The 57,518-nt window shown below is 43.1% G+C and carries 59 protein-coding genes, 1 other RNA gene and 1 pseudogene (2 of these 61 running past the window's edge); 47 read left to right on the forward strand and 14 right to left on the reverse strand.

The genetic code is table 11. From position 1 onward, the window contains the following. From rutA to ABJ384_RS03390, 7 genes are all read left to right on the forward strand, one after another. On the forward strand, nucleotides 1–437 hold the 3' end of the coding sequence (rutA, locus tag ABJ384_RS03360; protein WP_349928833.1) for a pyrimidine utilization protein A. Its footprint begins 679 nt before the window's first position; only the last 437 of its 1,116 coding nucleotides appear in the window; its start codon lies off the left edge, out of view; it ends in the stop codon at nucleotides 435–437. After that, nucleotides 434–1,192 (forward strand): pyrimidine utilization protein B, encoded by a 759-nt coding sequence (gene rutB / locus ABJ384_RS03365; RefSeq protein ID WP_349928835.1) that lies wholly within the window; start codon nucleotides 434–436, stop codon nucleotides 1,190–1,192. Before rutA ends, rutB begins: the two co-directional genes overlap by 4 nt. A gap of 20 nt (nucleotides 1,193–1,212) precedes the next feature. Continuing rightward, nucleotides 1,213–1,593 carry a pyrimidine utilization protein C gene (rutC, locus tag ABJ384_RS03370; protein ID WP_349928837.1) on the forward strand — a complete coding sequence of 127 codons (381 nt, stop codon included), beginning with the start codon at nucleotides 1,213–1,215 and terminating at the stop codon, nucleotides 1,591–1,593. 173 nt (nucleotides 1,594–1,766) lie between these two features. Next, on the forward strand, nucleotides 1,767–2,276 hold the full coding sequence (gene rutF, locus ABJ384_RS03375; RefSeq protein WP_349929698.1) for an NADH-dependent FMN reductase RutF: 510 nt from the start codon (nucleotides 1,767–1,769) through the stop codon (nucleotides 2,274–2,276). A gap of 34 nt (nucleotides 2,277–2,310) precedes the next feature. Further along, nucleotides 2,311–3,681, forward strand: coding sequence for a pyrimidine utilization transport protein G (rutG, locus tag ABJ384_RS03380; RefSeq protein ID WP_349928839.1), 1,371 nt, complete (start codon nucleotides 2,311–2,313; stop codon nucleotides 3,679–3,681). Further along, complete coding sequence (locus ABJ384_RS03385; protein WP_349928840.1) at nucleotides 3,678–4,550, forward strand: NAD(P)-dependent oxidoreductase; 873 nt, start codon at nucleotides 3,678–3,680, stop codon at nucleotides 4,548–4,550. The genes rutG and ABJ384_RS03385 overlap by 4 nt, the downstream gene beginning before the upstream one ends. Before the next feature lie 157 nt (nucleotides 4,551–4,707). Then, nucleotides 4,708–5,121: a TM2 domain-containing protein gene (locus ABJ384_RS03390; protein ID WP_349928842.1), complete on the forward strand. Its 414-nt coding sequence runs from the start codon at nucleotides 4,708–4,710 to the stop codon at nucleotides 5,119–5,121. A 54-nt stretch (nucleotides 5,122–5,175) separates the two neighbouring features. Here the strand turns inward: ABJ384_RS03390 and ABJ384_RS03395 are convergent, their stop codons facing one another. Continuing rightward, nucleotides 5,176–5,781: a DUF805 domain-containing protein gene (locus tag ABJ384_RS03395; protein WP_349928843.1), complete on the reverse strand. Its 606-nt coding sequence runs from the start codon at nucleotides 5,779–5,781 to the stop codon at nucleotides 5,176–5,178. A gap of 171 nt (nucleotides 5,782–5,952) precedes the next feature. Then, nucleotides 5,953–6,186, reverse strand: a pseudogene (locus ABJ384_RS03400) (DUF2188 domain-containing protein). A gap of 225 nt (nucleotides 6,187–6,411) precedes the next feature. Between ABJ384_RS03400 and ABJ384_RS03405 the strand changes: the two are divergent. The 4 genes from ABJ384_RS03405 to ABJ384_RS03420 all read left to right on the forward strand — a co-directional run bounded on the left by ABJ384_RS03405 (nucleotide 6,412) and on the right by ABJ384_RS03420 (nucleotide 9,496). After that, a complete protein-coding gene (locus tag ABJ384_RS03405; RefSeq protein WP_349928845.1) occupies nucleotides 6,412–6,795 on the forward strand; it encodes a hypothetical protein in 384 nt (127 codons plus the stop codon). Nucleotides 6,796–7,195: 400 nt separating this feature from the next. Next, nucleotides 7,196–8,343 (forward strand): IS3 family transposase gene (locus ABJ384_RS03410; protein ID WP_349927412.1). Its coding sequence is split into 2 segments (ribosomal slippage): nucleotides 7,196–7,442 and nucleotides 7,442–8,343, totalling 1,149 coding nucleotides; the frame shifts between segments, so codons are not numbered across the junction. Nucleotides 8,344–8,376: 33 nt separating this feature from the next. Then, nucleotides 8,377–8,775, forward strand: a complete 399-nt coding sequence (locus ABJ384_RS03415; protein WP_349929699.1) for an ATP-binding domain-containing protein — start codon at nucleotides 8,377–8,379, stop codon at nucleotides 8,773–8,775. A 1-nt stretch (nucleotide 8,776) separates the two neighbouring features. Further along, on the forward strand, nucleotides 8,777–9,496 hold the full coding sequence (locus tag ABJ384_RS03420) for a DUF2290 domain-containing protein (RefSeq protein ID WP_349928846.1): 720 nt from the start codon (nucleotides 8,777–8,779) through the stop codon (nucleotides 9,494–9,496). A 151-nt stretch (nucleotides 9,497–9,647) separates the two neighbouring features. Here the strand turns inward: ABJ384_RS03420 and ABJ384_RS03425 are convergent, their stop codons facing one another. From ABJ384_RS03425 to ABJ384_RS03440, 4 genes are all read right to left on the reverse strand, one after another. Continuing rightward, on the reverse strand, nucleotides 9,648–10,931 hold the full coding sequence (locus ABJ384_RS03425) for a ribonucleotide-diphosphate reductase subunit beta (RefSeq protein ID WP_086196045.1): 1,284 nt from the start codon (nucleotides 10,929–10,931) through the stop codon (nucleotides 9,648–9,650). Between the two features lie 137 nt (nucleotides 10,932–11,068). After that, nucleotides 11,069–11,200 carry a preprotein translocase subunit YajC gene (locus ABJ384_RS03430; protein ID WP_349928848.1) on the reverse strand — a complete coding sequence of 44 codons (132 nt, stop codon included), beginning with the start codon at nucleotides 11,198–11,200 and terminating at the stop codon, nucleotides 11,069–11,071. Between the two features lie 59 nt (nucleotides 11,201–11,259). Then, nucleotides 11,260–11,388 carry a hypothetical protein gene (locus tag ABJ384_RS03435; RefSeq protein ID WP_261183115.1) on the reverse strand — a complete coding sequence of 43 codons (129 nt, stop codon included), beginning with the start codon at nucleotides 11,386–11,388 and terminating at the stop codon, nucleotides 11,260–11,262. A gap of 286 nt (nucleotides 11,389–11,674) precedes the next feature. Further along, nucleotides 11,675–14,494: a ribonucleoside-diphosphate reductase subunit alpha gene (locus tag ABJ384_RS03440; protein WP_349928850.1), complete on the reverse strand. Its 2,820-nt coding sequence runs from the start codon at nucleotides 14,492–14,494 to the stop codon at nucleotides 11,675–11,677. A gap of 587 nt (nucleotides 14,495–15,081) precedes the next feature. On the opposite strand from ABJ384_RS03440, the gene bfmR reads away from it, so the two are divergent. Together bfmR and bfmS are read left to right on the forward strand one after the other, a co-directional pair. Further along, nucleotides 15,082–15,795 carry a response regulator transcription factor BfmR gene (gene bfmR, locus ABJ384_RS03445; protein ID WP_086196042.1) on the forward strand — a complete coding sequence of 238 codons (714 nt, stop codon included), beginning with the start codon at nucleotides 15,082–15,084 and terminating at the stop codon, nucleotides 15,793–15,795. 35 nt (nucleotides 15,796–15,830) lie between these two features. Next, nucleotides 15,831–17,501, forward strand: coding sequence for a sensor histidine kinase BfmS (bfmS, locus tag ABJ384_RS03450; RefSeq protein WP_349928853.1), 1,671 nt, complete (start codon nucleotides 15,831–15,833; stop codon nucleotides 17,499–17,501). Between the two features lie 45 nt (nucleotides 17,502–17,546). Here the strand turns inward: bfmS and ABJ384_RS03455 are convergent, their stop codons facing one another. Then, nucleotides 17,547–17,903: a hypothetical protein gene (locus ABJ384_RS03455; protein WP_349928855.1), complete on the reverse strand. Its 357-nt coding sequence runs from the start codon at nucleotides 17,901–17,903 to the stop codon at nucleotides 17,547–17,549. A gap of 569 nt (nucleotides 17,904–18,472) precedes the next feature. Between ABJ384_RS03455 and ndhC the strand changes: the two genes are divergently transcribed. The 16 genes from ndhC to ABJ384_RS03535 all read left to right on the forward strand — a co-directional run bounded on the left by ndhC (nucleotide 18,473) and on the right by ABJ384_RS03535 (nucleotide 35,519). Further along, nucleotides 18,473–19,018, forward strand: coding sequence for an NADH-quinone oxidoreductase subunit A (gene ndhC, locus ABJ384_RS03460; protein WP_086196039.1), 546 nt, complete (start codon nucleotides 18,473–18,475; stop codon nucleotides 19,016–19,018). Nucleotides 19,019–19,025: 7 nt separating this feature from the next. Then, nucleotides 19,026–19,703: an NADH-quinone oxidoreductase subunit B gene (locus ABJ384_RS03465; protein ID WP_086196038.1), complete on the forward strand. Its 678-nt coding sequence runs from the start codon at nucleotides 19,026–19,028 to the stop codon at nucleotides 19,701–19,703. Nucleotides 19,704–19,790: 87 nt separating this feature from the next. Then, nucleotides 19,791–21,578 (forward strand): NADH-quinone oxidoreductase subunit C/D, encoded by a 1,788-nt coding sequence (gene nuoC, locus ABJ384_RS03470; RefSeq protein ID WP_086196037.1) that lies wholly within the window; start codon nucleotides 19,791–19,793, stop codon nucleotides 21,576–21,578. Nucleotides 21,579–21,592: 14 nt separating this feature from the next. Further along, nucleotides 21,593–22,102, forward strand: coding sequence for an NADH-quinone oxidoreductase subunit NuoE (gene nuoE, locus ABJ384_RS03475; RefSeq protein WP_086196036.1), 510 nt, complete (start codon nucleotides 21,593–21,595; stop codon nucleotides 22,100–22,102). Then, entirely contained in the window at nucleotides 22,099–23,427 is a 1,329-nt protein-coding gene (gene nuoF / locus ABJ384_RS03480; protein ID WP_349928858.1) for an NADH-quinone oxidoreductase subunit NuoF, read from the forward strand. The genes nuoE and nuoF overlap by 4 nt, the downstream gene beginning before the upstream one ends. Before the next feature lie 11 nt (nucleotides 23,428–23,438). Further along, entirely contained in the window at nucleotides 23,439–26,117 is a 2,679-nt protein-coding gene (gene nuoG, locus ABJ384_RS03485) for an NADH-quinone oxidoreductase subunit NuoG (RefSeq protein ID WP_349928860.1), read from the forward strand. 3 nt (nucleotides 26,118–26,120) lie between these two features. Beyond that, nucleotides 26,121–27,137, forward strand: a complete 1,017-nt coding sequence (gene nuoH / locus ABJ384_RS03490) for an NADH-quinone oxidoreductase subunit NuoH (protein ID WP_086196033.1) — start codon at nucleotides 26,121–26,123, stop codon at nucleotides 27,135–27,137. A gap of 18 nt (nucleotides 27,138–27,155) precedes the next feature. Then, nucleotides 27,156–27,698 (forward strand): NADH-quinone oxidoreductase subunit NuoI, encoded by a 543-nt coding sequence (nuoI, locus tag ABJ384_RS03495; RefSeq protein WP_086196032.1) that lies wholly within the window; start codon nucleotides 27,156–27,158, stop codon nucleotides 27,696–27,698. Continuing rightward, a complete protein-coding gene (gene nuoJ / locus ABJ384_RS03500; protein WP_171521992.1) occupies nucleotides 27,698–28,216 on the forward strand; it encodes an NADH-quinone oxidoreductase subunit J in 519 nt (172 codons plus the stop codon). Before nuoI ends, nuoJ begins: the two co-directional genes overlap by 1 nt. After that, entirely contained in the window at nucleotides 28,216–28,524 is a 309-nt protein-coding gene (nuoK, locus tag ABJ384_RS03505; protein WP_004651041.1) for an NADH-quinone oxidoreductase subunit NuoK, read from the forward strand. Before nuoJ ends, nuoK begins: the two co-directional genes overlap by 1 nt. Next, a complete protein-coding gene (gene nuoL, locus ABJ384_RS03510; RefSeq protein WP_349928863.1) occupies nucleotides 28,521–30,416 on the forward strand; it encodes an NADH-quinone oxidoreductase subunit L in 1,896 nt (631 codons plus the stop codon). Before nuoK ends, nuoL begins: the two co-directional genes overlap by 4 nt. Nucleotides 30,417–30,423: 7 nt before the next feature. Beyond that, a complete protein-coding gene (gene nuoM, locus ABJ384_RS03515; RefSeq protein ID WP_349929700.1) occupies nucleotides 30,424–32,028 on the forward strand; it encodes an NADH-quinone oxidoreductase subunit M in 1,605 nt (534 codons plus the stop codon). Nucleotides 32,029–32,031: 3 nt separating this feature from the next. Next, on the forward strand, nucleotides 32,032–33,525 hold the full coding sequence (nuoN, locus tag ABJ384_RS03520) for an NADH-quinone oxidoreductase subunit NuoN (RefSeq protein ID WP_349928865.1): 1,494 nt from the start codon (nucleotides 32,032–32,034) through the stop codon (nucleotides 33,523–33,525). 123 nt (nucleotides 33,526–33,648) lie between these two features. Further along, the gene (upp, locus tag ABJ384_RS03525) at nucleotides 33,649–34,284 is read left to right on the forward strand and encodes a uracil phosphoribosyltransferase (RefSeq protein ID WP_349928867.1); all 636 of its coding nucleotides are present in this window, start codon (nucleotides 33,649–33,651) and stop codon (nucleotides 34,282–34,284) included. A gap of 83 nt (nucleotides 34,285–34,367) precedes the next feature. Continuing rightward, complete coding sequence (locus ABJ384_RS03530) at nucleotides 34,368–34,661, forward strand: cold shock domain-containing protein (protein WP_349928869.1); 294 nt, start codon at nucleotides 34,368–34,370, stop codon at nucleotides 34,659–34,661. A 123-nt stretch (nucleotides 34,662–34,784) separates the two neighbouring features. Beyond that, nucleotides 34,785–35,519 (forward strand): cold shock domain-containing protein, encoded by a 735-nt coding sequence (locus ABJ384_RS03535; RefSeq protein WP_349928871.1) that lies wholly within the window; start codon nucleotides 34,785–34,787, stop codon nucleotides 35,517–35,519. 40 nt (nucleotides 35,520–35,559) lie between these two features. On the opposite strand, the gene gigC is transcribed toward ABJ384_RS03535, so the two are convergent. Further along, nucleotides 35,560–36,438 (reverse strand): LysR family transcriptional regulator GigC, encoded by an 879-nt coding sequence (gigC, locus tag ABJ384_RS03540; protein ID WP_166167753.1) that lies wholly within the window; start codon nucleotides 36,436–36,438, stop codon nucleotides 35,560–35,562. A gap of 85 nt (nucleotides 36,439–36,523) precedes the next feature. Here gigC and ABJ384_RS03545 point away from each other — a divergent pair, with 85 nt between their 5' ends. Continuing rightward, entirely contained in the window at nucleotides 36,524–37,285 is a 762-nt protein-coding gene (locus ABJ384_RS03545; protein ID WP_349928873.1) for a ferredoxin--NADP reductase, read from the forward strand. A 219-nt stretch (nucleotides 37,286–37,504) separates the two neighbouring features. Here the strand turns inward: ABJ384_RS03545 and ABJ384_RS03550 are convergent, their stop codons facing one another. Next, nucleotides 37,505–37,927 carry a hypothetical protein gene (locus ABJ384_RS03550; protein WP_086196104.1) on the reverse strand — a complete coding sequence of 141 codons (423 nt, stop codon included), beginning with the start codon at nucleotides 37,925–37,927 and terminating at the stop codon, nucleotides 37,505–37,507. Between the two features lie 493 nt (nucleotides 37,928–38,420). On the opposite strand from ABJ384_RS03550, the gene ABJ384_RS03555 reads away from it, so the two are divergent. The 4 genes from ABJ384_RS03555 (at nucleotide 38,421) to ABJ384_RS03570 (ending at nucleotide 41,509) form a co-directional block, all read left to right on the forward strand. Beyond that, on the forward strand, nucleotides 38,421–38,768 hold the full coding sequence (locus ABJ384_RS03555) for a hypothetical protein (RefSeq protein ID WP_257234903.1): 348 nt from the start codon (nucleotides 38,421–38,423) through the stop codon (nucleotides 38,766–38,768). A 218-nt stretch (nucleotides 38,769–38,986) separates the two neighbouring features. Then, nucleotides 38,987–40,843 (forward strand): mechanosensitive ion channel, encoded by a 1,857-nt coding sequence (locus ABJ384_RS03560; RefSeq protein ID WP_349928875.1) that lies wholly within the window; start codon nucleotides 38,987–38,989, stop codon nucleotides 40,841–40,843. Between the two features lie 215 nt (nucleotides 40,844–41,058). Beyond that, the gene (locus tag ABJ384_RS03565; protein WP_349928877.1) at nucleotides 41,059–41,217 is read left to right on the forward strand and encodes a hypothetical protein; all 159 of its coding nucleotides are present in this window, start codon (nucleotides 41,059–41,061) and stop codon (nucleotides 41,215–41,217) included. Nucleotides 41,218–41,356: 139 nt separating this feature from the next. Further along, complete coding sequence (locus ABJ384_RS03570) at nucleotides 41,357–41,509, forward strand: hypothetical protein (protein WP_349928879.1); 153 nt, start codon at nucleotides 41,357–41,359, stop codon at nucleotides 41,507–41,509. 15 nt (nucleotides 41,510–41,524) lie between these two features. Here ABJ384_RS03570 and ABJ384_RS03575 read toward each other — a convergent pair whose 3' ends face one another. After that, nucleotides 41,525–42,724: an NAD(P)/FAD-dependent oxidoreductase gene (locus ABJ384_RS03575; RefSeq protein ID WP_349928881.1), complete on the reverse strand. Its 1,200-nt coding sequence runs from the start codon at nucleotides 42,722–42,724 to the stop codon at nucleotides 41,525–41,527. A gap of 54 nt (nucleotides 42,725–42,778) precedes the next feature. Then, the gene (locus ABJ384_RS03580) at nucleotides 42,779–43,660 is read right to left on the reverse strand and encodes a pyridoxal-phosphate dependent enzyme (RefSeq protein WP_349929701.1); all 882 of its coding nucleotides are present in this window, start codon (nucleotides 43,658–43,660) and stop codon (nucleotides 42,779–42,781) included. A 272-nt stretch (nucleotides 43,661–43,932) separates the two neighbouring features. Between ABJ384_RS03580 and ABJ384_RS03585 the strand changes: the two genes are divergently transcribed. The 5 genes from ABJ384_RS03585 to ABJ384_RS03605 all read left to right on the forward strand — a co-directional run bounded on the left by ABJ384_RS03585 (nucleotide 43,933) and on the right by ABJ384_RS03605 (nucleotide 46,992). After that, a complete protein-coding gene (locus ABJ384_RS03585; RefSeq protein WP_349928883.1) occupies nucleotides 43,933–44,124 on the forward strand; it encodes an NF038215 family lipoprotein in 192 nt (63 codons plus the stop codon). Nucleotides 44,125–44,541: 417 nt separating this feature from the next. After that, nucleotides 44,542–45,165 (forward strand): LysE family translocator, encoded by a 624-nt coding sequence (locus ABJ384_RS03590; protein ID WP_349928885.1) that lies wholly within the window; start codon nucleotides 44,542–44,544, stop codon nucleotides 45,163–45,165. A 151-nt stretch (nucleotides 45,166–45,316) separates the two neighbouring features. Continuing rightward, nucleotides 45,317–45,448, forward strand: coding sequence for a hypothetical protein (locus tag ABJ384_RS03595; protein ID WP_349928887.1), 132 nt, complete (start codon nucleotides 45,317–45,319; stop codon nucleotides 45,446–45,448). A gap of 117 nt (nucleotides 45,449–45,565) precedes the next feature. Next, nucleotides 45,566–46,012, forward strand: coding sequence for an ABZJ_00895 family protein (locus tag ABJ384_RS03600; RefSeq protein ID WP_349929702.1), 447 nt, complete (start codon nucleotides 45,566–45,568; stop codon nucleotides 46,010–46,012). A 71-nt stretch (nucleotides 46,013–46,083) separates the two neighbouring features. Then, nucleotides 46,084–46,992, forward strand: a complete 909-nt coding sequence (locus ABJ384_RS03605) for a TIGR01777 family oxidoreductase (RefSeq protein ID WP_349929703.1) — start codon at nucleotides 46,084–46,086, stop codon at nucleotides 46,990–46,992. Here ABJ384_RS03605 and thiO read toward each other — a convergent pair. Both thiO and hemB read right to left on the reverse strand, forming a co-directional pair. Then, nucleotides 46,978–48,102: a glycine oxidase ThiO gene (thiO, locus tag ABJ384_RS03610; protein WP_349928888.1), complete on the reverse strand. Its 1,125-nt coding sequence runs from the start codon at nucleotides 48,100–48,102 to the stop codon at nucleotides 46,978–46,980. The two genes, ABJ384_RS03605 and thiO, sit on opposite strands and share 15 nt — an antisense overlap. 18 nt (nucleotides 48,103–48,120) lie before the next feature. Then, nucleotides 48,121–49,134, reverse strand: coding sequence for a porphobilinogen synthase (gene hemB / locus ABJ384_RS03615; RefSeq protein ID WP_166167738.1), 1,014 nt, complete (start codon nucleotides 49,132–49,134; stop codon nucleotides 48,121–48,123). A 102-nt stretch (nucleotides 49,135–49,236) separates the two neighbouring features. Here hemB and ABJ384_RS03620 point away from each other — a divergent pair, with 102 nt between their 5' ends. From ABJ384_RS03620 to ABJ384_RS03630, 3 genes are all read left to right on the forward strand, one after another. Then, on the forward strand, nucleotides 49,237–49,737 hold the full coding sequence (locus ABJ384_RS03620; RefSeq protein WP_349928891.1) for a thioesterase family protein: 501 nt from the start codon (nucleotides 49,237–49,239) through the stop codon (nucleotides 49,735–49,737). Nucleotides 49,738–49,993: 256 nt separating this feature from the next. Continuing rightward, a complete protein-coding gene (locus ABJ384_RS03625; RefSeq protein WP_349928893.1) occupies nucleotides 49,994–51,145 on the forward strand; it encodes an HlyD family efflux transporter periplasmic adaptor subunit in 1,152 nt (383 codons plus the stop codon). Between the two features lie 6 nt (nucleotides 51,146–51,151). Continuing rightward, nucleotides 51,152–52,681: a DHA2 family efflux MFS transporter permease subunit gene (locus ABJ384_RS03630; protein WP_349928894.1), complete on the forward strand. Its 1,530-nt coding sequence runs from the start codon at nucleotides 51,152–51,154 to the stop codon at nucleotides 52,679–52,681. A gap of 50 nt (nucleotides 52,682–52,731) precedes the next feature. On the opposite strand, the gene glpK is transcribed toward ABJ384_RS03630, so the two are convergent. After that, on the reverse strand, nucleotides 52,732–54,216 hold the full coding sequence (gene glpK, locus ABJ384_RS03635) for a glycerol kinase GlpK (RefSeq protein WP_349928896.1): 1,485 nt from the start codon (nucleotides 54,214–54,216) through the stop codon (nucleotides 52,732–52,734). A gap of 131 nt (nucleotides 54,217–54,347) precedes the next feature. Between glpK and ssrA the strand changes: the two genes are divergently transcribed. The 5 genes from ssrA to ABJ384_RS03660 form a co-directional block, all read left to right on the forward strand. Beyond that, nucleotides 54,348–54,707: a transfer-messenger RNA gene (gene ssrA / locus ABJ384_RS03640) on the forward strand. Between the two features lie 180 nt (nucleotides 54,708–54,887). After that, on the forward strand, nucleotides 54,888–56,117 hold the full coding sequence (locus ABJ384_RS03645; protein ID WP_349928898.1) for a tyrosine-type recombinase/integrase: 1,230 nt from the start codon (nucleotides 54,888–54,890) through the stop codon (nucleotides 56,115–56,117). Nucleotides 56,118–56,266: 149 nt separating this feature from the next. After that, nucleotides 56,267–57,034 (forward strand): hypothetical protein, encoded by a 768-nt coding sequence (locus tag ABJ384_RS03650; protein WP_349928900.1) that lies wholly within the window; start codon nucleotides 56,267–56,269, stop codon nucleotides 57,032–57,034. Nucleotides 57,035–57,246: 212 nt separating this feature from the next. Next, nucleotides 57,247–57,462 carry a transcriptional regulator gene (locus ABJ384_RS03655; protein ID WP_349928902.1) on the forward strand — a complete coding sequence of 72 codons (216 nt, stop codon included), beginning with the start codon at nucleotides 57,247–57,249 and terminating at the stop codon, nucleotides 57,460–57,462. A gap of 3 nt (nucleotides 57,463–57,465) precedes the next feature. Further along, nucleotides 57,466–57,518 carry the beginning of a hypothetical protein gene (locus tag ABJ384_RS03660; RefSeq protein ID WP_349928904.1) on the forward strand. Its footprint extends 331 nt past the window's final position, so the window shows 53 of its 384 coding nt (coding positions 1–53); it begins with the start codon at nucleotides 57,466–57,468; its stop codon lies beyond the right edge, outside the window.

Raw genomic sequence — 57,518 nt, forward strand, 5'->3', positions numbered from 1 at the left:
ATACAGACAAAACCGGCCGCGATGTACAAACCTATGTGCTGTTTATGCTGATTGCCGCAGAAACCGATGCAGAAGCTTTTGCAAAATGGCAAAGCTACAACGATGGGGCAGATGTCGAAGCGATTAACTGGCTTATGAACCAAGGTGGTAAAGATACCAAATCCGGTGCCGATACCAATATTCGCCAAATGGCATCTAGTGTATCTCCAGTCAATATCAACATGGGAATCATTGTCGGCTCTTTTGAAAACGTTGCAAAAATGCTGGATGAAATTGGTGAAATCGACGGAACCGAAGGCATTCTTTTAACCTTCGATGATTTTATTCAAGGCGTAGAAGATTTCGGGCAAAAAATTCAACCGTTAATGAAATGTCGTGAGCATATTGTCATTGAGGCTGATGTGACTCAAATCCCAACTTTGGAGAAATCAGCATGACAAATGAATCCTTGGAAAATGTGGTCTGTACAGGATTTACCCAAGCTGCAGGTACTGGAAAAGTGTTAAAGGCTAAACCTGAAGCGATCCAACTGGCGCCTGAGCAAACTGCTTTAATTGTGATTGACATGCAGAATGCCTATACCTCCAAAGGTGGCTATTTGGATTTAGCCGGTTTTGATGTGTCTAAAACCAAGTCGGTGGTGGAGAACATCAAAAAAGCAGTTGATGCAGCGCATGCATCAAACATTCAGGTGATTTATTTTAAAAATGGCTGGGATGATCAGTATGTGGAAGCGGGTGGAGTGAATTCTCCCAATTTCCATAAATCCAATGCCTTAAAAACCATGCGCAAAAACCCTCAACTACAAGGAAAATTACTGGCCAAAGGCGGTTGGGATTTTGAACTGATTGATGAACTCAAACCTTTGGCTCAAGACATCGTCATTGAAAAACCACGTTATAGCGGTTTCTTTAATACGGCGCTAGACAGCATGCTGCGCAGCAAAGGCATTCGGAATCTGGTGTTTGTCGGCATTGCCACCAATGTCTGTGTCGAATCGACTTTAAGAGACGGCTTCTTTCTGGAATATTTCGGCGTGGCGCTGGCAGATGCCTGTTATCAGGCCGGTCCGGCGGAAGCGCATGCAGCAAGCCTGTATAACATTAAAACCTTCTTTGGCTGGGTATCCGATACGCAGAATTTCGTCGAAACGTTTCAATCCAAATCACACATCTTAGAAAAATCAGCTTAAGTCGCTAAAGGGGAAAACACATGCCTAAAGAAATTATTTTACCCGCAGGTACAGGAAAACCATTGGCACCGTACGTACCGGCAACCAAAGCGGACAATATTGTGTACGTTTCCGGCACTTTAGCGTTTGATGAACATAACAATGTGGTGCATGTCGGCGATGCGGCAGCACAGACCCGTCATATTCTGGAAACCATCAAGAAAGTGATTGAAACGGCCGGTGGCACAATGGATGACGTAACCTTTAATCATGTATTCGTCAAGGACTGGGCGGATTATGCGGCAATCAATAGCGTGTATGCCGAATATTTTCCGGGGGATAAACCGGCACGTTACTGCGTACAAACAGGACTGGTCAAACCCGATGCGCTGGTGGAAATCGCTTCGGTTGCCCATGTATAAATTACTTATTTTTCTACCCAAGCATCAAGCTGATTGGGTAATTAAAAACAGCAACACTGAAATTTGCATTGTATGATCAATAGCGGATTTCAGTGATGGAGAAGGTGATGAACAGTAAACTGATGTCCGTTCCATCTGGAAAAGATTTATTACAACATGCCCAAAGTTTTAAAATGGCTGATGATGAAGCACATACAGAAATTGATCAGGCAACTTTTAGACAAGGCATGAGTAATTTGGGTGCCGCTGTGAATGTGATTACCACCGATGGTGCAGCAGGTCAGGCAGGGTTTACCGCTTCGGCTGTATGTAGTGTCACCGATAGCCCACCGACATTACTGGTCTGTTTGAACCGTTCAGCATCTGTATTTGAAACTTTTAAGCGTAATCAGGTACTTTGTGTAAATACCTTGGCGGCTCATCAAAAAGACTTATCCAATGCTTTTGGTGGCAAAACACCTATGGCAGAACGATTCTTGCGTGGAATATGGTCAACCCTAATCACACAGGCACCAGTTTTAGAAGATGCCTTGGTTTCATTTGACTGTGAAGTGGTGCAGAGCATGTCGGTAGGTAGTCACGACGTTCTGATTTGTCAGGTCAAGGCCATGAAACAGAATCAGGGCGGTAATGCATTAATGTATTTCAACCGTAGTTATTGTGAGCCGCAACCAATGAATTGATTCAATATTCCTAATTTAAGGGGAGGGGAAACCCATGCAAAAAAAAGAATCATGGTTTCCGAAATTTAAGCCTTATCAAGGCAATCTAGATGTAATGCCTGTACAGGTCGATGAATATTTGCCTGCTGGCAAAAGTATGGTTTTGGGTTTGCAACATGCTTTTGCAATGTTTGGCGCAACAGTGCTCGCACCTTTGCTGATGGGCTTTGATCCAAATCTGACGATCTTTATTACCGGGATTGGCACCATTTTATTTTTCCTGATAACCGGCGGACGGATGCCGAGTTATCTGGGATCAAGTTTTGCGTTTATTGGCGCAGTGGCTGCGGCAACGGGCTATGCGGGTGCAGGTTCCAATCCGAATATCGGATTGGCGTTGGGTGGAACCATGGCTTGTGGGTTGGTTTATGCGGCGATAGGCTTGGTTGTGATGAAAACCGGAACCGGCTGGATTGAAAAGCTGATGCCACCGATTGTGACCGGTGCGATTGTGATGATTATTGGTCTGAATTTGGCGCCAGTCACCATCAAGAGCGTGTCCACCAATAGTTTTGATACCTGGATGGCTGTGGTCACTATTATCTGTATTAGTGTTGTCGCCGTGTTTACCCGCGGTATGGTGCGCCGTCTGCTATTGTTGATTGGTTTGTGCAGTTCTTATCTGGTGTATTTCCTGCTGGCCAATGTCATGGGTTTGGGCAAGCCGATTGATTTCTCCATCATTTCCAATGCTGCCTGGTTTGGTCTGCCAACTTTCCAAACACCGGTCTTTAATGCCAATGCGATGTTATTGATTGCACCTGTTGCTATTATTCTGGTCGCAGAAAATCTGGGACACTTTAAAGCCGTTTCAGCCATGACCGGTAAAAACCTGTCACCGTATATGGGCCGTGCATTTTTTGCAGATGGGGTATGTACCACCATGTCGGCTTCGGTGGGTGGCACAGGCATGACCACTTATGCGGAAAATATTGGCGTCATGGCCGTCACTAAAGTTTACTCAACCACTATTTTTGTTGTGGCGGGACTGTTTGCCATTTTGCTGGGTTTGTCACCAAAGTTTGGTGCGGTAATCAGTACCATTCCTGTGGCATTGTTGGGTGGTGCATCAATTGTGGTGTTTGGCCTGATTACCGTAGCCGGTGCCAAAATCTGGGTCGATAACAAAATCGATTTCACCAAAAACAGCAGCTTAATTATTGCAGCCGTCAGCCTGATTATGGGTGCAGGGAACTTTAGTCTGCATATCGGTTCATTTGATTTGGGCGGTATTGGTACAGCCACTTTGGCGGCGATTGTGCTGAACCTGTTTTTGAGTCGTGGCGAAGAAAAACAAGGTTCAGTCAGCCTCGATAGCGAAAATTCAGTAACACCTGTGGTTATAACCAATAGGAGTATATTTTGAGCCATACAATTGCATTTATTGGACTAGGGGCAATGGGATGGCATATGGCCTCCCACCTTCCTCAACTGGGACATGAAGTCTGGGTCTGGAATAGGACCGGATCCAAGGCGGATCAACATGCCGAAACTTTTCAAACCCAATCCGTAAAGATTGAAAAGGCGGTACAGGCCGATTTTATTTTCTCCTGTTTGCCGACAAGTGCTGATGTTGAGCAGTTGATTGCAGCACATCCTCCCAAGTCAGGCAGTATCTGGATAGATTGCACCAGTGGTGTGCCACAATCGGCGCAGAATTTAATGCAAAGCTTGAAAAAACTCGGTGTTGCATATCTGGATGCACCGGTTTCAGGGCAAACCATCGGTGCGGAAAAAGGCACTTTAACTGTAATGGTAGGTGGTGATGTCGATGCATTTGAAAAAGTTAAACCCATCATTGCCGCCTTTTCTGGTCTGATTGAATATGTAGGAGAGAGTGGTTCGGGCTTTGCGGTCAAAGCCATTAACAATACCTTAATGGCAACGCATTTATGGGCTTTGGCTGAAGGCTTAACCGTGCTGAAGTCGAAAGGCGTCAATTTATCTGCGGCTTTGAACTGTATCAATCATTCCAGCGGTAAAAGCAGCATGTCGGAAAATATTATGGCACAGCGAGTGCTGAATCGCAGTTTTGATAAAACCTTTGCTTTAGACTTGTTGCAGAAAGACATTGGCATTGCGATTGATCTCATTCAGGAACAATCGCTACAGCTTCCGAGCATGCAGTTAATCCAAAATCAATTTACCCGAATTCAAAAAGAGCAGGCCAGTACCTTGGACTTTTCTGCTGCAGTGCAGAGCCTTGAACAAATCAATCAGATCGAATTGCGATAAGTATTTTTAATAGATGAAATTATGCATCCATGACCCAGGCGAGCAAAGTCTGGGGCTTTTGCATATTTTTAGCATAAGGGATGAGTTGATAATTATTTTAAATTTAATCAAATGCACTTACTATTCAAAGTGAATATAAAGAAAAACAAGGAAATATATGAAAGGTCAGATATTGGATTTTTCTATTCAAAATAATAGTGGGATGATTAGTGGTGATGACCAGAACCGCTATCACTTTACTGGGGTAAGCTGGCGTGGGCAGATTCCACCTGCCAGAGGTCAGAAAGTCGATTTTACTGTGGATGGAACCGGTCAGGCCAACGACATTTATGTCCTGAGTTCAGCCTTTGCATTTACCAATCAGGTGGGTGAGAAAAACAGGATTGTGGCTGCAGGTTTAGCTTTTTTCCTTGGTGGCTTTGGTATTCATAAATTTTATTTGGGGCAAATCGGCTGGGGCATTGTTTATCTGATTTTCTGCTGGACATTCATTCCTGCGCTTGTCGCTTTCATTGAGTTTATCATTTACTTATGTACTTCAGATGAAGATTTTGCCCGTAAATATGGTTGATGGATGGTGAATTTCAGATAAGAGAAAAGGGCGATATCGCCCTTTTTGATCTGTTTATTTAGCAGGTTGTCCCCACTGATTGTTTTCCCGTTTTGTATCTGAAGCCCACCAGATAATGAGAGGAATAATACCAATAATGGTCAGCACAAGAAGTTGCCACCAACCTGATCGATTTGTGTCATGTAAACGGCGGGCACCTACGGCTAGACTTGGCAGGAATAATGCCAAATTTAATAGTCCATTCAGCATTTTGTCGGTACCGAGTATGGCATCAATCATTTGTACAATAATGCCCAAAATGAAAGAAACCAGCATAAAAAACCAAAATTCCTTACGTCGTGCACGTCCATCAAAGGTGACATAATTTTTCAGACATTTTACAAACCAGTCAATCATATTAAATTGTTCTTCAGATTGATTCTGGTTTGAAATTCTATCCAGTTGTTCAGACAGGTTCTGAACGGTGCTGTTGCGGTTGAGGGCAATATAGATCTGCGAGGCATTACCGGCATAGTCAACCGCAAAATCGACATGTTCGCCAGGTGAAGGCGGGCGCTGTCCTCGCCATTCCGCACCAGTAAAATTATAGCGGTTCTGGTCATCACCACTGATAATGCCTGTATTGCTTTGGATTGAAAAATCCAGAATTGTTCCTTTCATTATTAGCCTCTATTTTTGTAGTATGCGTTATAAATTTAGTATCATCATAGCAGAATGGTTTAAAAATTAAACTAATTAATTATTATTAAGTCTATGTATTTATATTGTTTTTTATAATATATTTATCTTTTGATAAAAAATCCCGCTATTGAAGCGGGATCTAGAATCGGATTATTTTGTATCTTTCGGTGGATAAGAATCATTACCATAACTGTTACCGGAACGTATTTGTCCATTTGTACCATGAATTTTTGTGTCAGACCCTTGATTACGAGCAATGCTTTCAGCAATTTTAATTGCTTCAGCTTGGGTAGATGTTACTTTAGTTGCTTTGCTATTGCCGGCACCTTTAACAGCCTATCCATTAGAATGTGGGACGACATGTTGATTTTTACCTTTACTCATTTTTATTCACCATTATTTTTATTCGTATAAAAAAGCGGAACCTAATGATTCCGCTTTCGTCACACGACTCATCCTTTGTCATTATCGAATACATAAATTCAAACACTTATAAATTCTTGCGACATATAATGACAATAAACAATGACGCAACCTATGTCATTTTTGGGATAACACGACACAACCTATGTCAATTTTTGAAAATGTGTTTTCAAGAAGGAGTAAAATATGATCCCATTGCAAGAATTCCACTTTTATTTAACTACCGCAAAAAATCAGCCATTCGCTATTATGACTGAAATTAAGAAAGCCGATAGTGGTCAATTTAGTGCATGGACTGGGATGCCACAAGAATTACCAACAGATATTATTGTAGATATAAGTCAATCACCTCTATCATCAGAAATGCATGATACAGCTCTTAATGCTTTTGAGGCTTTATTCGCTAATATTGTAAAATATGCCGAAAAATATAATTATAACTTTACCAAAATTAATAATCCTTGTAACTGCGAGCTTTTATCAGTTGAAAAACAGAAAAATTTATTAAGTCAATTTAATATTGATGCAGAAGTAACAGTTAATAATCCTCCATCACTTACAGCGCCATAATTTTATATTAATTTATATAAAGAGAGTTGAATGCAAGTAAAGACAGGGAGATGGGCCATACCAATATAGTTCATACGAGAAAGCCAGAGAGGATGTCTGGCTTTTTTATTGTCTATATTTCAGATGTGTAGTAGGGAAGAATATGACCATAAAAAATCATCGTCGGCTATTTCATAGATTAATACTATGATTCCCCAAATAACAACTTACCGATCCACCAAATAGACTGGCCAAAATTTGAAATAAGTTGTTCACCTTGTCTAAGATAAGACCTATTTTCATCAATTCCAGCTAGCTTCAAAGCATCTCCAATCTTAGAACTCGTCTGATGTGCATTGAATAGCCACCGATTTTGTAGACACCTTTTAGTTAGATAAAATGGCTAATTAACGAGGTGCTTATGAGCAGTAAACGATATCCTGAAGAATTCAAAATTGAAGCAGTAAAACAAGTCACTGAGAAAGGTCATAGTGTGACCGAAGTTGCTGCACGTTTAGGAACCACCACACATAGTTTATATGCCTGGATTAAACGTTATGATCCACAGCAACCCAAGACAACAGAATCTACTGATCCAAGTGCAGAATTGGCAAAGTTAAAAAAAGAGCTGCAAAGGGTCACTGAAGAAAGAGACATATTAAAAAAGGCCGCGGTGTACTTCGCAAGCCAGTCCAAATGAGGTACGCCTTTATTCAGGACAATCAGCACATATGGCCTGTCCGTCGTTTATGTTCAGCTCTGGATGTTCATCACAGTGGTTATTACGCATGGTTAAAGCAACCCACCAGTAAAACTGCGAGGAAACGGCAACAGCTTTCAGGATTGATTAAACAGTTCTGGCTGGAATCTGGTGGTATCTACGGCTATCGCAAGATTCACTGTGATTTAAAAGATGTTGGTGAAAGTTGCGGGATTAATCGAGTACATCGGCTCATGAAGGCGAATGGTCTCAAATCACAGCGTGGCTATCGTAAACCTAGAGCTCACGCTGGTAATCCAGCTATCGTTGCCGCAAACACTTTAGACCGCCAATTTAATCCAACTTATCCCAACCAAATATGGGTGACAGATATTACCTATATCCGTACTCATGAAGGGTGGCTATATCTCGCAGTTGTGATTGACCTGTTTTCACGTCTTGTTGTTGGCTGGTCGATGAAATCCAGAATCACGACAGACCTGGTTTTAGATGCATTATTGATGGCTTTATGGCGAAGAAACCCAAAGAACAAAGTCCTAATCCATTCTGACCAAGGCAGCCAATACACCAGCCATGAATGGCAGACATTTCTCAAGCATCATAATCTTGAAAGTAGTATGAGTCGTAGAGGGAATTGCCATGACAATGCTGTTGCAGAAAGCTTCTTTCAGCTATTAAAGCGGGAACGAATTAAGAAGAAAATCTATGCATCAAGAACTGAAGCCAGATCGGATATTTTTGAATATATTGAGATGTTCTACAATTCAAAACGCAGACATGGTTCCAATGGTCAGCGTTCTCCATTAGATTATGAAAAGGCCCATCAAAAGATGGTTATGTGTGTCTAGAATTTTGGTGGCTATTCAATTGCTATTACTCACATTTATAGAGCTAAAGGGAATGAAGCAGCCATGGTTTATGTGATGAACTCTCACTATTATCAAAGTGGCTATGAGTTAGGTAAAAAGCGTAATTCATTATTCACAGCAATAACACGAACTAAAGCTTGGTTAAGGCTTTGTGGTATTGGTTCTTTAATGGATGATTTAATACAGGAATATAATCAATTACTGCAAAATAATTTTAAGTTGTCATTCACATATCCTAATATTCAGTCAATTGATGATTTAGAGCAAGCATATGGCGATAAGACAGATGACGAACGTAAAGAGTTGGAAAATAGTTTTAAGTCGATCAAGCAAATAAAAATAATGTTGGATAATGGAGAATTGACCATAGATGATGTTCCTGAAGATTTAAGAAGTATTTTTGGTGGTTAAAATGTCTATTAGACCAGATGCTATGGCTAACCATATTAATAAATTGTGTTTTGAATGGGAGAAAGCGGGTTTAGTATTATCTTCCAATAGCACCGTTGTTAAACAAAATGGTGAAGGGAGAAGTTTAGTAACTTGGAAAGAAGAAGGGGGAGCTCTTAAGAATAATGACTTCTCGACCTTGTCAGAATATTTAATGTTGCTGAAATACTCACAATATACGATGGTTTTATATGACGGCTCAATTTTACAGATTTCTTATAAAATAAAGAGAAATGAGATTATTGGACATCGACTATGTTGGTTTCCATCTCCTCTAGAAATTGATGAAGGGCAAAATGTCGAGGACATAATATATAAAATTCATGCATCATTAAGTTCTAATAGCAGTTTATTGGAAGAATACTTAACAAGCCCTGAACTTAATTCTGAGATCAATCTTAATAAATTCTATCATCGTAGCCCTATTCGTTTTGATTATGACAATATGCCTGATGAGAGGAAGGATAAACATCCTGATGTTCATTTGCATATTAGTATAGAAGATTGTCGAATTCCAGTAAAAGGGCCACTCTGTTTAAGAAGATTTATGGCTTTTATTGTAGAAAATTTTTATCCTCACTTACCCCTTGAAGGGAGTTTAGTGAACGATCTTCCAAGCTGGTTTTCAAATGATATGTTAACTGATCATCATAGGAGTAAATTCCATCTTCATAGTTTATAAGGATGGTCTTGTATCTCATAAATTTAATTTCTCTTTTAGAAAAAAAACCGCCATTAATGGCGGTTTTTTATGACAAACAATGCGTCGTCTTATGACAAACAATGTGTCGTTTTTGACAAACCTTGTGTCGCATGATGGCTTTTTATATTTCTTACCAGCTTAACGCACCGCCGGTCTGATAGTCCGTAACACGCGTCTCGAAGAAATTCTTCTCTTTACGCAAGTCCATCATTTCCGACATCCACTGGAATGGGTTATTCACACCAGCGAATTGTTCAGGCAAACCAAGTTGCGCTAAACGACGGTTACAGATGAACTTCAGGTATTCTTCCATCATCGCAGCATTCATGCCAAGTACACCGCGTGGCATGGTGTCACGTGCGTATTCGATTTCAAGCATGGTGCCTTCAAGAATCATCTGGATGATTTCTTCCTGGAATTCAGTCGTCCATAAACCTGGGTTTTCGATCTTGATCTGGTTGATCATATCGATACCGAAGTTCAGGTGCATAGACTCATCACGCAGGATGTACTGGAATTGCTCGGCAACACCGTTCATCTTGTTACGACGGCCCATAGACAAAATCTGGCTGAAACCACAGTAGAAGAAAATACCTTCAAGAACACAGTAGAACGCGATCAGGTTGCGAAGCAAAATCTGGTCGTTTTCAGGAGTACCAGTTTTGAACGTAGGGTCACTTAAAGACTGGGTATATTTCAGGCCCCAAGCGGCTTTACGCGCTACTGACGGTACTTCGCGGTACATGTTGAAGACTTCGCCTTCATCCATACCTAGCGACTCGATACAGTACTGATAAGCATGGGTGTGAATCGCTTCTTCAAATGCTTGACGTAAGATATACTGACGGCATTCAGGGTTGGTGATGTGACGGTAAATCGCCAGTACCAGGTTGTTTGCAACCAGTGAATCGGCAGTCGAGAAGAAACCGAGCGAACGCATCACGATGGTACGTTCATCTTCAGTTAAGCCATTTTCAGACTTCCAAAGCGCGATGTCGTGGTTCATGTTGACTTCTTGCGGCATCCAGTGGTTGGCACAACCGTCCAGATACTTTTGCCAAGCCCATTCGTATTTGAATGGAACCAGTTGGTTCAGGTCAGCACGACAGTTGATCATGGCTTTATCATCAACCTGTACACGCTGAGCGCCCATTTCAAGCTCTTCCAGACCTGGAGCAACATCAAGGTTCTCTAGGGAAGAAGATGCTCTTGCCAATGAATCGGTTGGATTTGATCCTCGGTTTTGAGTGGCTCTAAGGGGTTGTGCAGTTGCCACATGCGACGGTGCGTTGTGTGCATCAGATACCACCTGTGTATGAGCCGCTTTTTGCGGTTCGACGGGCGCAGACTTGTGTTCAGGTGCAGCCGGTTTTTGCGAATCATCTTCGAAATCGTCCCAACTTAGGATAGACATATCAATTCTCTCTTCGTTGCTTATATCCGTTATCTGACATCTCACAAACGAAGATGTCTACTATACGCTTAAATTGTGTAAGCAAAATTAAGTTTTGCCGATCACTGCTCTAATCTTGTTCGATAGGACAGATATCCTCACGACTTATTTTGCTTACGCTGCTGTTTACGAATGGCTAAAAACGCATAAACCATAGGCGTGTAAAAGAAAACAAAGGCAAACACCAGTACTGCAAGTCCTAACATGTAGTTATGGGTCATATGGAGCATGGTGGGTTCCTTTTACTTTTAGTTTGTGAATCCTAGTCGAAACTAGGATTCATGCTTAATCATTTTTTAGATGATTTTGCTGGCTTCACTGTTTCAACAACCGTGGTCTTTGGGTGCTTTTTAGCATATTCCAAAGTAACGTATTGACCAGTGATAGCACTTCGAGCCGCTTTTTGATTATTAGCCATGCTCAGTACTCCTTGATACAAAATCAAGATGACTCTTACTGGCTCATAAACTAATTCAATGATAGAATCGCTCACGCATTATCATATGCCAGCCTCGTCATGACCATCTTGGTATCATTTCGAGATTGAAAGCCTTCTAGTTAGTTTTGACGGACGCTAGAGGGCTTTTTTATTGCCTAAATTTTTAATCTCCCTAAATCCCTCTTTAAAAAGAGGGACTTTCTCCCTCCTTTATTAAAGGTGAGAAGCAATGCTTCGCAAGGGGGAGGATTTAAAACCTGTCAGATTACTGGCAAGCTTCACAATCAGGATTATCGATTGAACATGCCATTGGCACTGGTGCTGCTTGAGCAAAACCGTCTTCTTCAGCTTTCACTTCAGGCGCTACCGCAGCAGTAACAGGTGCTGCAACAGTGGCTGGTTTAACGGCATTTAATGCACCCGTATTAATGGTCGATTTCTCGGCAGAAGTTGCACCCAATGCACGGAGGTAATAAGTCGTCTTAAGACCACGTAACCATGCCATTTTGTAAGTCAGGTCAAGTTTCTTACCGTTTGCACCAGAGATGTAAAGGTTAAGAGATTGAGCCTGGTCGATCCATTTTTGACGGCGTGATGCAGCATCTACAATCCAGCGTGGTTCAACTTCGAACGCAGTCGCGAAGATCGCTTTAAGCTCTTCAGGAATACGAGAAATCTTTTGTACAGAACCTTCAAAGTGTTTCAGGTCGTTCACCATAACTGAATCCCAAAGACCGCGATCTTTTAACGCACGTACCAGGTACGGGTTAATCACTGTGAATTCACCAGAAAGGTTAGATTTCACATACAAGTTTTGGAATGTCGGTTCGATAGACTGAGAAACACCACAGATGTTCGAAATAGTCGCAGTTGGAGCAATCGCCATCACGTTCGAGTTACGCATACCGTCTTTTTGAACTTTGGCACGTAAACTGTCCCAGTCCAAACGTTGTGTACGGTCAACTTCAAACATGCGTTCTGGACGTGATTTCGCAACGATGTCTAAAGAATCGATTGGCAGGATACCTTGATCCCAAAGTGATCCTTTAAATGTTTCGTAAGTACCACGTTCAATCGCAAGATCGCTAGAAGTCTGAATAGCGTAGTAGCTGATTACTTCCATAGATTCATCAGCGAAATCTACAGCTTCGTCAGAACCGTAAGCCAGTTTCATTTCATATAAAGCATCCTGGAAGCCCATGATACCCATACCGACCGGACGGTGTTTCAAGTTTGAATTTTTCGCTTGCGGAACTGCGTAGTAGTTGATGTCGATCACGTTATCGAGCATACGAACAGCTGTTTTTACAGTGCGCGCCAATTTTTCACGATCTAGTACACCACCTTGAACGTGTTGTACCAGGTTGATCGAACCCAGGTTACATACCGCAATTTCGTCTTGGTTTGTATTTAGCGTGATTTCTGTACACAAGTTAGATGAATGCACTACGCCCACGTGTTGTTGTGGTGAACGCAAGTTACATACGTCTTTGAATGTGATCCAAGGGTGACCTGTTTCAAACAGCATAGAAAGCATTTTGCGCCACAAGTCTTTGGCACGCACTTTCTTGTGCAGCATGTCGGTTTCTTTGGCAATGCTTTCGTAATAAGCATAGCGTTCTGCAAATGCCTGACCGGTTAAATCGTGAAGATCTGGTGTTTCAGATGGCGTGAACAATGTCCATTCAGCATCTTCAAATACACGTTGCATGAACAGGTCTGGAACCCAGTTTGCTGTGTTCATGTCATGGGTACGGCGACGGTCATCACCGGTATTCTTACGCAGTTCAAGGAACTCTTCGATATCCAAGTGCCAGGTTTCTAAGTATGCACATACCGCACCTTTACGTTTACCACCCTGGTTTACCGCAACGGCAGTATCGTTGGCCACTTTAAGGAAAGGTACGACACCTTGCGACTTACCGTTGGTGCCTTTGATATATGAGTTCAATGCACGAACAGGTGTCCAGTCATTACCTAAACCGCCAGCCCATTTAGACAGCATGGCATTATCACGCATTGCGCCATAAATGTTATAAAGGTCATCGGCAATCGTGGTTAAGTAGCAGCTCGACAACTGTGGACGCAAAGTACCAGAGTTGAACAGGGTCGGCGTAGAGGCCATGTAGTCGAAGCTAGACAATAAGTTATAGAACTCGATTGCACGCTCTTCACGGTTTTCTTCATTTAACGACAGCCCCATTGAAACGCGCATAAAGAACAATTGCGGTAATTCAAAACGGATGCCATTTGAATGAATGAAGTAACGATCAAATAAGGTTTGCAGACCTAAGTAGGTGAACTGGTTTGAGCGTTCTGGTTGAATCGCCGCTGCCAGTTTCGCAAGGTCAAAATTCAATAATTCTGGTGACAGAAGATCAAGCTCGATCCCTTTCTTAAGGAAAGTCTCTAAAGCATCGCCTTCGTTGGTGTCTGTAGATAGGCCCAAGAACTCTAAACCTGTAGCAACCAGATTGTCACGAAGTAAACGTGCAGTCACATAGGTATAATTTGGTTCTTGTTCAATACGGGTACGTGTCGCCATCATCATCGTTGTAGCGATGTCAGATTCTTTTACGCCGTTATACAGATTTTTCACGGTTTCATCGACAATGGCTTTAACGTCAATACCTTCTAGGCCTTCAGCTGCTTTTGCCACATGTGCTTCTAGTGCGCCCAGGTCAAGCGGTTTAAGCTGACCATTTGCAGTAGTCACTTGTAACGTCGGATGATGATGAGCACCGGTCTGTTTGCGTGCTTCAGAGCGTTGTTCGCGGTAGATGACATACGCACGTGCAACTTTTTGTTCACCAGTACGCATCAGCGCAAGTTCAACCTGGTCTTGAATTTCTTCAATATGAATTGTGCCGCCTGACGGTAAACGACGGTTAAACGTATTCATTACCATTTCAGTCAGTTGCTCGATACGATCATGAATACGGCTAGAATCTGCACTTTGCTGGCCTTCTACAGCCAAAAAAGCTTTACCAATCGCTACAGAAATTTTTTCTGCGTCAAAAGTGGCAACATCACCGGTGCGTTTAATCACCTGAAGTTGACCAGGAGTTGAAGTGATTACGCTCATTTAGCATAGCTCCATTGTCATCTATTTTTATGTTTATGGACCGTTTGAACCGGGCAAATTTTATGCCACAGTATTTGAGGAATAAACACAAGACCTAGTGGTTTTAAAATTAATTGAACACAAGATACGGGAAAATTTAGGGTAGATCAATATTGACATTTTGCTAAATATTTTTCTTAGTACATGCATTAATCTCTGTAAAAATATTGCTATTTTTATTGATTTTTCTATAAGCCTTATCAGGCAAGGCATAGCATAACAAAGCTAAAAAAATGTGCTTATAGATAACATTGTGGATAACTTAAAAGAAGCTATCTAACTAGTCAGAAACTGTGCAAACAGACAGGCGGTTTAAAAAAATAGACATTTTGTAGCTAAATATTTCTATAAATAGCCTAAAAATTACTAGAATATGAAAAATTCAATAAATTCAATGTTTAAAAAAAATATAACAAAATGCTACTTTGATGTATCAGTTTGGTGAACAGCATCTTGTTTACAATGTAAACGTGTGTATATTGCTGAAGATATTAAAGCCTATCCAACGGATTTTTAAGGATAGCTTAATCCATATAAAGGGGCATTTTATGAGCCAAGAAGAAAAGTTACCTAAAATTTTAATTGTTGAAGACGATGAACGTCTTGCGCGTTTGACTCAAGAATACCTTATCCGTAACGGATTGGAGGTTGGGGTAGAACCTGACGGTAATCGTGCAATCCGCCGTATCATCGCTGAACAGCCAGATTTGGTGGTACTTGATGTCATGTTACCGGGTGCGGATGGTTTGACCATTTGTCGTGAAGTACGTCCACATTATCATCAGCCGATTTTAATGCTGACAGCACGTACTGAAGACATGGATCAGGTTTTAGGTCTGGAAATGGGGGCAGATGACTATGTCGCAAAACCTGTTCAACCCCGTGTATTGCTTGCCCGTATTCGTGCCTTGCTGCGCCGTACCGACAAGGCTCCTGAAGATGAAGTGGCTCAACGCATAGAATTTGATGATCTTGTGATTGATAATGGTGGACGATCAGTGACCTTGAATGGTGAGCTGGTTGACTTTACCAGCGCGGAATACGACCTGTTATGGTTGTTGGCTTCAAATGCGGGTCGTATTCTTTCCCGTGAAGACATTTTTGAGCGTCTGCGCGGTATTGAATATGACGGTCAGGACCGTTCAATTGACGTGCGTATCTCACGTATCCGTCCAAAAATTGGCGATGATCCTGAAAATCCAAAACGTATTAAAACGGTACGCAGTAAAGGTTATCTGTTCGTTAAAGAAACCGGTCTTTAATCTCTGCCCGCTCGCTAATTTTATAGGACAACTACGTGTTTAAACACAGTATATTCTTGCGCATTTATGCAGGATTAGTGATTTTAGTGGCCTTGGTTGCCTTATTTGGCTATCTGCTGGTACAAATCATCAATTATCAGCGTGCGCAAGAATATCGTGAGTCGTTGACCGATGGTATTTCTTATATCATTAGTGAAGGGATTGCCCGACAGCCGAATGAACAGCAGAAAAAAGACTGGATTTCTGATGCTTCCGATTTGCTGGAGCTGCCGATCTATTATGTTGATGCGGCTAGGGTGGATTTATCGCGTACCGAGAGAAAACGGATTGAAGAGCGTAAAGCAGCCGTTCGTTATGATGCAGAAAACTCCATTGCTTATATCATTATTGGTCTGAAAGATGATCCTCAGCATTTGCTGTATGTAAAAGTGAATAAAATAGGCGAGCGTCAGATGAAAGCCTTACCTATTTTCATTCTGGATTATCTGGTGTATTACCCTGGGCAAGAAAAAGAGTATCTCGCCAAAATTCAATCGAATTTTTCTTATCCGATTGCCATTGAAAAAGTGCAAAACCTGCCGCTTGATTCTGAACAAATCGGCCGGCTTCGCTTGGATCACAGTATTATTTTGTACCGTGATAATGCCTCGGTTCGGGGTACCACCATCTCGATCGTTTCTCCTATGCCCAGCTCACCTTCCGAGGTGCTGGTTTTAGGGCCTGTACCTTTATTTAACTGGATGCCTTTCCAGTTGGCTGCGGGCATTACCTTGCTGAGTCTATTTGTGTTAAGCCTTGGGGTGTATGGGTTGCTGGTGCCGATGCAGCGTCGTTTACGTGAAGTGAATTATGCCTTGCATCGTATGAAATCGGGCGACATGACCTTGCGTTTACCGGTCGATGGTACCGATGAAATGGCCAGTCTGGCGACCAATTACAACAGCATGTCTGATCATATTCAGCGTTTGATTGAAGCACAGCGCGAGCTGATGCGTGCAGTTTCGCATGAACTGCGAACACCTGTAGCACGTATCCGTTTTGGTATGGAAATGTTGGCCGAAGAAGATGACTATGAGTATCGCCTACAACAGGTTGAACAGATTGATAAAGATATTGAAGCGCTCAATACCTTGATTGATGAAATCATGACCTATGCAAAACTGGAGCAGGGCACACCTTCTTTAGATTTTGAAAAAATCGTGCTGTTTGAAGTGCTGGATCAGGTGGTGATTGAAACCGAGGCACTTAAAACTCAAAAAGAAATTGAACTCAAAGCACCACCTATTAGTGTGGTGGTCGATGCTGAGCGGCGTTACTTGCATCGTGTAGTACAAAATCTGGTTGGCAACGCGGTTCGCTATTGTGATCATAAAGTGCTTGTCAGTGGTGGTATCAATGACGCGGGGCAGGCTTATGTTCAGGTAGAAGACGATGGTGCCGGTATTCCTGAAGAAGAGCGGCAGCGCATTTTTGAAGCTTTTGCCCGTCTGGATGACAGCCGTACCCGTGCTTCAGGGGGCTATGGTCTAGGTTTGTCCATTGTCAGCCGTATTGCTTACTGGTTTGGTGGGAAAATTGAGGTGGATCAAAGCCCGATTTTAGGCGGGGCTCGTTTCACCATGTCGTGGCCGGTACAGCGGTTTAATAAAGCAAAAAAGAAAACCGGTGTCCTTAAGGCTGATGGTGCCATACAGACAGAATTTTAAAGAATAGGGAACACTAAAAAGCACCGCATTCGGTGCTTTTTAGTCTTATTCATGACTGGTGGCATCTGGTTCAATCAGGCTTTTTCCCTGTTTTAAGCTAGCGAGTGCATCGGCATTAAGATCTAGTAACAAAGAATTGTTTTTGGGATCTATGGCATAATGGCTAATCAATTTCTGGTCCCCATTTAATGTTTCGACCTTGTATTCATCCGCAACGTTTAAAATAGCTTCGAGATTGGTGGTGGTTGCAGCAAAGTCTTGGCGGAAAAGGTCATAGATATCACGCAGGTCAAAAATGGCATCCAGAGCATCTGGGTGTTTCTCGATGTATCTTTCCACATGGTGAACTAACAGTTGTGCAAAGAAGAAATATTCAGATTCATGGGCATATTTTAATGTCATTATAGTTTCTCCTGTCTATTCGCTTTTTGAATTTTAAATACCAATATCACAAACTGTTAAACACATGTCAAAGTGTTGCAAAAAAACCACAAGAATAAAGCAGCTAATGCAAAAGATATAAGGTAATTTCTAAAGCACAGAAAGGCGGTATTTTTAATATCGTGATGATAGGTAGGAAAATTTAATCAATTTTTGTGATTCCTGTCATTTTTTAAATAAATACTCAAAATAAACTGAACTTTTAGAATCGAAAGAATATTCAACAATAATTGTATTTCTGGATTGCAAAATAAGTGAGCAATATTTCCTCATAAAATCTTAATGTGAGAAAATTTAATAAAAATAACTGTTTTTATTAAATAAAACGATGAAGGTGTTGTGTAAAGGAATAGATGTAAATTAAAAGCGATAATGCTGAAAAAATCATCCAAAAGACTAAGGCTTATGAGCTAGCAAGTGAAATCATAAATCAGGTACAATTGACGGGATTAATTTTGTGTTTGGTGTATTTGAAGGCCAATACATACATTCTTTGTTAATAAATTAGGCCTGCCAGGAGTTATCCCCGCATGAGTGCCATTACTCCATACGATTGGGCAATTATTGCCTTCGTGATCGGCGTTACATTTCTTTGTGTCTTTATGCTCACAGTTCCTTTACTCCTTGGGGGTAAATCATGGGGCCGTGCAAAGCAAGAGCAATTTGAGTCAGGTGTGGTAGGTGCTGGTGGAGCACGCATCCGCTTATCTGCGAAATTCTACTTGGTTGCTATTTTCTTTGTGGTATTTGACCTGGAAGCATTGTATCTCTACGCATGGGCTACATCAGTTCGTGAAGTAGGTTGGTTCGGTTTTACCACTGTTGTAATTTTTGTAGTCGATTTATTGATTGCTTTGATTTATGCGATTGCTGTAGGCGCATTAAACTGGGCACCAACCGATCGTCTCAAAGCGGCAGTGATGAAATCGAAAGTGGGTTCAGCAAATATGAACCTTGCCGACATTACACGCTTCAATTCTATTGAAGAGTTGGTTGTTGATCCTACAGGTCAAATTCCAGCTCAATCATCTGGTCGTGTGAAAAAATCTGCGACTACATCATCTACTAAGGAGTAACCCGGGAATGAAATATACATTAACCCGTGCGAATCCGAATGCTGATCAATATCCACTTCAAGAGCGTCAAATCGTTACTGATCCGCTTGAAGAAGAAGTGAATAAAAATGTGTTCATGACTCGTTTAGAGGATGTAATGCATACAGCTGTAAACTGGGGCCGTAAAAACTCTGTATGGCCCTTTAACTTTGGTACATCTTGCTGTTACGTAGAATATGCAACCACTTTGACGGGTGTGCATGATATGTCGCGTTTCGGTGCCGAGGTTATTCGTGCTTCACCACGTCAGGCGGACTTAATGATCGTTGCAGGGACCTGCTTCGTGAAAATGGCACCTGTAATCCAGCGTTTATATGAGCAAATGTTAGAGCCTAAATGGGTGATTTCAATGGGTGCTTGTGCAAACTCTGGCGGTATGTACGACATTTATTCGGTTGTACAAGGTGTGGATAAAATCATCCCTGTCGATGTGTACATCCCGGGCTGTCCGCCACGTCCTGAAGCATTATTGCAAGCATTAATGTTGTTACAAGACCAAATTCAATTAGAGCGCCGTCCACTTTCAGCGGTTATTGGTGATGATCTTCAGCCAGTGTATAAGCCAAAGATGCAGCCAGAACGTGACCGTAAGAATGCTGAACGTATTGCCGTGAAAAACTTACGCTCTATGGATGAAATTAAATAATCCGAGCGACAAAATATTGATGCACCCGGTCTGGGTGTAATTGTCGTTCAGGTTGACTGAATTTGTATTGAATAGGAAGCCAAGCCAATGGCTGAAACTGACATTGCTATGCCAGAATCAACGCCTGTTGATTCACGCCCAGCATTTGCAATTATAGAAGAGCTCAAAACCAAATTTGGTGAGAACTTCTTTGTGCAAACGACTTTTGAAGACTTTCCAACAGTCTGGGTTGAGCGCGCACGTGTGCAAGAAGTCTTAATGTTCTTGCGGAAAGTAGAACGTCCTTACGTGATGCTGTTCGATTTGTCTGCGGTAGATGAGCGTTTACGTACTCACCGTGACGGTTTGCCTGCGTCAGACTTCACTGTGTTCTATCACTTGTTGTCGCTAGAGCGTAATACTGACATTCGTATTAAAGTTGCCTTGAATGAGAGTGATCTCAACATTCCAACAGCAACCAACATTTGGCCAAATGCCAACTGGTACGAACGTGAAGCTTACGATATGTTTGGCATTAACTTCGAAGGGCATCCAATGCTCCGTCGTATCTTGTTGCCGACATACTGGGAAGGTCACCCGCTGCGTAAAGAATATTCTGCACGTGCCACTGAATATACACCGTATATGCAGAACCAGGCCAAGCAGGACTTTGAACAGGAGCACCTTCGTTTCGTTCCTGAAGACTGGGGTCTAAAACGCGGTAACGCCGATGAAGACTTCATGTTCCTGAACCTGGGGCCTAACCATCCATCTGCGCACGGTGCGTTCCGTGTGATCTTGCAGTTGGACGGCGAAGAAGTAAAAGACTGTGTGCCTGATATCGGTTATCACCACCGTGGTGTGGAAAAGATGGCTGAACGTCAAACCTGGCATTCATTCATTCCGTATACCGACCGTGTTGACTATCTGGGTGGTTGTGCGCAAAACATGCCTTATGTAATGGGTGTGGAGCAACTGGCGGGAATCACTGTTCCTGACCGTGCGCAATGTATCCGTGTCATGATGTCCGAATTGTTCCGTATCAATAACCACTTGTTGTATATCGGTACTGCAATTCAAGATGCCGGCGGTATGACACCAGTATTCTATATGTTCGCTGACCGTCAAAAAATCTATGACGCCATCGAAGCAATTACTGGTTACCGTATGCACCCTGCATGGTTCCGTATTGGCGGTACTGCACACGATCTTCCAAACAACTGGCAACACCTCATTCGCGAAATCCTGGACTGGATGCCGAAGCGTATGAACGAGTACTACACTGCAGCACTGAAAAACTCAGTGTTTATCGGTCGTACCCGTAATGTTGCGCAATACGATGCAAAATCTGCATTGGCTTGGGGTGTAACTGGTACAGGTCTACGTGCGACAGGTATCGACTTCGATGTACGTAAATACCGTCCTTATAGCGGTTATGAAAACTATGATTTCGATGTGCCGGTTGAGTACGAAGGCGATGCTTATGCACGTGTTCTGGTTCACTTCCGTGAAATCGAACAGTCACTGAAAATCATCAAGCAATGTCTAGATAACATGCCGTCTGGTGCGTACAAAGCAGACCATCCACTGGCTGTTCCACCACCGAAAGATAAGACACTACAAGATATCGAAACCTTGATTACGCACTTCTTGAGCGTGTCATGGGGTCCTGTAATGCCTGCAGGTGAAGCATCTGTGATGGCAGAAGTGGTAAAAGGTGCGTCTAACTATTACTTGACTTCAGACAAGTCAACCATGAGTTACCGTACCCGTATCCGTACACCGACTTTCACGCACTTACAGCAAATGCCTTCTGTGATTAATGGCAGTCTTGTATCTGACTTGATCATTTATTTAGCGACAATTGACGTCGTAATGGCTGACGTGGATCGCTAAGGGGTAAACGCATTATGATGATTTTGACTGATAAAAAGCCACGTGTGAATGTTGAAGGGATTTTAACTTCGGAAGAAATCCATGAAATTGAACATCACATGGGTCACTACCCGTACCCGCGTGCTGCATGTTTAGATGCGCTGAAGTGTGTACAACGCCGTAATGGTTGGGTAGACGATGCACAAATGAATGCAATTGCTCAAATGCTTAGCATGAGTGTTGCAGATCTTGAAGGTGTTGCGACTTTCTATAACCGTATTTACCGTCAACCGGTCGGTCGTCACGTAATTTTATTATGTGATTCAATCGCATGTTTCTTGATGGGTGCGGAAACTCTGGCAGAAGCGTTCCAGCGTGAATTGGGGATTCAGTTTGGTCAAACCACCGCTGATGGTCGTTTCACTTTATTGCCAATCTGCTGTTTGGGTAACTGTGACAAAGGTCCAACCCTGATGATTGATCAAGACACGCACGGTTTGGTTGAAGTAACTTCAATTAAACAGTTATTGGAGAAGTATGTATGAATACTGAACCAAAACCAATTTATGGCGACGGTAACCCAGAAACTCACCCATTAACATGGCGTTTGAGCAAACAGGAACACGTTCGTAGTGCAGATGATTACGAAGCGCTGGAAGGTTATGCCGGCTTTAAAAAAGCCCTTGGCATGCAACCGAAAGAAGTGCTTGAAGTCATTAAAGCTGCGACTGTAAAAGGTCGTGGTGGTGCAGGTTTCCCGGCAGGGATTAAATGGTCATTGATGGCGCCAAATGATGGCGGCCCTCGTTACCTGATCTGTAATGCCGACGAAATGGAACCGGGTACCTTTAAAGACCGTTTGTTGATGGAAAAACTTCCACATCAATTGATCGAAGGGATGTTGATTGCAGGCTATACGCTTGAAGCAACGCAAGGTTATATCTTCATCCGTGGTGAATATATCGAAGCCGCTCAATACTTGAATGAAGCATTAGAGCAAATTCGTGCCAAAGGTTACCTGGGTGAAAATATCCTGGGTTCTGGCTGGAACTTCGAAATGCATGTGCATACCGGTGCGGGTCGTTATATCTGCGGTGAAGAAACTGCATTGATTAACTCGCTTGAAGGTCGCCGTGCCAATCCACGTACCAAACCGCCATTCCCGCAAGTTGCAGGTGCTTGGGGTCGTCCTACAATTGTCAACAACGTAGAGACCTACAACAACTTACCAGCGATTATGCTGCGTGGTCCTGAGTGGTACGTTGGTTTGTCTGAAGGCAAATCAAAAGATCCAGGTACCAAAATCTACGGTGCATCAGGTAAGGTGAAATTCCCGGGTCTTTGGGAACTTCCATTCGGTACCACTGCGCGTGAAGTGATTGAAGACCATGCGGGTGGGATGCGTGACGGTCTTAAACTGAAAGCGTGGTTACCAGGTGGTGCATCGACTGACTTCCTAGCAGCAGAGCACATTGACCTGCCGATGGATGCTGAAAGCATCATGAAAGCGGGTTCACGTTTAGGTACGTGTTTGCTGATGGTGGTAGACGAAACTCAATGTATGGTGTCTGCGACTCGTAATTTGGAAGAATTCTTTGCGCGTGAATCATGTGGCTGGTGTACACCTTGCCGTGACGGTTTACCTTGGGCGGTAAAAGCGCTTAAAGCACTGGAAGATGGTACAGGCAAGAAAGAAGATATCGATCACTTACAAGAACTGACTCGTAAGCTTTGGATTGGTAAGACTTTCTGTGCCCACGCTCCAGGTGCAATGGAACCGCTTATGGGCGCACTCAAACATTTCCGTGGCGAATTTGAAGCGAAAGTCGTAAATGCTGCCGCTCAAGTTAGCTCCGTAGAACAAGCTTAAGGAATTCGACTATGGCTACAATTCATGTCGATGGCAAATCGTACGAAGTCAATGGCTCAGAAAACCTGCTACAAGCATGTTTATCTTTGGGCATTGATATCCCGTACTTTTGTTGGCATCCATCCTTAGGTTCTGTCGGTTCTTGCCGTCAATGTGCCGTGACTCAATACGCGAATCCTGAAGATACGCGTGGTCGTTTAGTCATGTCATGTATGACGCCAGCGGCTGACAATACCTACATCTCGATTGAAGACAAAGAAGCAAAAGATTTCCGTGCATCTGTTGTTGAATTCTTGATGACCAACCATCCACACGACTGTCCAGTCTGTGAAGAAGGAGGTCACTGTCATTTACAAGATATGACTGTGATGACTCAGCACGACCGCCGTCGTTACCGTTTCACCAAACGTACGCATTACAACCAGGAATTGGGTTCGTTTATTGCGCACGAGATGAACCGTTGTATCGCGTGTTACCGTTGTGTGCGTTACTACAAAGACTATGCGGGCGGTACTGACTTTGGCGTGTATGCCAATGCATCACGTGTGTACTTTGGTCGTCCAGAATCAGGCACTTTAGAATCTGAATTCTCGGGTAACCTGACTGAAGTATGTCCAACAGGTGTGTTCACCGACAAAACTCACTCTGAACGTTATAACCGTAAGTGGGACATGCAGTATGCGCCAAGCGTATGCCAAGGCTGTTCTTCAGGCTGTAACATCTCTCCGGGTGAACGTTATGGCGAACTTCGTCGTGTTGAAAACCGTTTCAACGGCGATGTAAACCAATACTTCCTGTGTGACAAAGGTCGTTTCGGTACCGGTTATGTGAACCGTGCAGACCGTCCACGTCAGCCACAATTCCGTGATGGTGCAAACGTAACGACTGTTTCAGTGGATACAGCACTGGATACCGTGATTGAAAAGATTCAGGGCAAAAAAGTTCTGGGTATTGGTTCACCACGTGCATCGCTTGAAACGAACTTCGCATTGCGTGAGCTTGTTGGTCAAGACAACTACTCAACTGGTATGGCTCAAAAAGAGCAAAACCTGGTTGAGTTGGCTGCATCGATCATGCAAACCGAGGGTGTTTATAACCCGACCATGCGTGAAATCGAAAGCTATGATGCAGTGCTCATTTTAGGTGAAGACTTAACGCAAACTGCGCCACGTATGGCCTTGTCTGTTCGTCAGGCTGCGAAAAACAAAGCCAAAGAAATGGCGGCAGAACGCCGCACCCAAGAATGGTTGGCTGAACCGGTACAACGTATTGGTCAGGATGTAAAATCCCCAATCTACATTCTTGCTGCGACTCAAACGCGTTTAGCCGACGTTGCGACTGGCGAAGTGGTTGCTTCTCCAAACGATATTGCACGTTTAGGCTTTGCGGTTGCTGCGGCAGTTGCAGGTGAAGCGGTTACTGGTTTAGATGACGATGCCAAAGCATTTGCTCAAACTATTGCTGACACTTTAAAAGCTGCGAAGAAACCATTGATCATCTCTGGTACAAGCTTACAAGACGCTGCCATTATGGAAGCTGCTGCACAAGTGGCACAGAATCTGGGTAATGCTGGTTTGACCTTGACTGTTCCTGAAGTGAACTCAATGGGTCTTGCAATCTTCGGTGGTAACAGCCTTGAGCAAGCATTTGCGCAAGACTATGACACTGTTATCATTGTGGAAAATGACCTTTACCGTCGTTTACCTGCTGCACAAGTCAACGCTGCACTTGCAGGCAAAGACGTGATTGTTCTTGATCACTCTGAAACCGAAACTGTGAAGAAAGCGAATATCGTACTTTCTGCTGCAAGCTTCGCGGAAGGTGATGGTACTGTGGTATCGCAAGAAGGTCGTGCACAACGTTTCTACCAGGTGTATGACCCAAGCTACTACAAACCGGAACTTGCAATCAAAGAATCTTGGCGCTGGTTACATGCCATTGAAACCGGTGTAAAAGGCAAAGCGATTTCCTGGACCTTGCTGGATGATGTCATTGAATCTGTAGTGAAAAATGTTCCGGCACTTGAAGCTATTCAGGATGTAGCACCAGATGCAGGTTACCGTGTCCATGGCTTGAAGATTGCGCGTGAACCGCGTCGTTACTCTGGTCGTACCTCTATGCGTGCACCATTGTCTGTTCATGAACCTAAACAGCCAATCGATGTCGATTCTGCATTAACGTTCTCTATGGAAGGTTATGTGGGTAATGAAACCCCATCTTCACTGGTTCCATTTGCATGGTCTGCAGGTTGGAACTCTCCACAAGCCTGGAACAAATTCCAGGATCACGTGGGTGGTCACCTAAAAGGTGGTGATTCGGGTATTCGTTTATTTGATCGTTTGGCTAAACGCCCTGCACGTACTTTCGTTGCTCCAGCAGCAGTACTTGCAAATGCTGAAAGCTTCCGTTTAGTGCCAATGCATCATATCTTCGCTTCTGGTGAATTTACGGTGAAAACTCCGGCCATGGAATCACGTATTCCTGAAGCCATGTTTGCAGTAGGCGAACAGGATGCTGTGCGTCTGAACATTCAAGATGGTCAAAAAATTACTGTGCAAGCAGGTGAGGCGACAATCAGCCTTCCAGTTCAAGTGATCGAATATTTGCCGACAGGTTATATCGGTTATCCAGTTGGTCTTGCACCAACGGTTTCACTTGCAGAGCCTGTATCCGTCGCGGTAGGAGTGTAATTCATGAATCAAGAAATTATACGTCAAACACCGCTATGGGCTGAGAACTGGCCAATCGCTTATTCTGTGATTCAAGCGATTGTGATCTTGCTTGTAGTGGTGCTTGTCGCTGCGTTGATGTCATTCATCGAACGCCGTTTACTTGCGTTATGGCAAGACCGTTACGGTCCAAACCGTGTTGGTCCCGGGGGAATGTTCCAGATCGTTGCCGACATGCTGAAAATCATGTTCAAGGAAGACTGGACGCCTAAGTTTGCCGATAAGCTGACTTTCCGTTTAGCACCTGCAGTTGCCATGGCAACTGCGGTACTTTCGTTCATGGTGATTCCTGTAAGTCCGACAATGGGCGTAGCAGACATGAGCATCGGCCTGTTGTTCTTTATGGCAATGGCTGGTATCGCAGTATATGCCGTGCTATTCGGTGGCTGGTCTTCAAATAACAAATATGCGTTATTGGGTGGTCTGCGTTCTGCAGCTCAAACCATTTCTTATGAAGTGTTCCTGGGTATCTCGCTGATGGGTGTGGTGGCAATTGCCGGTTCATTCAACATGCGTGAAATTGTTGAAGCACAACGCGATGTATGGTTTGTGATTCCACAATTCCTGGGTTTCATTATCTTTATTGTTGCAGGTGTTGCGGTAACGCACCGTCATCCATTTGACCAACCGGAAGCTGAGCAAGAATTGGCGGAAGGTTATCACGTCGAATACGGCGGTATGAAATGGGGTATGTTCTTCGTTGCGGAATATGTCAACGTGGTTCTTATTTCAGCATTGATCGTCACTTTATTCTTTGGCGGTTGGTTAGCACCATTTAACCTAGAAATTCCATTTATTCCACCAGTATTCTGGTTCATTATCAAAACAGCATTCTTTGTGATGATGTTTGTCTTGGCTCGTGGTTCGTTAATGCGTCCACGTTACGATCAGGTGATGAACTTTGGTTGGAAAATTTGTTTGCCATTGGCGTTGGTCAACTTGTTGGTGACTGGTGCTGTGATTCTGATGAATCAGGCCTAGGACAGCAGGGAGTACAAAATGTATAAAATTCTAGCTGGATTCGGGTCAATCGTACGTTCATTGTGGATGGTATTCAGCCACGTGACACGTAAACGTGACACTATTCTTTATCCAGAAGTGCCAGCTGAACAAATTGTTCCGCCGCGTTTCCGTGGTCGTATTGTATTGACACGTGACCCAGATGGTGAAGAGCGCTGCGTGGCATGTAACCTGTGTGCGGTTGCCTGTCCGGTTGGCTGTATTTCTTTACAGAAAGCAGAAAAAGAAGATGGTCGCTGGTATCCGGAGTTTTTCCGTATCAACTTCTCGCGTTGTATTTTCTGCGGTATGTGTGAAGAAGCGTGTCCAACGACAGCGATTCAAATGACACCAGATTTCGAGTTAAGTGAATACGTTCGTCAAGACTTGGTCTACGAAAAAGAGAACCTGCTCATTTCAGGTCCTGGTAAATATCCTGACTATAACTTCTACCGTGTAACCGGTATGGCAGTGGCAGGTAAAGATAAAGGTCAGGCACAACGTGAAAGTGCACCAGTTGACGTACGGAGCTTATTACCATGATGTGGCCATTTTATTTGATGGCACTTGTGGCCATTGTTTCTACGGTTCGTGTGGTGACTAACGCGAATCCTGTGCATGCTTTATTAAGCCTGATCGTATCCCTCCTTGCTGTGGCAGGGATGTTCATGATCGTTGGTGCGCCATTCGCTGGCGCACTAGAAATTATTGTTTATGCCGGCGCGATCATGGTGTTGTTCGTGTTTGTGGTGATGATGCTGAATCTTGGTCAACATACGGTTGAACAGGAACGTAAATGGCTGACTTCATCTGCATGGGCATATCCAGCATTGATGAGTTTCCTGATGGGCTTGGTGCTTGTCTGGATGCTTGGTTCGGATTACACAACCGCAGGTCCGGTGATGGGCACTAAAGTTGTGGGACCTAAAGCTGTAGGTACAGCGCTCTTTACTCACTACTTACTATTGGTAGAAGTTGCCGCAATGTTATTGCTTGCAGCCCTCGTTGCAGCATTCCACTTAGGTAAACGTGAACCAAGTGCAAAAGAGGAAAAAGAATAATGGGCAACATTCCTTTAGAACACGGTTTAATCGTTGCAACCATTCTTTTTGCACTGGGTTTTTACGGTGTAATGGTGCGACGCAACCTACTATTTATGTTGATGAGCCTTGAAATCATGATGAACGCAGCAGCGCTTGCGTTTGTTCTTGCAGGTAGTGCATGGTTACAGCCAGATGGACAAATCATGTTCATCCTGATCTTGACCCTTGCAGCTGCAGAGGCTTGTATTGGTCTTGCGATCGTCCTTCAGTTCTACCATCGCTTCCATCATTTGGATGTGGATGCTGCTAGTGAGATGCGCGGATGAGTTATTTATATTTAACAATTTTATTTCCGCTCATTGGTTTTGTCCTCTTGGCGGCGGGGCGCAATAAGCTTCCTGAAAATGTGGCAGCCATTATTGGTGTGGGTTCAGTCGGTTTATCTGCTTTATTTGCACTGATTGCTGGCATGGGCTTTGTAGACAATGGTTCAGTAGCTCAGGTTCAACATCTTTGGACCTGGTTCAATGTCGGTGGTTTTGCACCTGGCATGAGCTTGCACCTGGACGGCCTGTCATTACTCATGACCGGCATGATCACCGGTGTAGGTTTCCTGATTCACATCTTTGCCTCATGGTACATGCGCGGTGAAGAAGACTTCGCACGTTTCTTCTCTTACTTCAACCTGTTCGTTGCCAGCATGTTGCTGCTCGTTCTTGGCGATAACCTGGCGTTATTGTTCCTGGGTTGGGAAGGCGTAGGTCTTTGCTCTTACTTGCTGATTGGTTACTACTATCAAAACCCAGAAAATGGTTTTGCAGCAATCAAGGCATTTACCGTAACCCGTATTGGTGACGTATTCTTGCTGATTGCATTGTTCCTGATTTTCCAACAATTCGGTACTTTGCATATCGGTACAATCGTTGCGAATGCACCTCAAGTATTAGCGGGTGATCATTCACTTGCAATCTGGACATCGTTAATGTTGTTCCTGGGTGCTGCCGGTAAATCTGCGCAAATTCCATTACAAACATGGTTGGCAGACGCAATGGCAGGTCCTACACCTGTTTCTGCGTTGATCCATGCTGCAACAATGGTTACTGCTGGTGTTTACCTGTGCTGCCGTATGTTCTCCGTGTTTGAAATGACACCAGAAGTGATGATGTTTATCTCGATCACTGGTGCGGTAACATTGATTGTGGCTGGTTTTGCTGCCTTGGTTCAAACCGACATCAAACGTATCTTGGCTTACTCAACCATGAGTCAGCTCGGTTATATGTTTATGGCTGTAGGTGCTGAAGCATACCAAGCGGGTCTGTTCCACATGCTTTCACATGCATTCTTCAAGGCATTATTGTTCTTGTCTTCTGGTGCGGTGATTCTGGCTTACCATCACGAACAAAACATTTTCAAAATGGGTGGCTTGTTCAAACATAACAAATTCCTGTTTGCCTGCTTCGCAATTGGTGGTGGTGCATTGGCAGCCATTCCATTCTTGACCATCGGCTTCTTCTCGAAAGATGCCATCCTTGGTGCAGTTTGGGCACAAAGCCACATTGCAAATCTTCCTATATATAATTGCTTATACTGGACAGGTGTTGCGGGTGCATTCTTAACGTCAATCTATACATTCCGTTTAATCTGGGTTGTATTCTTTGGTAAAGAAAACACGCTTTATCACGAAATCAAAGGTGCAACTTATTGGGCTCCGTTGGGTATCTTGGCGGTACTTTCAACTGGCTTGGCTTACTTCTTGAAAGCACCAGTAGAAGCTGCATTAACCAAAGCCAATATTCCAGCTTTTGTTATTCCTGAAGCGCTTGAAGCTGGTGTACATGGTGCGGAATATACAGCTGTGGGTATTGCATTGGCTGGTCTTGTGGTAGGTATCGTATTATTTGTCTTTGCTTATAATGCAGTGAAAAGTTTTGCCCGTACTTCATTGGGTGCCGGTCTTGCCAATATCTGCCGTAATGCACTTGGTTTTGATGCGTTGTATAACATCGTATTTGTACAACCATATTTGCTTATCGCGAAAATTTTAGGTCGTGATCCGATTGACGGCCTGTGGTTAGTGCTTCCTGCCATTGTTAAAGGTGGTCATAGCTTCACCAGCTCACGTCAAACAGGTTCATTGCGTGAATACGCATCAAGTATGTCACTCGGTGTAGTGGTATTGCTGATGATCCTGATCGTGATTCAGGTAGTGGGGAAATAAGATGGAAATCACAAACAACTGGATTTTACCCGCGCTGATCCTCGTACCGTTCATTGCAGGTTTTGTATGCTGGATCGTCGACAAGCTCGACGACAAACTACCGCGTTACATTGCGTTATTCGGTATGCTCATTACTTTGGGCTTAACCGTTGCGCTTTGGAATTCCGGTACTTATCACTATGAACTCGGCGCAAAAGTTCCAACTTGGTCTGCCGAATTCATGCTGCCTTGGATTTCAACCCTTGGCATTAACATTCACCTTGCGGTGGATGGTCTTTCACTGCTTATGGTCGGCTTGACTGCATTACTGGGTGTACTTGCAGTGGGCTGTTCATGGGGTGAGATTCAAAAGAACGTGGGTTTCTTCCACTTAAACCTTTTATGGTCTTTGGGTGGGGTAATCGGTGTATTCCTGGCGATTGACCTGTTCCTGTTCTTCTTCTTCTGGGAGATGATGCTGGTACCAATCTACTTCCTGATTGCCTTATGGGGTCATAAGGGAGCAGACGGTAAGTCACGTGTTTATGCTGCGACCAAGTTCTTCATCTATACTCAGGTAGCAGGTTTGATCATGCTGATCGGTATTCTAGGCCTTGTGGTTTACGGATACATGATGACTGGCATGATCGGCTTCGATTACAACTACCTGTTAGGTGTGGCGAATACGCTTGATGCACAGTTGCCATCAGTGGCTTATGCCTTGATGATCTGTATGTTCATTGGTTTCGCTGTAAAACTTCCAGTGTTCCCATTGCATGGCTGGTTACCAGATGCCCATGCTCAAGCACCGACAGCCGGTTCTGTCGACTTGGCAGGTATCCTGATTAAGACTGCTGCATACGGTCTGCTGCGTTTTGTTATGCCATTCTTCCCGGCGGCTTCTGCACAGTTTGCAGATATCGCGATCATCTTCGGTTTAGTCGGTGTGTTCTACGGTGCCTGGTGTGCTTTCCAGCAAACCGATATGAAACGTTTGCTGGCGTATACTTCTATTTCGCACATGGGCTTTGTATTACTTGCACTTTACGCAGGTAATATCCTGACTTTCCAAGGCTTAATGATCATGATGCTGGCACATGGCCTGTCATCTGCTGCCTTGTTCATTATGTGTGGTCAAGTGTACGAGCGTGTTCATACGCGCGACTTACGTTTAATGGGTGGTATGCGCGGTCAATTCCCGTACCTAGCTTTCTTCCTGATGTTCTTTATTGCTGCGCTTGTCGGTATTCCAGGCTTAGGTAACTTTATTGGTGAATTCCTGATTTTGATGGGTTCATTCAATAAATTCCCAACCTTCACCATTGTGGCAGCGACCAGCTTGGTGTTGGCAGGTCTTTATGGCTTGATCCTGATTCACAAAGCATTGTTTGGTACGCCAAATGAAGAGCAAAAACAAAATTATACAAGCCCATTGAAAGACTTGAATGCGCGTGAGATTGTTATTTTGTTAGTGTGTGCTTTTGGTCTACTATGGCTCGGTATCTATCCACAAAGCTTCCTTGATATTTCAAATTCAAGCATGGCGTGGTTAGCAAACAGCTATATCCCAGTTCAAGAAGTTGTCGATGCGACTCAACAGGTCGTATCTCAACAAAATGTGGAGATCCAATAAGCCATGAACTTCACAATGTCATTTTCCGAGCTTATGCCATTAGCTCCTGTGATGATCGTGGCTTTAACTGCGATCGTAGTGATGCTTCTCATTGCAATTAAACGTAACCATAATTTAATTGCAACAGCCTCTGTAGTCGGCTTGAACCTTGCTGCAGCCTATGTCCTGATTGCAATGTTCGGTGGTGCTTTTGCACCAGCGAACGTGATGGGCATGTTTATGCTTGACCCGTTTACCTTGCTTTACCAACTGGTCATCCTGATTGCTGCACTGGCTTGCTGTACCTTGTCACATGCTTATATTGAAAGCTATCAAGATAACCGTGAAGAACTGTATATCCTGATGCTGTGCTCGGTAGTGGGCGCAATGCTGATGGTGGCAAGTTCTCATTATGCATCTTTCTTCATTAGCCTTGAGCTGATGTCGATTCCTGTATACGGTCTTTTGGCTTATACACACCAACGTTCACAATCGCTAGAAGCGGGTATTAAATACCTTGTTCTTTCAGCAACTGCTTCTGCAATGTTGTTGATGGGCATGGCATATATCTATGCTTATACCGGTTCATTGTCTTTCTATGACAATGTTCAGGCCTTGATGCAAGCCATCAAACAGCCAATGGTGATTTTAGGTCTAGGCTTAATCGTGTTTGCTGTGGCATTTAAATTGTCTCTTGCGCCATTCCATAAATGGACGCCAGACGTGTATGCAGGTGCTCCAGCGCCAATTGCAACATTCCTTGCGACTGTGGCTAAGGTAGCAACCATTGGTTTGTTTGTACGTTATTTACTTGCTTCGGGTGCAATCCTGGTAGATTCAATCGTAACCATCATCACGATTATTGCGGTGCTTTCTATTCTGGTGGGTAACTTCCTTGCAGTACGTCAAGTCAACCTGAAACGTATTCTGGGTTACTCTTCAATTGCCCACTTTGGTTATTTGCTGATTGGTTTAATCAGCATGACTTATGCAAGCCTGGGTAACGTATCTGTTTATGTGATCACTTATGTATTGACGACGATTGGTGCATTTGGTGTTGTCGCGTTGATGTCTAGTCCGTATAACAATGCAGATGAAGCACAAAGTCTGGCAGATTACCGTGGTTTGTTCTGGCGCCGTCCAGTATTGACTGCGACCTTGACTGTCATGATGTTGTCTCTTGCCGGTATTCCATTGACTGCAGGCTTCATTGGTAAGTTTCTGGTGGTGATGGCTGCGGTAACAACCCAGCACTGGTTCCTTGCTGCCATGATTGTAGTGGGTTCAGGTATTGGTCTGTACTATTACCTTCGTGTGATGGTGGTGATGTACATGACTCCGCCAGATACACCACGTATTGATGCCGACAAACATTGGGGTCAGAAAGTGGGTGGTATTATGGTGCTTGCTGCGGCATTGGCTGTATTGGTCATTGGTGTTTATCCTGATCCAATCATCAAATTGGCGCTTCAAGCGGAGATTTTATCTCCATTGCATTTCATGCTTTCTCAGCAGTAATCTAAAAAAACTATAAGTTTTTTCTAAAAAGCCTCCTTTCTTAGGGGGCTTTTTAGTTTATAAGAGATATAAAAAACATTTATAATAGCTGAAATTTTATCTTATTTTTTTAGGTACTCTCCCGTGGCTATTCATGAAATCCGTCATCCGCTTATCCGACATAAACTTGGTTTGCTGCGTCGTGCAGATATCAGTACAAAAAACTTCCGCGAACTAGCGCAAGAAGTGACCATGCTTCTGACTTATGAAGCCACCAAAGACTTGCCGATGTGTGAGCATGAAATTGACGGCTGGAATGGCAAAGTTACTGTAGACCGCATTGCGGGTAAAAAAATTACCGTTGTGCCTATTCTGCGTGCAGGTATTGGCATGTTAGATGGTTTCTTGAACCTGATTCCAAGTGCGAAAGTTTCTGTATTGGGTCTTGAGCGTGATGAAGAAACCTTGCAAGCACGTACTTATTATAAAAAATTGGTACCCGATGTACAAAACCGTTTGGCGATGATTATCGACCCGATGCTGGCAACCGGTTCTTCATTGGTCGCAGCCATTGATGTATTGAAGGCAAGTGGTTGTAAAGATATTCGTGTCATGGTTTTAGTGGCTGCGCCTGAAGGCATTAAAAAAGTAGAAGAAAAACACCCAGACGTGACAATTTTCACAGCAGCTATTGATGACGGTCTCAACGAAAATGGTTATATCGTTCCGGGTCTTGGCGATGCAGGCGATAAAATTTTCGGTTCAGTACAAAAAGACTGATCCTGGAAGACAAATTAAAAGAGGCTTCAGGCCTCTTTTTTTATATACTGTAAACATGGCATTTTTGAGCATAGGGCAGCAGCATGAAAGATGAATTACATCAGGGTAAAATCAAAAAGTATGACCCTGAAAAAGGCTTTGGTTTTATTGGTTCGGCTGAAGGGGATATTTTCTTTCATATTTCAGATTTCCCTGCGGCAGAAGGCGAACCGAAACGTAATGAACGGGTAAAATTTGCGGCTGTTAAGAATGGTGACAAGTTCAAGGCCGTTCGTATAGAACGTGTTGCAGATCATTCAGCAAAAGCGAAAAAGTCAAAAGTATCGACGCATAATAAGTCAATTACATCCGCCTTGTTGTCGAATTTTCGAGGTTGAGGCTTCTGCTTTTGATTGCAGTATGATGATGTTCAGGGTTGCTTTTGACAATCATTGGAAAAGAGGCTTTTGGGCCTCTTTTTTATTATAATAAGAAGAAATATAAATGAAAAAGAGTGTTTTATGTTTGTTCAGGGGAAAGTCAAAACTTATAACGCAGAGCGCGGTTTTGGATTTATTGCAGTAGAGGAAGGCGAAGTGAAAGATATTTTCTTTCACATTAAAGATGTGCCCAATAGCACTATCGAACCTAAAGTCGGGGAGAAGTTAAAATTTATCATTGTGGAAGATGACGGCAAGTTTAAAGCCGACCGTATTGTACGACTGGACCTACAGTCTGCCTCAGCGGAGAGTATAGCTGCTAAGCCAGCAGGTGCAAAAAAGAAAACTGCTTCACCACGTTATAATAAGGCTTCATATAAAGGCCGAATCTTGTCCGCTATTGCCTTGATCATTCTGGCACTGCTTGCTGTGATCGGTTATGGTCAATATCAGGATTATCGCACGGCAGAGCAGCTGAAAGCGCAACAGTTGATTATAGAGCAACAGCGCATTGTGTCAGAACAGCGAGAAGCACTGGGGGATTTACCAGAAGCAGTTTTGTCGGAGCAGGGGCAGCGTAATCTGGCAGGTGAAACTTACAATACCACTAAACCACGCTCAGAAAAAATCAGTGCCAGTATTGATCAGCAAAATGGGGTGAGATTAGCAACAGCACAATTTAAATGTGATGAACGGCAACATTGCAGTCAAATGAATTCAAGAGCAGAAGCTGTGTGGTATGTACAAAACTGTCCACATCATAAGATGGATGGTGATGGTGACGGTATACCGTGTGAAAATGATTCACGCTGGTAATAAAAAAAGCGCCTAAATGGCGCTTTTTTAAAATCGTTTTTTATTCTTCACAGAATTTCATAAAGGCTTTAAGGCCAGGTCCCTGATATTTCTGACGATGCACCAACATGAATAAAGGACGAGTCAGTTGCCAGAAAGGGGTTTCTAAAATGACCAGCTGACCTTTTTCACGTAAAGGTTCAATGGCGAGTTTAGAAATACAGGACATCCCAATACCTCCCGCCACAATTTTTAAAATCGCTTCATTATGGCCTAAAGTGAGGCGGATATTGGCATCTGGCAGGTCTTTTAAAATGGCATTGTCAAACACCTCACGGGTCCCTGAACCTTCTTCACGTAAAATCCATTCGACATGGTCAAAATCTTTAGCGGTAATTGCGCGGTCCAGTTTTGCCAATGGATGCTCTGGTGAACAGCATACCGCCAGTTCATCATCGCGCCAGTGTATACACTGCAGCTGTGGCAAATGACAGGACCCTTCAATCAAGGCTAAATCCAGCTGGAACTGGTTGACTGCTTCAATCATCTGACGGGTGTTGCCTACTTGCAACTGCAAATGTGCTTGCGGCTGAATTTGCAAAAAGTCTGCCATCAGGTCGGGCATCAGGTAATCGCTAATGGTTAAGGTTGCCCCTAGGCGCAGGTCAATACTTTGTAATTCACCTTTGGCCGCCTGTTCAAAAGCTTCGCAGCGACCTAAAATTTCTAGTGCTTGAGGAAGTAGAAAACGACCTAAATCATTGAGTTGCAGACGCTTGCCAAGACGGTCGAATAGAGGTGCACCCAAGCCATCTTCCAAATCTGCTAAAGCCATACTTGCAGCACTTTGCGTGAGTTTGACAGCATCGCTGGCTTTGGTTACTGTGCCTTCTTGTGCAACTGCTACAAAAACAGCCAACTGGCGTAAGGTCATGCGCATGAATAGAGCCTTAACATTTAAAAAATATTAATAAATTATGTGGTCATGCTACCATGAGCATAGTCTTTCATGCCACGTTGAAATCATGTCAATTGAAAAATTTAGCTTAGAAAAAGTTTTATCTGTACATCGCTGGACCAATACCTTATTCAGTTTTACTATGACACGACCTGCACATTTTAAATTTACTGCAGGGCAGTTTGCACGTATTGGCCTAAAAGTGGGCGATGAACTGGTGGTTCGGGCTTATTCCGTGGTGTCATCCCCCTTTGATGAAACCCTGGAGTTCTTTTCAATTGTGGTGCCAAATGGTGCATTTACATCTAACCTGCAACATTTACAGGTCGGTGATGAGCTGTACCTGGAAAAAATTCCTTATGGTTTTTTAACCTTGGCGCGTTATCAGCTCCCCTTACCACATGACTTGTGGCTACTGGCGACTGGCACAGGTTTGGCACCATTTATTTCCATGCTACAAGACTTTGAAACTTGGTCGAAATATCAAAAGATCAATCTGGTTTATAGTGTGCGTACGGAAGCCGAACTGGCTTATGTCGAGCGTATTCAGGAAATAGCTGAAACCTTTGGCGAAGGTCATACGGGCTTTAAATTTGTCCCGATTATTACCCGGAATCTCGATGCAACGTTGCATGACCGTTTACCGGTATTGATTGAAAATGGTGAACTGGAAAAAGCGGTAGGGCTACAATTCAATGTAGACACCAGTCATGTGATGCTTTGTGGTAACCCACAAATGGTGGAAGATACCAAAGAAGCATTAAAAGCACGTGGCTTGAAAATGAACCGCCGTGGTGAAGGTAATATTGCGGTCGAGAATTATTGGTAATCGCATTTAGAGTTCCTCCCTTTTTAAAGGTGAGAAGCATTGCTTCGCAAGGGAGGGATTAAAAGGAATAATTTATCTCGTGAAAATTGAATCCCCCTAAATCCCCCTTCTTCTAAGGGGGACTTTCTCTAATCACAAAAAATCCCCCTTCTTCTAAGGGGGACTTTCTCTAATCACAAAAAATCCCCCATTCAGGAGGATTTTTTAGCTTTTAATCTTTTAATGCACAAACATATCAATAAATTCGCGGATTTCCTGAATTGCAGTTTCCACATCGCTGGTCAGCCAGGTAGGTTCAAATATACCGGCATAATGTTCAAGTCGTTCTTGGGGAACCACCAGACGGATCGGACATTCTTCTTCCAGTAAGCGCCAAGGAATAATGGGTACTTCATTGTCTATGAACGGGGCAATATTGCGAATGTCGATCACCATGGCATTGATGCATTCAGGAAACGGCATCACAGAAAATTCTTCGGTACGACGACGGAAATATTCCAGATCACCCCATTTAAGCACATAACTTGGTTTACTAAATTCAATAATTCCAATGAGATGTTCATCACGAGTGTAATGCAAACAACATTGATGAGTGACGTCAGTGTCCAAATCAAGCGTTACAGATTGCTGACGATACGCCATAAAGTTAAGCAGCATGAAAAACGGTGCATAATTATAGCTCATTTTAAGCCTTTCAGCACCTAAAGCATGTTTCATCTGAAAGCTTAGACAGGTTTAAAAATCGGTTAATTTTCTTATTTTAAAAACCGCAACTTAAACCCCTATCTTTTGCATGGTTAAATTTTGCTGGAGCTTAAATTAAAATACTGGGACTTAAAGTAAAATAATAGTGTCTTGCTCCAGATATAAAAATGGAATAAAAGTCCTCTTTACTGCAATAAAAGCAACAGCAGCAGTAATATTAAAAGAGCTATAGAAAAGAATGATAGCCTGACTGAAAATTGAATCGACACAACCTTCTTGCCTTAAAATATTTAAACAACTGTTTTCTGAATTGCTGTTTTTTAAGTGAAAATTACAAGTCTTCACCATGTCACTATGCTTTTATACATAACTCATCAGGAAATATGGTTAATATAAATACATGGAATGAGATAAAAAAAGGGGAAAAAACATGACACATGATTTTAATAAACCGCCTCATGTTACGAGTGAAGAAGAAAGATCTCAGAAAAAACGTTTGCCAGTGTATATCCTCCTTCTTGTGGGTGTATTCTTCATTGCCGTACTGGTTTACATGTTTGCCTATACTAAACCGCAATCATCTAATGCTCCTCCAGGACATCCTGACCCTAGTGCCCAACCTGCCACACCAAATAATACCGCCACTACCGGTACTGCAACGGCAACAGATGAAGCAGTCGCTACAGATGCCGATACTGTAACAGAACCAGGTGAAAAAAGTGCAATAGGTGAGGCTGCCGATAATGTTGGGACAGGCATTAGTAACAAAAATCAGTAGGGATTCAAATCATTCATTTAAAGCTCTAATTTGAAAGGATTAGGGCTTTTTTGCAATCTAATGTGCGCTTTTGTTGTATTTATGCTGGTTTGTATTGAAGAAAAAATAATCGAATTCTAATGTGTTCTTAACTTCATCATTTTAGGGTGAACTGAGCCAACATAACCCACTATTCATCTATAGAAATTCAATAAGTAATAACAAGAGGACATGACAATATGAATGAGTATTTTTCTGGAGGCCCTAGAGGGGGTGAATTTGATGCGATGTATTATTGGAATCAGTTTCATCCTATTCTCGCTGCCATCGCCATTTTAATCATAGGTTGGATTGTTGCCCTTATTATTGCGGCAGGAATTAAAAAAGTTTTACAAAAGCTTGGAACAAATCAAAGACTTTCGGGTGCGACAGGACATCGCGCCAATATTGAAAGCATTGTTTCGCGTATTGTCTTTTGGATCGTGATGATCATTGCCGTTATAGGTGCTTTTAATGTGCTGAATCTCACCAGCGTGAGTGGGCCATTTAGCAATATGATTCAGCAATTCCTGTTATTTATTCCTCAACTTTTGGCGGCTATTGCGGTCGGTTTTATTGGCTGGATTGTAGCAAATCTGGTCAAGATGGGACTGCAAAAACTGCTGGACCGAACTGAACTGGATGAAAAGCTAAGTGCTGACGTGGGTGTCAGTCCAATTAGCCAGAACATTAGCGAGATTGTTTATTGGCTGATTTTGTTATTGTTCTTGCCAATTGTACTGTCTATTTTAGGCTTAACCGGCTTGCTTGTTCCAGTACAGAACATGGTGAATGAAGTTGTTTCATTCTTGCCCAATATCTTTATTGCTGCTGTGATTGTATTTGTCGGCTATATTCTGGCAAAAATTGTACGCGGTATTGTTGAAGGTCTGGTGGGAAGTTTGAATCTCCAGCAACATGCCCAGAAAATCGGGATGTTTAAAAATTCTAATCTGTCACAGGTACTGGGCTCATTTGTCTTTGCGATTATTATCATTACCGCCCTAATTATTGCCTTCGAAGCTTTAGGCATTCAGGCAATTTCACAACCGGCCACAGCCATGTTGTATGAAATCATGAATGCCATTCCGCATATTATTGCAGCGGCTCTGATTCTTATTCTGGCTTATGTGGTATCGCGCTTTGTGGCTAAGCTGGTGGTAGACATTGTCTCTGGAACGGGCGTGGATGAAATTCCTGCCAAAATGGATGCCCAACGCTTTTTAGGCAAGACCAAAGTATCTTCAATTATTGGTTACCTGATTGTGTTCTTTACCATGTTGTTTGCGGTATCTGAAGCAGCGAACCGGCTTGGTTTTGAGCAGATCAGTGCACTGATTTCGATGTTTATCCAGTTCGGTGCCAATATCCTGCTCGGTGCAGTGATTCTGATGATTGGCTTCTGGCTTGCCAATCTGGTTGCCCAAGTGATTGGACGAGGTGAATATGTCAGTTCACGCTGGTTGGCAAATCTTGTTCGTATATTGATTATGGGACTGGTGATTGCTATGGGGTTGCGTGCAATGGGTATTGCCGATTCCATCGTCAATCTGGCCTTCGGTTTAACCTTGGGAGCCGTCGCTGTTGCCTTCGCATTGGCTTTTGGTTTAGGTGGGCGAGATCCGGCACAACGTGTCTTGACCGACTTGATTGATAAATGCAAAAAAGAGGCGAAGCGGCCTAATCCGCATCAGGAAAATTCAAGACCAGGTTCTGATATTTCAGTACATAAATCTTCTGAATTGGAAATCGATGGCGGAGTACCAGCAACCTCTACTTCTAACAAACCTGTAACTGTGAGTTCATTTCCAATCTCAGATCAAAAAGAAACGCTCACTCCTGATTTATCCAACCCAACTCCTGCCTCATTAACCACTGCACCACAAGAGGCACAAAAAACGGATTCAGATCAGAGTGTTCCAGATTCTGTCCGTGTTGATCCCAAGCATCCGCCAGTAAATAATCCTTTTGGATCCACGGGGGAAAAAGAGTCTGATGTCGATCTTAAGAGTGACAAAGATCCAAATAATCCTGGCTCCAGTGATGATAAAAAATAATCGCTAGAACCAGAAAAATCCACTACATGAGCACAAACAAAGCGCTGCTTTGTTTGTGCATAAGGGATGGGTATGTTTTTTGCAACTCTATTGTTATGAAGCGGTCAGTAAAATGACTGAATTTTCTATTACAAGCCTGAGATCCGTTAAAAAAATGCATTGTCAAAATTAGGGACGGATCGTCAACAGACCCTAATTCTGAACAGGAGAGAAAAATGAGTAAAAGAGAACTGAATAAGTTTCTTGCACCAATTGTAATCGCAGGTATAACAGTTGGGTTTCTTATGAGAGCATATAAATTTATATTTGCCAAACTTAAAGTTGAACATCAACAGAAAAGCCCAGAATATCTAGAAAATTTAGATAAAAAATAATCAATAAATGCTCGATTGTTGGCATGTATTATGCTAAATATAATTGTAATATTTCAAGAATATAAAGACTTAGTTTTAATATTCTTGAAATATTCATCATTCTATACTAGGACGTATAAATAATTATTGAGGGGAAATTATGATGTTAGTTAAGAAACTTTTAGGTTTAGTCGGGCAAGCATTTCAACAAGACTGCCAACATACACAAGCAGTTGCAAAGATGGATCAAGCAATTGTGCGTATGCAGCAGAAGCAGTATATTGAAATTTTACGTACGGACTATTTAGAATAATTTAGTTGCAATGGATTAAACATATTGCGATGCGGCATGTGCAGAGGCCCATGCCCATTGAAAATTAAACCCGCCTAAATGACCAGACACATCCAGAACTTCACCGACAAAGTACAAGCCTTTCTGTTTCTTACTTTCCATGGTCTTGGACGATACTTCCGTGGTATCTACACCACCCAAAGTCACTTCCGCAGTCCGGTAGCCCTCAGTTCCTGATGGTTTCACTTCAAAATGATGCAAATGCTTGGCAATCTGTTCCAGTTTATCGTCGCTCAAATTACCGATCGCTGTATCGGCAAGTTCTGCCCATATGAGATTTTGCAGTTCCAGCACCACATTTTTTGGCAAATGCTCATTCAACAGGGTACGTAGCAGCACTTTAGGCTGGCTGGATTTTTTAGCTTTAAAAAATTCTACCAAGTCGAGGTAAGGCAGAAAATTGATATTAAAGCTTTGACCGACATTCCAGTAGTTAGAAAGCTGTAAGGAGCTTGGACCACTTAAACCACGATGGGTAAACAGCAAGGCTTCAGTAAAACTGTTTAAATCATTGGATAGGGTGGCATCGACGGCATTACCGCTTAAACGGGTGGTCACTTCTTTAAACTGGTCGGAAAAAGTAAAGGGCACCAAGCCTGCACGGGTCGGGTGTACATGATGGCCAAACTGTTTGGCAATGTCATAACCAATCCCTGAGCCCCCCAGCGTTGGAATCGACAAACCACCTGTTGCCACGACTACAGATTCAGCCTGAAAATAACCTGAAGTAGTTGCAACCTGAAAACCTTGCTCATCTACAGCCGTTACCGCTTTGACTTCACAACTGGTTTTAATGTCGACCAGACCGGTTTTGTCACATTCAGCCAGCAGCATAGCCAAAATTTCTTTGGCACCGTTTAAGGTAAATAACTGACCGTGTTTGCGCTCTTCATATTCAATCCCGTGTTCACACACCAGACCAATAAAGTCCCAGTTGGTATAGCGGCTTAAGGCCGAGATTACGAAGTGCGGATTATGTGAAATATAGTTTTCAGGTTCGACGTACAGGTTGGTAAAATTACATTTACCGCCACCGGACATCAGAATTTTTTTACCCACCTTGTTGGCTTTTTCCAGTACCACAACTTTACGACCACGCTGGGCTGCCATAAATGCCAACATCAGACCGGATGCACCTGCACCTAAAACAATGACATCATACTGATTTGTAGACATGAGCAACCCGCGGGAGATAAAAACAGGGCATTATAGACAATTTTGCGCTCAATTTCAGGATAGATCTGCATCTGGATGCCGACCTTGCAGACCACCCGTATGAATTACCAGAATACGGCTGCCTGCCGGAAAATGGTTTTGGGCAATTAAATCCATCAGACCGTACGTCATCTTCGCAGTATAAACCTGCTCTAAAGGAATGTGGTGCTCGGCTTCAAAGCACTGCATAAACTGTAATAGCTCAGAACTGGTCTTGGCATAACCGCCACAGCAATAGGCATCGGTGATTTTCCAGTTTTTCTTTGTTGTCCATTGCTCGACATCCGACTTTAAAAAATCGCCTTTTAAGGCCGAAAAACCCAGCACAGTTTGATGAGCAGCGCTGGCTTCAATTAATCCTGTAATTGTTCCGCCTGTTCCAACGGCACAGCAGATCACATCATAATTGTGTCGGTCTTCAGCAGTTAAAATTTCCTTGCAGCCCTGAATGGCAAGAGAATTGGTTCCACCTTCGGGAATGATGTAATGCTCTGGATAGCTTTGTTGTAATTGTTCGAGAAATTCAGAACTGGTTTTTTCACGATATTGCTGTCGGGAGATAAAATGCAGTTGCATACCAGATTGTTGCGCTGTGGCAAGGGTAGGATTGAGCGCTTTATCTTTGAGTTCTTCACCTCGAATAATGCCTACACTTGCAAAGCCAAATAGATGCGCTGCATAAGCGGTGGCGGCAATATGATTGGAATAAGCGCCACCAAAAGTCAGGACTTTTTTAAACCCTTGCTGCCGAGCTTGCTGAAAATTGTATTTCAGTTTAAAAAACTTGTTGCCGGAAATCTGGGGATGAATCTGATCCAAACGTTTCACGGTAACAGTAACTGGAGCATCAAGGCTAAGTTTTTGGTAAGTCACTGACTGTGCAATACGATCAAACATTTCATCATGATCCATGAATATTCAATCGTATTGTACGCAAAATATGATGATCTATGGCGTGCTGTTTTATCAGGGAAATCTGAGTCAGACTTTAATAGAGGAAATCAGGTAAAAACAATTCTCAAAATACCTTTGCCGTTTAGCCAATATTTTTATGGGATTATTTGTAAATATATCTTAAATAATTGAATTAAAATAATAAAAAAAAGATCTAAAAATACACAATGATGCTAAGCTAGAAAATATAACAATGATGAAAAAGAGGATATGTGATGAAGAAGCTATCCGTAGGTTTATGCGCTTGCTTGTTATTATTGCTGACAGCTTGCGATGCAAAAGATGATTATAACAAGCCAAAAACCGAAGTCCGTAGCATGATTATTGGCGGTGTACCTGTGCATGATCAGGATTATCGGCTTTCTCAACTTAATGTACGTGAAATCAAGCCTATGACTCAAGAGTAAACTGCGCTGAGGTTTACCCCAAATTTTAAGCCAGCTTCAGCTACCAGTTACAGGCCTGAATCTGGAGATTCTTATACAGGAATAGCCTGCTGATTTTATCTGTCTGTTGTTGCAGTCTTACCTTGAAATGGGTGTAATTTAGCTAATTTCACTCGGACTTTCACGATAATTTCACAATGTGAGCTCTCTATTACTTGCTGTAAATGTCGCTTGCTATATAGCAGTGTTGCTTAACTGATTTTATCTATAGATAAATAAATGAAGGATTAAATTTGTTGAGCTAGTGATTCAGTAGGGGATGAAGTGGATTATTAGTGAATTATTCGGTGAAATTCTGAAAAAGAGGTGAAATTCAGGGAGATATTCAGCCTTTTAAATTGTAAAATTGCCGCGGAATTAATTTCAGTAGGTGGACGTGTGGAATCATTTTGGATTTTGGGCTCAATTGCATTTGCTTTAATGTTAGGTGCAATGAGTCCTGGACCGACTTCGATTTATGTCGCTAAAAATTCAATTGCGATTTCACGTCGGCATGGTGTGTTTACCGCTTTAGGTACAGGCACAGGCGCTGCCATTTTTGGCTTGTTGGCCGTACTCGGATTACAGGCCTTTTTATTGGCGGTACCATCTGCCTATCTGGCTTTAAAAATCTGCGGTGGCGTATATCTACTCTGTCTGGCTTTTAAAATTATTAAACATGCCAAAGAGCCGATTGCATCTGAGCATAGTTCGCAAGCCCAAATGTCCTTACGCCGTGCATTTACTACAGGCCTGATTACCCAGCTTTCCAATCCGAAAATTGCAATTGTGCTGGCCAGTATTTTTACTGCACTTTTACCCAAAGAAATTCCGACTTATTATTATTTTGTTTTACCCATTCTGTGCTTTTTTATTGATGCAGGGTGGTGCTCACTGGTTGCAGTGGCCTTGTCGGCGGAAAAGCCGCGCCGTGTCTATTTGAAATTTAAAGCAGGTTTTGACCGGGCTGCAGGCGGCATCATGACGCTGTTGGGATTGAAGTTAATCTTTGGCATGAAATAAATCACAGTATGGGAAAATCAATTTTGAATGGTTTACTCATTTGTTATTTTATAAAAAGATTGATTTATGCAAGAAGTGTATAAATCTATTCCCAGACTGAATGTTAGGATTAAAATAGAATGTAGAAAATAAAAGACCGACGATTCGAGTGATGATGAAATCGTCGGTCAAAAAATCTGTTGCAAGTTTTAGCTTGGGCTGCTGTTCCTCACTAAAACTTGAAACCAAGTTTATTGCTTTAGAAAAGTTCACCGAAAATATTGTGGATGCCGATACAAATTAACGGTTCATGAACTTCATACCTTATATAACGCAGAGCTTTACAGATTGGTTGACAATAAAATGAAAAAAAACTCATTTTTTTTTATACTGATCATCTAAAAGTTGCTTATGCAGGCTCATTGTGTCATTAACCCGATATTTTTTATGGTTTTTTCTCTTCTGTTTTATTTTTACCTGTATCTGTGGTGTATTGGCTGCTTTACTGCCAACCGGCATGGGCGGAATTCTGACCATCGTGCCTTATTTAACAGCCATGATTTTAGTGCTGTATAAGTTTTTAAAACAACAACGACGAGCACCAACTGCTCAAGAACAAAAAAAAATTACTTTGGGATTTAGCCTGATTTTCTGGGGCTATAACCTGGCCTTTTTATTGCTTGGTATTGTCCTTTTTGCCAAGAATGATCCCGAAGTTTGGCAGAATTTTCTTTTATATCTCAAAAATCCGCAATTTATGACTATGGTACTGATCATGGTCTTGCTCGTTGCCATTCCACTTTATCTTTTGACCTATTGGTTTTATGGTAAACAGGCGCAGCGCATGGCGCAAAAAATGTTTGGCTAAACGACCCTGATGTAGGCTTGAGTTTTATATCATCTTGATCTATAGATAAGAAAAACATGAGTACGTCTAAAATGCAAAAAGCATGTGTCTTGATTACCGGCGGCAGTGGTTTTATCGGCTCGCATCTGTTGCCTTATTTGCTGGCTCGTGATTATGCCGTGGTGGGGCTGACCCGCCAGAAAAATAAACGCTCAAATCATCCGGATCTGACCTGGATTCAGCATTTAGATGAACTGAAAACCGACCGCATTGATTATGTCATCAACCTGGCTGGTGAAAGTATTGGACAGGGACGCTGGACAGAGAAAAGAAAACAACAATTGATGAAGAGCCGGGTAGAAACCACGCAGCAGCTCTATCGATACCTGGAAAAAAGACAGATTTTTCCAAAGCGGATTATTTCCGGTTCTGCAGTCGGATACTATGGTATAGACCTGACTGAGCAATGGTTAGAAACATATACAGAACAGTCTGCACCACAGTCTATTTTTATGTCGGAATTGTGCCAGTTATGGGAGCAGGCAGCCCTCAGTTTTACGCAGCAAAAAACCAAGATTATTCGTCTTGGCATTGTGTTTGGGAAAAATGGCGGAATTTTGCCGCGTATGTTATTCCCCATTAAACTGAATCTGGTGGGGCGGATTGGACACGGGCAGCAACCCGTAGTTTGGGTCCATGTGCAAGATGTGCTGCGTGCCATCGAATTTTTAATGCTCAATGAAACTGAAGCACAAATATTTAATCTCGTGTCACCTGAAAAAGTCTCGCAAGCGCAGTTTGTTAAAACAGCGGCACAAGTTTTAAAACGTAAACCTGTGTTCTTTTTACCGGCTTTCGTTTTGCTATGGATGCTGGGTGAGCAGTCACAACTGGTATTAAATGGTCAATATGTCACGTCCATAGCCCTGCAAGAGGCCGGTTTTGAGTTTAAATATCCGACCTTGAACAGCGCTTTAGAAGAGATATTAGTGAACCATTAACTCTGCTTCAGATTTGAGACGCGCAGGGCTATAAGCTGCCGGGTTTACGAGAGGAGTTTGGCCCAGCATCAGCTGTCTGAGCAATTGTGCAGAGGCGGGCCCCATACATAAGCCGTTACGGAAATGTCCAAAGTTGGCCCACAAATTCTCCATCTCGGGTATTTTTCCGATGTAAGGAATACCCGTTGGGGAGCCGGGTCTTAAACCGGCCCACTGTTTTTCGATAGGGAACACTGCCAGTTCGGGCACCATCTCGAAACAGGCTTCTAAAATTTTCTGCTTGGTTGCTACTGTTGGGGTGGTGTCAAAACCGCAATCCGCCATGCTGGAACCACAGACCACATGACCGTCCAGACGTGGAATTAAATACATCACATCATTCATGCACATGGTCGGCAACCAGTTTGCCGGGGTTTTAAACAGCACCATCTGTCCCTGAACCGGACGAACTGGAATCTCAAGATCCAGTTGTTCAGACCAGCGCTGCGACCAGGCACCGGTGGTGATAACAAACTGATCTGCATCATAAATTTTGCCATTTTTAGCAGCTACGGACTGTACTTGGCCATTGGCAATATTGAACTGCTCAATCAGGCAGTGCTCAATAAATTCGACTTGTGGATGCTGCTTTAAATAGGCCACCATGGATTGCAGTAAGCGCGGGTTTCTGACATTGGCAATCTGGGGAAAATAAATGGCGTGTTGAAATTTGGCATCAATAAAAGGATTTAGCTGTTCGATCTGTTCCTGTTGTAAATATTCACATTGCTGCATTGGTTCCTGAAACTGCTCGGCATAATTCAGACCGCTTTCAAAATCAGCTTCATCAAAAATCAGCATACCGCTTTCATGAATTTCAAAATCAATGCCTGAAACAGGCTTTAACTTTTTATTCCAGTCTAAATACAATGACTTGCCATATTGCGCCAGCTGATTTACGGCTTGCGGATAGCGCCACGGATACATCGGGGAGAGAATTCCGCCACCCGCCCAAGAGGCAGCTTTTCCTGCCTGCTGCTGATCGAAAATCATCACGGAACATCCCTGTTCCACCAGCTCTAGAGCAGACAGCAGACCGCTAATGCCTGCTCCAATAATGGCAATTTTCATCGCTTAGACCACAAATCCTTATTTCATGTCTTTCAGTTTAAGAGCCGCTTCTTCGGCAAAGTAGGTCCAGATGCCATCAGCACCAGCACGGCGGCAACTCATCAGTGATTCAATAATCACGCTGTCGGACAGCCAGCCATTTTGAATGGCACCCGCCAGCATGGCGTATTCACCGCTGACCTGATAAACGAAAGTCGGCACGCCAAAGGTATCTTTCACTTCACGGACGATATCCAGATAAGGCATACCCGGTTTGACAATCACCATGTCTGCACCTTCCTGAATATCCAGGGCAATTTCATGTAGGGCTTCGGCACGGTTGCCGATGTCCATCTGGTAATTGTACTTGTTGCCACCTTTCAGATTCGTCGATGAGCCGACTGCATCACGGAATGGACCGTAAAAACTGGAGGCATATTTTGCTGAATAAGCCATAATATTGGTATAGATATGACCGTTGGCTTCCAGCGCATTACGAATAGCACCAATCCGGCCATCCATCATGTCACTCGGCGCAACCACATCTGCACCAGCTTCAGCATGACTTAAGGCTTGTTTAATCAGACATTCTACCGTTTCATCATTTAGCACATAGCCTGTGTCATCAATGATGCCGTCCTGACCATGCGTAGTATACGGGTCTAAAGCGCCATCCGTGATCAGCACCATTTCTGGCAATTCTTTTTTTAGCAGGCGAACGGTATTTTGGACCAGACCATCTTCACGCCATGCAGCTTCGGCGGACAGACTTTTGTCTTCTTGTGGAGTAACAGGGAAGAGCGCTAATTTAGAAACGCCCAATTCCAGTAGACGTTCGGATTTTTTTAACAGTAGGTCGGCAGACAGACGCTGTACATTGGGCATACTTGGAATGTCTTGGGTTTGGTTCTGCCCCGGAAGGACGAATACTGGGTAAATGAGATGATCGGTCGTCAGCTGGGTTTCGCGTACCATGGCACGTAATTGGTCATTTTTACGGATGCGGCGCATGCGGGTAGCGGGAAATGCTGGACGATTGAACGTATAGGTCATAACAATCTCAATGATCAGTATTAAACTTTGGCTATTGTAGCCCTAGAATATGTTTTTGGGTGATGTTTAACAGATTTTTATTCAATCAGGAAATTCGAGCGAATGGTAAACGAAACAGAAAAAAGTTGGACCGGTCATATACATTTCGGCTCGAAAGTTGATATTGATGTATTGCTGAACCAGTTATGCAAGGCTTTTAATAAATCTCCTTTCTTTCAGCACAATGGCATGAACATGCGGGTAGTGGATGGGCAGATTGAAGCCCATATCGACATGCAGCCGTATATGATTGGCAATGTGGCATTTCAGATTTTGCATGGCGGTGTTGCAGCGACCATTTTAGACAGTATTGGTGGGATTGTGGCGATGGGGGAGCTGTACAAGAAAGCCACGTCTGATGATTTGCCCGAGACGATTAAGAAGGTGTCCCGTTTGGCAACAGTTGATATGCGGGTCGATTATCTTGCACCGGGTCGCGGCAATTCTTTTACTGCACGTGCCGAGACTTTGCGTTTAGGCCGTAAGGGTTGCACCATGCGCATGACCTTAGTCAATGATGAAGGCAAAGCGATTGCAACTGCTATCGCTTCTTATGCTTATTAAATTTGTTTGAAGCCAGCTAAGCAGAAGTCAGGTCAATATGTGGTATTGAATGAAAATCCGGTGTCGAATTTGTTTTGGAAACTGGTGAGTTACATTTTTATTCTCAAAATATGATTTTTTACTCTTAAAATGCATCAAAAATTTTTACAAGAATAACGCCCCATCAAGATGAGCTTGCTACGATCTAGATGCCTCTTGTTAAGGTGGCAGATTAGTGCTACTTGCTGATTGGGGCTGTTGGATTTAGGAAACATGCATGACAGATGTTCAAACTACGCCGCCAGATGCTCAACAGTCTGAACAGGTGACTGACCAGCAACTCAAAGCAAAACGAAAAAAGGCTTTGGGATTTGTGGCATTGATTTTAATCCTTGCTGTGATTTTATATGCCATCTGGACATTATTTTTCAATCATTCTGTCGATACCGATAATGCCTATGTGGGAGCTGAAACGGCCTCAATCACTTCCATGGTCACTGGACAAGTCGAACAGGTATTGGTCAGTGATACTCAAACGGTCAAAAAAGGTCAGTTGCTGGTTCGTGTTGATCAGCGCGATGCAGAAATTGCTCTTGCTGCAGCCAAAGCAGAACTGATCAAGGCACAGCGTCAATATAAACAGACGCAAGCTAATAGCAGCTCACTGAATTCACAAATTTTTGTCAGTGATGATGCCATTCATAGTGCTGAAGCCAAAGTGGCCGAGGCCAAAGCTGAAATGGATAAGGCACAAGATGACTTAAGCCGTCGTGAAAAACTCAGTGCCTCTGGCGCCATTTCTAAAGAAGAATTCAGTACGGCACAAAGCGCACTGAATACCGCCAAAGCGGTTTATGAATCTGCTCAAGCCGGTTTGGCACAAGCTAAATCCAGCCAAAAAGCGGCACAAAGCAATTTGGCGGCTAATGAAGCACTGATTCGCGGCGCCAATGAAAATAGCACGCCTGATGTTTTGGTGGCACAGGCCAAATTAAAGCAGGCTGTGTTAGATCTGGAGCGTACTGAAATCAAGGCTCCTTTTGATGGGGTGGTGACACGTCGTAATATTCAGGTTGGTCAGCGTGTGGCGCCGGGCACTGTCTTGATGATGGTGGTGCCAATCTCACAACTGTATGTTGATGCCAACTTTAAAGAAAGTCAGCTGGAAAAAGTCCGTCCCGGTCAAAAAGCGATCTTAACTTCTGACCTGTATGGAGATTCAGTCGAGTATCACGGCACAGTACAAGGCTTCTCTGGCGGAACCGGTTCCGCCTTTGCACTGATTCCGGCACAAAATGCGACGGGTAACTGGATTAAGGTGGTTCAGCGCTTGCCGGTTCGGATCAAGCTTGATCCTAAAGAACTGGCTGAACATCCTTTACGGGTGGGGCTGTCTATGGAAGCGAAGATCGATTTGTCTTCGAAGTAGTCATTTATGAATAACTACGCTCCTATACCGAACTTGACTGGCGGCCGCCTGCTTCTGGCGGCATTTGTACTGGCCTTTGCCAATTTTATGGTCGTGCTGGACATGACCATTGCCAATGTCTCGGTTCCGCATATTACCGGCAGTCTTGCGGTTTCTGCATCGCAAGGGACATGGGTGATTACCTCCTATGCCGTTGCCGAAGCCATTTGTGTGCCTTTAACCGGCTGGTTGGCGGGACGCTTTGGCACGGTCCGAATTTTTGTCATCAGCCTGTTCGGTTTTACCCTGTTTTCAGTGCTTTGTGGTTTATCCACCAGTCTGGAAATGCTGGTATTTTGCCGAATTGGACAAGGCCTGTTTGGCGGGCCGATTATGCCGCTCAGTCAAACCCTGCTGATGCGTATTTTTCCACCGGAGAAACAGTCGCAGGCGATGGGGATGTGGGCCATGACTACGGTTGTGGGACCCATTCTGGGGCCAATTCTGGGCGGGACTATTAGTGATAACTGGTCCTGGCACTGGATTTTCTTTATCAATATCCCGGTCGGGTTGGGCTGTGCATTTGCTGCGATGCGTTTGCTGAAATCTGCTGAAACAGCAACCAATACACTCAAAATTGATATGGGCGGATTAATGCTGCTGATTTTATGGATTGGGGCATTGCAGCTAATGCTGGATTTAGGCCATGAGTATGACTGGTTTAATCATCCCTTTATTGTCATTTTGGCCATGATTGCCTTGATCGGGCTCATCGTTTTTACCATTTGGGAACTCACCGAACGCCATCCGGTAGTGAATATCCAGATCTTTAAATATCGTGGATTTACCATTTCCGTTTTGGCTTTAGCCTTTGGTTTTGGGGCCTTTTTTGGCAGTATTGTCATGATTCCACAATGGTTACAGGTGAATCTTGGCTATACCGCCACTTGGGCAGGTTATTTGACTGCAACCATGGGTTTTGGCAGTTTGCTGATGTCGCCCATTGTGGCCAAACTGGCGACCAAATATGATCAGCGGGCTTTAGCCAGTTTTGGTTTATGTCTGCTGGGTGGAGTGACCCTGATGCGGGCCTTCTGGACTACTGAAGCCGACTTTATGGCCTTGGCATTGCCGCAAATCTTGCAAGGTTTTGCCGTACCGTTTTTCTTTATTCCACTCTCCAATATGGCTCTGGCTTCAGTATTGCCGCAAGAAATGGCTTCTGCCGCAGGGTTAATGAATTTCCTCAGAACCATGGCCGGGGCAATTGGAGCGTCGATTGCCGTTACCATTTGGGATGATCATGCAAAGGTGGCACGTAGTGAGATGGCCGGAAGCCTGCAAATGGATGAAGTGCAAAATACGCTGATCCAAAGAGGAATGAGTCCAGAAAGCAGTTTGGGCTATATTTCGAGTCTGGTCGATAAAGAAGCATCTACCTTATCTGCCAACCATGTATTTTTAATTCTGGCGATGGTGTTTGTTTTTGCCGCGCTGATTATCTGGCTATGTCCAAAACCCAAAAACGGTGTCACCGGTGGTGGACATGCACATTAATCAAAAACCGCTTTTCGAAGCGGTTTTTGATTATCTTGGATATGAAGATATTAAATATCTGATTTAGCCCGCTTTAATGCAGTTTGCCATTTGCTTAGATGAAATTGGCGCTGGTCTTCATTCATATTGGGTTCAAAAGCCCGCTCCAGTTGCCATGATGCAGAAATATCCGACATGCTGGAAAATACGCCAGCTTTTAATCCAGCCATGGCTGCTGCACCCCAAGCGGTAGATTCCAGCATTTTAGGACGCAATACCGGCACATTTAAGATATCTGCCTGAAACTGCATCAGCATGTCATTGCTACTCGCACCGCCATCGACGCGCAGTTCCTTTAAGGGATGGGTAATATCGGATTGCATGGCCATCAGGACATCGGAGACCTGAAGGGCTATCGATTCCAAAGCTGCACGGGCAATATGGGCTTTGTTGGTTCCACGGGACATGCCGCAGAGCAGGGCACGGGCATCACTGTCCCAATGCGGAGCACCCAGTCCGGTAAAAGCCGGCACCAAAACTACGCCGTCGGTATCTTTTACCTGACAAGCCAGCTGTTCGACTTCACGACTGTTTTGAATAATCCCTAAACCATCACGTAACCATTGCACAATGGCACCCGCCATAAATACACTACCTTCCAGTGCATAAGTGGTTTTTTCATGACATTGCCAGGCTAAGGTGCTCAAGAGCTTGTTGTGGCTAAATTGCACCTGATGCCCCGTATTGAACAGCATGAAGCAACCCGTGCCATAGGTATTTTTTGCACTACCCACTTCAAAGCAGGACTGGCCAAACAGGGCCGATTGCTGATCACCCAAAATTCCCATAATTGGGATATTTGCGCCCAATAAACCTGTAGCCGTGTCTGCCATATAGCTATCCGAAGCAATAATTTGCGGCAGAACTGAACGCGGGATATTAAACAGCTGTAGCAATTCTTCATCCCAGGCCTGAGTTTGCAGATTCATCAGCATAGTACGGGAGGCATTGCTGGCTTCAATGACATGTTCTGCACCTTGGGTTAAATTCCACATCAGCCAGCTATCGACTGTTCCAAAAGCCACGTGTCCCTGTTGTGCCAGATCACGCAGACCTTCGATATTTTCCAGCAACCAGACCAGTTTTCCGGCACTGAAATAAGGGTCAATTCTTAAACCGGTTTTCTGCTGGATGGTGTCTTGTAAATTTTGTTGCAGAAGCCTATTACACCATTCAGTTGCACGGCGGTCCTGCCAGACAATGGCAGGGGCAAGCGGCTTGCCATTGCGCTTATCCCAAACCACGGTGGTTTCACGCTGATTGGTCAGTCCAATGGCTTTGATATCTTTTGCCAAAATACGGGCCGAGGCGAGGGCCTGCTGCACAACTGCAATTTGTGTGGTCCAGATTTCCTGTGCATCCTGTTCTACCCAGCCTGAATGTGGGGTAGAGATATGTATTTCACGCTGAGCTGTTGCTTGAACTTTTCCCTGTTCATTGAAGATAATCGCACGGCTAGAGGTGGTTCCCTGATCGAGTGCAAGTAAATAGCTCATAATTTTTTCTTTTATAGGACTTGAAAAATAAAATATTAACGCAATTATTAAATTAATCGCATCTGTTTGTGTAAATGTTTAAAAAACGCACTGCGGGTTTGAACATTTATGTTATGATTGCGGTCTACTTTGGGGGTGTTTCTGGCTTCGACGCTGGTGATGAAACTCATAGATGCATGTCGAGAGCGCATTTTCTCTCGTAAATCAAATTTGCATTTTAATAGTCGCAAACGACGAATCATACGCTCTAGCTGCCTAAGGGCAGCTTGTCCGCCTCTCCGAATACTTGTGGTTAGAGAGTCCGACTGAAGCGCACGCACACAAGTCCGTATAAAGCCAAGCCTCGGGGCTTTGTACTAAACTTAGAGGATCGCGATTTGTACCCTGTTCGTCGGGTCACAAAGAGTTAAAACAATAGACGATATCTAAGCATGTAGTATTCTCGAGCGTAGTGCTGGCGGACGCGGGTTCAACTCCCGCCACCTCCACCAAATACCTAACAAGACATGGCAAAATATGCCAAGTCTTAAAACGAAAAGGCTTGATTCCAAAGGGATTGAGCCTTTTTTCTTGCCTGAACATAACTAAATATAACTAGCTACAGTGTACATGCACGGTGTACACTGCCTTGTACATTGCACATTTTATTGAACTCACGGGTGTACAAGCTCATGAAAAGAACCGATATCAAACGCAGGCCATTATCAGACACCGTTTTAGCTAACCTAGAACCTGAATCAAAAGAGTATCGGGAACTGGACGGCGAAGGCTTATATTTCCGTGTGAAGCCTGATGGCAAAAAGGCATGGTTATTTAGATATAAAAAGGCGGATGGCAAATGGTCGTGGTTGGGTATCGGCACTTATCCTGAATTATCGGGAGCAGGGGCAAGAAAGAAAGCGCGAGAGATAATCAAGGATATTTCGCATGGTGATAATCCAATCATTACCAAGCAGGAACGTAAACGGCAAGAACTGGAACAGAACAATGCCACCTTTGAGGTATTGGCGCGTGAATGGTTAGACACCAAAGTAGATACCTGGGTACAAGATACCATGACCCGAAATAAAGGTGCATTAGAAAAACACATATTCCCAATTTTTGGCAAACGCTTGTACACCACAATCAAACCGATTGAATGGATGAATCATTTAAAAGGGATTCAACAAGAGCAGGGCATATATGAACAAGTAAACCGAGTTCGTGCCATGTGCCGTGATATATACGATTTTGCAAAGGTGACTGGGCGGATGGATTACAACCCAGTAGAAGGCATCCAAAAATACCTACAGCAAGGCAAAAAAGAAAATATGGCTCATGTGACTGAGCAGGAGCTACCCACACTATTAAGAGCTATTAATAATTACCCATCACTGGATGTACGAATGGGCCTACAGCTTTTAACTATGTTGTTTTGCCGACCTACTGAATTAAGGGAAGCTAAATGGGAGGAGTTCGTTTTAGAACAAGGATTATGGAATATTCCCGAATATCGCATGAAGAAACGCCGTGAGCATGTCGTACCTTTATCCACTCAAGCGGTGGCGATATTGAAAGAGTTGCAGACCTACCAAACCAATTCAGAGTATTTATTCCCAAGCAGATCGGACAAGAACAAGCCAAAATCAGACACGGTTTTTATTATGGCCCTACGGCGCATGGGCTATGAAGGCAGACAGACACCACATGGATTTAGGCACATTGCCAGCACCTTGTTAAACAATCGTGGTTTTGATGAACGTCATATTGAGGCAGCTTTGGCTCATGTAAAGGATGGAGTGGCAGGAGTGTATAACAAGGCCCAGTACCTACAGGACAGGGCAAACATGATGCAATGGTATGCAAACCATTTAGAGGAAATTGCAGATCAAAGCATTATCCAATTTAAAAAGGCCAAGTGACAAACCTTGTCGCTCCATTTACCCAAATATACACAATTATAATTAAATATCGTTTATATTTAGTTTGCTAAGTCTAGCCTGACGGGGCGAAAGTCGGACACCCATCCGATTGACTTAGCACCATTTTGGGGATGCTGTGGGAGGCGGTTTTGATTGGTGCTAATGAAGATTTAGATAATATTCCAAAGCAATTTATTTCAGTTAATGAATTATTAGGGCTTTTTTCTAAACTTGAAAAAATCACCATAGAGCAGTCTGCACAATGGCTATTAAATAATATCCATATACTAAATAGATCAAAAAAATTGGTACTCAAAAATACCTACACATTGATTGAGTATGAATATAACGATAATGATTTTTACAATTGCCCAATTGAAGCGGTCTCGCTTATTGCTAATGGTGAAGATTGCGACCCTTTTAATGATTATGTAGGTTTTTCTAGATACATGATATTGATGAGCTTAAAGGAGTTAGGCTTAGATATTGATGATACTTTAATTGATAATAGTCATGCTTATATTGCCCAAAACTGCTATGAATACGATGATAATTTTTATAAAAAGCAGTGCGCTTATTTAAATAGTATGATCAATAAAAAGCCTGAACAAGAGCTACCGATCCAGCAAGAAAAGAGTATTAATCATCTCTATCTATTAAATCCAAATAATCAAAACTACGTGCCAGCATACGCCTTACTTTTAAGAATACACCATGATTTAAATACGGTTGGCAGATTTGAAGGTACAAAACAGCAAAGAATTGAAATGTGTATTGAGGAATATGGGCACTTGTATTCGTATCAAAATACGCCAACAAATGTTTTGCATTTATCTAATCTAATAAAAGTTAGAACAGCAGCCAAAGAAGAAGCAAGTACAGCTATGAACAAAATACTTTCTCAAGAGCAAAAATAGTATCTCCCTTTATCAAAATAATAATTGAATCTTATTAAAATAATATTTTCGTTAGCCGTAATGATAATTTGTGAAGAAAAGTAATATTTTTTACGGATAATTAATATTTTAGTCCTTTAAATTCATATATTTAAGTGGTTAATTTATATTTTTTAAATGCCCATATCTTGTTTTTATATACCTACACAATATTTAGCCATGTAGGTGCATAAATGACTATTAATCCAATCCGCGTCCAATTCAAAACCGCTTGTGAGCTATTAGACATAAGCCGTGAATCATTACGCCATATCGTGCGTACTGACGCTGATTTTCCGAAGGCAATTAAGATGGGAACTGCTAAACAGGCCCCAGTATATTTTGACTATTCCGAGCTTGTAGAGTGGCACAACAAGCAAAAACAAAGCCTTGCAGCAATGGAGGCTTAACCCATGACCAAAACACAAATTAAAGCCATTGCCTTGAATGCCTGCCGGCAATTAAA

Source organism: Acinetobacter sp. A1-4-2 (genome assembly GCF_040233925.1).
GTDB lineage: Bacteria > Pseudomonadota > Gammaproteobacteria > Pseudomonadales > Moraxellaceae > Acinetobacter.

Bases quoted from the DNA above. Each gene is read 5' to 3' on its own strand.
- rutG (WP_349928839.1), top strand. From the start codon at position 2,311: ATGCAAAAAAAAGAATCATGGTTTCCGAAATTTAAGCCTTATCAAGGC.
- ABJ384_RS03565 (WP_349928877.1), top strand. From the start codon at position 41,059: ATGAGTAAAAGAGAACTGAATAAGTTTCTTGCACCAATTGTAATCGCA.
- ABJ384_RS03555 (WP_257234903.1), top strand. From the start codon at position 38,421: ATGACACATGATTTTAATAAACCGCCTCATGTTACGAGTGAAGAAGAA.
- ABJ384_RS03395 (WP_349928843.1), bottom strand. From the start codon at position 5,781: ATGAAAGGAACAATTCTGGATTTTTCAATCCAAAGCAATACAGGCATT.
- ABJ384_RS03625 (WP_349928893.1), top strand. From the start codon at position 49,994: ATGACAGATGTTCAAACTACGCCGCCAGATGCTCAACAGTCTGAACAG.
- nuoN (WP_349928865.1), top strand. From the start codon at position 32,032: ATGAACTTCACAATGTCATTTTCCGAGCTTATGCCATTAGCTCCTGTG.
- ABJ384_RS03645 (WP_349928898.1), top strand. From the start codon at position 54,888: ATGAAAAGAACCGATATCAAACGCAGGCCATTATCAGACACCGTTTTA.
- ABJ384_RS03595 (WP_349928887.1), top strand. From the start codon at position 45,317: ATGATGAAATCGTCGGTCAAAAAATCTGTTGCAAGTTTTAGCTTGGGC.
- ABJ384_RS03440 (WP_349928850.1), bottom strand. From the start codon at position 14,494: ATGAGCGTAATCACTTCAACTCCTGGTCAACTTCAGGTGATTAAACGC.
- gigC (WP_166167753.1), bottom strand. From the start codon at position 36,438: ATGCGCATGACCTTACGCCAGTTGGCTGTTTTTGTAGCAGTTGCACAA.
- ABJ384_RS03550 (WP_086196104.1), bottom strand. From the start codon at position 37,927: ATGGCGTATCGTCAGCAATCTGTAACGCTTGATTTGGACACTGACGTC.
- ABJ384_RS03390 (WP_349928842.1), top strand. From the start codon at position 4,708: ATGAAAGGTCAGATATTGGATTTTTCTATTCAAAATAATAGTGGGATG.
- rutF (WP_349929698.1), top strand. From the start codon at position 1,767: ATGGCTGATGATGAAGCACATACAGAAATTGATCAGGCAACTTTTAGA.
- ABJ384_RS03465 (WP_086196038.1), top strand. From the start codon at position 19,026: ATGAAATATACATTAACCCGTGCGAATCCGAATGCTGATCAATATCCA.
- ABJ384_RS03535 (WP_349928871.1), top strand. From the start codon at position 34,785: ATGTTTGTTCAGGGGAAAGTCAAAACTTATAACGCAGAGCGCGGTTTT.
- ABJ384_RS03405 (WP_349928845.1), top strand. From the start codon at position 6,412: ATGATCCCATTGCAAGAATTCCACTTTTATTTAACTACCGCAAAAAAT.
- nuoF (WP_349928858.1), top strand. From the start codon at position 22,099: ATGAATACTGAACCAAAACCAATTTATGGCGACGGTAACCCAGAAACT.
- ABJ384_RS03655 (WP_349928902.1), top strand. From the start codon at position 57,247: ATGACTATTAATCCAATCCGCGTCCAATTCAAAACCGCTTGTGAGCTA.
- nuoC (WP_086196037.1), top strand. From the start codon at position 19,791: ATGGCTGAAACTGACATTGCTATGCCAGAATCAACGCCTGTTGATTCA.
- thiO (WP_349928888.1), bottom strand. From the start codon at position 48,102: ATGAAAATTGCCATTATTGGAGCAGGCATTAGCGGTCTGCTGTCTGCT.
- ABJ384_RS03430 (WP_349928848.1), bottom strand. From the start codon at position 11,200: ATGCTCCATATGACCCATAACTACATGTTAGGACTTGCAGTACTGGTG.
- nuoL (WP_349928863.1), top strand. From the start codon at position 28,521: ATGAGTTATTTATATTTAACAATTTTATTTCCGCTCATTGGTTTTGTC.
- hemB (WP_166167738.1), bottom strand. From the start codon at position 49,134: ATGACCTATACGTTCAATCGTCCAGCATTTCCCGCTACCCGCATGCGC.
- ndhC (WP_086196039.1), top strand. From the start codon at position 18,473: ATGAGTGCCATTACTCCATACGATTGGGCAATTATTGCCTTCGTGATC.
- ABJ384_RS03420 (WP_349928846.1), top strand. From the start codon at position 8,777: ATGTCTATTAGACCAGATGCTATGGCTAACCATATTAATAAATTGTGT.
- ABJ384_RS03560 (WP_349928875.1), top strand. From the start codon at position 38,987: ATGAATGAGTATTTTTCTGGAGGCCCTAGAGGGGGTGAATTTGATGCG.
- nuoE (WP_086196036.1), top strand. From the start codon at position 21,593: ATGATGATTTTGACTGATAAAAAGCCACGTGTGAATGTTGAAGGGATT.
- ABJ384_RS03530 (WP_349928869.1), top strand. From the start codon at position 34,368: ATGAAAGATGAATTACATCAGGGTAAAATCAAAAAGTATGACCCTGAA.
- bfmR (WP_086196042.1), top strand. From the start codon at position 15,082: ATGAGCCAAGAAGAAAAGTTACCTAAAATTTTAATTGTTGAAGACGAT.
- ABJ384_RS03605 (WP_349929703.1), top strand. From the start codon at position 46,084: ATGCAAAAAGCATGTGTCTTGATTACCGGCGGCAGTGGTTTTATCGGC.
- nuoJ (WP_171521992.1), top strand. From the start codon at position 27,698: ATGTGGCCATTTTATTTGATGGCACTTGTGGCCATTGTTTCTACGGTT.
- glpK (WP_349928896.1), bottom strand. From the start codon at position 54,216: ATGAGCTATTTACTTGCACTCGATCAGGGAACCACCTCTAGCCGTGCG.
- nuoI (WP_086196032.1), top strand. From the start codon at position 27,156: ATGTATAAAATTCTAGCTGGATTCGGGTCAATCGTACGTTCATTGTGG.
- ABJ384_RS03620 (WP_349928891.1), top strand. From the start codon at position 49,237: ATGGTAAACGAAACAGAAAAAAGTTGGACCGGTCATATACATTTCGGC.
- ABJ384_RS03575 (WP_349928881.1), bottom strand. From the start codon at position 42,724: ATGTCTACAAATCAGTATGATGTCATTGTTTTAGGTGCAGGTGCATCC.
- ABJ384_RS03545 (WP_349928873.1), top strand. From the start codon at position 36,524: ATGTCAATTGAAAAATTTAGCTTAGAAAAAGTTTTATCTGTACATCGC.
- ABJ384_RS03585 (WP_349928883.1), top strand. From the start codon at position 43,933: ATGAAGAAGCTATCCGTAGGTTTATGCGCTTGCTTGTTATTATTGCTG.
- ABJ384_RS03630 (WP_349928894.1), top strand. From the start codon at position 51,152: ATGAATAACTACGCTCCTATACCGAACTTGACTGGCGGCCGCCTGCTT.
- nuoH (WP_086196033.1), top strand. From the start codon at position 26,121: ATGAATCAAGAAATTATACGTCAAACACCGCTATGGGCTGAGAACTGG.
- ABJ384_RS03435 (WP_261183115.1), bottom strand. From the start codon at position 11,388: ATGGCTAATAATCAAAAAGCGGCTCGAAGTGCTATCACTGGTCAATAC.
- ABJ384_RS03580 (WP_349929701.1), bottom strand. From the start codon at position 43,660: ATGTTTGATCGTATTGCACAGTCAGTGACTTACCAAAAACTTAGCCTT.
- nuoK (WP_004651041.1), top strand. From the start codon at position 28,216: ATGGGCAACATTCCTTTAGAACACGGTTTAATCGTTGCAACCATTCTT.
- rutC (WP_349928837.1), top strand. From the start codon at position 1,213: ATGCCTAAAGAAATTATTTTACCCGCAGGTACAGGAAAACCATTGGCA.
- ABJ384_RS03425 (WP_086196045.1), bottom strand. From the start codon at position 10,931: ATGTCTATCCTAAGTTGGGACGATTTCGAAGATGATTCGCAAAAACCG.
- ABJ384_RS03570 (WP_349928879.1), top strand. From the start codon at position 41,357: ATGATGTTAGTTAAGAAACTTTTAGGTTTAGTCGGGCAAGCATTTCAA.
- nuoG (WP_349928860.1), top strand. From the start codon at position 23,439: ATGGCTACAATTCATGTCGATGGCAAATCGTACGAAGTCAATGGCTCA.
- rutB (WP_349928835.1), top strand. From the start codon at position 434: ATGACAAATGAATCCTTGGAAAATGTGGTCTGTACAGGATTTACCCAA.
- ABJ384_RS03455 (WP_349928855.1), bottom strand. From the start codon at position 17,903: ATGACATTAAAATATGCCCATGAATCTGAATATTTCTTCTTTGCACAA.